Origin of the sequence: Arthrobacter sp. EpRS71, assembly GCF_001512285.1 — a bacterium.
Lineage (GTDB): Bacteria > Actinomycetota > Actinomycetes > Actinomycetales > Micrococcaceae > Arthrobacter.
In genome coordinates this window covers 566843-624513 of record NZ_LNUV01000006.1, presented here as the reverse complement: position 1 = coordinate 624513, position 57671 = coordinate 566843, and the positions used below count along the sequence as shown (strand labels likewise).

General features: G+C 62.8%; 52 protein-coding genes (1 of these 52 cut by a window edge). 16 read left to right on the top strand and 36 right to left on the bottom strand.

The window, feature by feature from the left end:
* Both AR689_RS13080 and AR689_RS13075 read right to left on the bottom strand, forming a co-directional pair.
* Positions 1–965: the 5' portion of an ABC transporter permease gene (locus AR689_RS13080; protein ID WP_062070787.1), read on the bottom strand. It extends 16 nt beyond the left edge of the window; 965 of the gene's 981 nt are visible here — the first part of the coding sequence; its start codon is at positions 963–965; its stop codon lies off the left edge, out of view.
* Positions 965–3040: a beta-galactosidase gene (locus AR689_RS13075; protein WP_062070785.1), complete on the bottom strand. Its 2076-nt coding sequence runs from the start codon at positions 3038–3040 to the stop codon at positions 965–967. Before AR689_RS13075 ends, AR689_RS13080 begins: the two co-directional genes overlap by 1 nt.
* Before the next feature lie 388 nt (positions 3041–3428).
* On the opposite strand from AR689_RS13075, the gene AR689_RS13070 reads away from it, so the two are divergent.
* On the top strand, positions 3429–4181 hold the full coding sequence (locus tag AR689_RS13070; RefSeq protein ID WP_062073783.1) for an ArsR/SmtB family transcription factor: 753 nt from the start codon (positions 3429–3431) through the stop codon (positions 4179–4181).
* 69 nt (positions 4182–4250) lie between these two features.
* On the opposite strand, the gene AR689_RS13065 is transcribed toward AR689_RS13070, so the two are convergent.
* Positions 4251–5243 carry a nucleoside hydrolase gene (locus AR689_RS13065; protein ID WP_062070783.1) on the bottom strand — a complete coding sequence of 331 codons (993 nt, stop codon included), beginning with the start codon at positions 5241–5243 and terminating at the stop codon, positions 4251–4253.
* Positions 5244–5324: 81 nt separating this feature from the next.
* A complete protein-coding gene (locus tag AR689_RS13060) occupies positions 5325–6776 on the bottom strand; it encodes an MFS transporter (RefSeq protein WP_062070781.1) in 1452 nt (483 codons plus the stop codon).
* 135 nt (positions 6777–6911) lie between these two features.
* Between AR689_RS13060 and AR689_RS13055 the strand changes: the two genes are divergently transcribed.
* From AR689_RS13055 to AR689_RS13040, 4 genes are read left to right on the top strand one after another with little or no spacing between them, the layout of a single operon-like run.
* On the top strand, positions 6912–7685 hold the full coding sequence (locus AR689_RS13055) for a GntR family transcriptional regulator (protein ID WP_062070779.1): 774 nt from the start codon (positions 6912–6914) through the stop codon (positions 7683–7685).
* A 37-nt stretch (positions 7686–7722) separates the two neighbouring features.
* Positions 7723–8616 carry a ribokinase gene (locus AR689_RS13050; protein WP_062070777.1) on the top strand — a complete coding sequence of 298 codons (894 nt, stop codon included), beginning with the start codon at positions 7723–7725 and terminating at the stop codon, positions 8614–8616.
* 57 nt (positions 8617–8673) lie between these two features.
* Positions 8674–8940: a type II toxin-antitoxin system Phd/YefM family antitoxin gene (locus AR689_RS13045; RefSeq protein ID WP_062070775.1), complete on the top strand. Its 267-nt coding sequence runs from the start codon at positions 8674–8676 to the stop codon at positions 8938–8940.
* A complete protein-coding gene (locus AR689_RS13040) occupies positions 8937–9329 on the top strand; it encodes a type II toxin-antitoxin system VapC family toxin (protein ID WP_062070773.1) in 393 nt (130 codons plus the stop codon). The genes AR689_RS13045 and AR689_RS13040 overlap by 4 nt, the downstream gene beginning before the upstream one ends.
* Before the next feature lie 14 nt (positions 9330–9343).
* Here the strand turns inward: AR689_RS13040 and AR689_RS13035 are convergent, their stop codons facing one another.
* The 3 genes from AR689_RS13035 to AR689_RS13025 form a co-directional block, all read right to left on the bottom strand.
* Positions 9344–9628, bottom strand: coding sequence for an acylphosphatase (locus AR689_RS13035; RefSeq protein ID WP_062070771.1), 285 nt, complete (start codon positions 9626–9628; stop codon positions 9344–9346).
* Positions 9629–9720: 92 nt separating this feature from the next.
* Complete coding sequence (locus tag AR689_RS13030; RefSeq protein ID WP_062070769.1) at positions 9721–10632, bottom strand: pullulanase X25 domain-containing protein; 912 nt, start codon at positions 10630–10632, stop codon at positions 9721–9723.
* Positions 10633–10777: 145 nt separating this feature from the next.
* A complete protein-coding gene (locus AR689_RS13025; RefSeq protein ID WP_062070767.1) occupies positions 10778–11809 on the bottom strand; it encodes an adenosine deaminase in 1032 nt (343 codons plus the stop codon).
* 84 nt (positions 11810–11893) lie between these two features.
* On the opposite strand from AR689_RS13025, the gene AR689_RS13020 reads away from it, so the two are divergent.
* The 3 genes from AR689_RS13020 to AR689_RS13010 all read left to right on the top strand — a co-directional run bounded on the left by AR689_RS13020 (position 11894) and on the right by AR689_RS13010 (position 14312).
* Positions 11894–12814, top strand: a complete 921-nt coding sequence (locus AR689_RS13020; protein ID WP_062070765.1) for an MSMEG_6728 family protein — start codon at positions 11894–11896, stop codon at positions 12812–12814.
* Between the two features lie 119 nt (positions 12815–12933).
* Positions 12934–13296, top strand: coding sequence for a DUF1622 domain-containing protein (locus AR689_RS13015; RefSeq protein WP_062070763.1), 363 nt, complete (start codon positions 12934–12936; stop codon positions 13294–13296).
* A complete protein-coding gene (locus tag AR689_RS13010; protein ID WP_062070762.1) occupies positions 13293–14312 on the top strand; it encodes an alpha/beta hydrolase in 1020 nt (339 codons plus the stop codon). The genes AR689_RS13015 and AR689_RS13010 overlap by 4 nt, the downstream gene beginning before the upstream one ends.
* Positions 14313–14317: 5 nt before the next feature.
* Here the strand turns inward: AR689_RS13010 and AR689_RS13005 are convergent, their stop codons facing one another.
* The 3 genes from AR689_RS13005 to AR689_RS12995 all read right to left on the bottom strand — a co-directional run bounded on the left by AR689_RS13005 (position 14318) and on the right by AR689_RS12995 (position 17926).
* The gene (locus AR689_RS13005; protein WP_062070760.1) at positions 14318–16735 is read right to left on the bottom strand and encodes a Tex family protein; all 2418 of its coding nucleotides are present in this window, start codon (positions 16733–16735) and stop codon (positions 14318–14320) included.
* Positions 16736–16906: 171 nt separating this feature from the next.
* Positions 16907–17341 carry a CBS domain-containing protein gene (locus tag AR689_RS13000; protein ID WP_062070758.1) on the bottom strand — a complete coding sequence of 145 codons (435 nt, stop codon included), beginning with the start codon at positions 17339–17341 and terminating at the stop codon, positions 16907–16909.
* A gap of 132 nt (positions 17342–17473) precedes the next feature.
* Positions 17474–17926 (bottom strand): nucleoside deaminase, encoded by a 453-nt coding sequence (locus AR689_RS12995; RefSeq protein WP_062070756.1) that lies wholly within the window; start codon positions 17924–17926, stop codon positions 17474–17476.
* 145 nt (positions 17927–18071) lie between these two features.
* Here AR689_RS12995 and AR689_RS12990 point away from each other — a divergent pair, with 145 nt between their 5' ends.
* Entirely contained in the window at positions 18072–21662 is a 3591-nt protein-coding gene (locus AR689_RS12990; RefSeq protein WP_062070754.1) for a TM0106 family RecB-like putative nuclease, read from the top strand.
* Here the strand turns inward: AR689_RS12990 and AR689_RS12985 are convergent.
* From AR689_RS12985 to AR689_RS12925, 13 genes are all read right to left on the bottom strand, one after another.
* Entirely contained in the window at positions 21649–22485 is an 837-nt protein-coding gene (locus tag AR689_RS12985; protein WP_062070752.1) for a triose-phosphate isomerase family protein, read from the bottom strand. The genes AR689_RS12990 and AR689_RS12985 overlap by 14 nt on opposite strands.
* A gap of 3 nt (positions 22486–22488) precedes the next feature.
* Positions 22489–23838 carry an MFS transporter gene (locus tag AR689_RS12980; RefSeq protein ID WP_062070750.1) on the bottom strand — a complete coding sequence of 450 codons (1350 nt, stop codon included), beginning with the start codon at positions 23836–23838 and terminating at the stop codon, positions 22489–22491.
* 147 nt (positions 23839–23985) lie between these two features.
* Complete coding sequence (locus tag AR689_RS12975) at positions 23986–24750, bottom strand: SDR family NAD(P)-dependent oxidoreductase (protein WP_062070748.1); 765 nt, start codon at positions 24748–24750, stop codon at positions 23986–23988.
* A gap of 21 nt (positions 24751–24771) precedes the next feature.
* Positions 24772–25761 (bottom strand): 3-hydroxyacyl-CoA dehydrogenase family protein, encoded by a 990-nt coding sequence (locus AR689_RS12970; protein ID WP_062070746.1) that lies wholly within the window; start codon positions 25759–25761, stop codon positions 24772–24774.
* Positions 25762–25763: 2 nt separating this feature from the next.
* Positions 25764–26246 carry a ribose-5-phosphate isomerase gene (locus AR689_RS12965; RefSeq protein ID WP_062070744.1) on the bottom strand — a complete coding sequence of 161 codons (483 nt, stop codon included), beginning with the start codon at positions 26244–26246 and terminating at the stop codon, positions 25764–25766.
* The gene (dhaL, locus tag AR689_RS12960; protein ID WP_062070742.1) at positions 26243–28015 is read right to left on the bottom strand and encodes a dihydroxyacetone kinase subunit DhaL; all 1773 of its coding nucleotides are present in this window, start codon (positions 28013–28015) and stop codon (positions 26243–26245) included. Before dhaL ends, AR689_RS12965 begins: the two co-directional genes overlap by 4 nt.
* Positions 28016–28019: 4 nt before the next feature.
* Complete coding sequence (locus AR689_RS12955; protein WP_062073782.1) at positions 28020–29021, bottom strand: sugar phosphate isomerase/epimerase family protein; 1002 nt, start codon at positions 29019–29021, stop codon at positions 28020–28022.
* A gap of 141 nt (positions 29022–29162) precedes the next feature.
* Positions 29163–29861 (bottom strand): GntR family transcriptional regulator, encoded by a 699-nt coding sequence (locus AR689_RS12950; RefSeq protein ID WP_062070740.1) that lies wholly within the window; start codon positions 29859–29861, stop codon positions 29163–29165.
* 173 nt (positions 29862–30034) lie between these two features.
* Positions 30035–31105 (bottom strand): alkene reductase, encoded by a 1071-nt coding sequence (locus AR689_RS12945; RefSeq protein ID WP_062070738.1) that lies wholly within the window; start codon positions 31103–31105, stop codon positions 30035–30037.
* Positions 31106–31184: 79 nt separating this feature from the next.
* Positions 31185–31853, bottom strand: coding sequence for an SRPBCC family protein (locus AR689_RS12940; protein ID WP_062070736.1), 669 nt, complete (start codon positions 31851–31853; stop codon positions 31185–31187).
* 59 nt (positions 31854–31912) lie between these two features.
* Positions 31913–32461: an SIS domain-containing protein gene (locus AR689_RS12935; RefSeq protein WP_231745513.1), complete on the bottom strand. Its 549-nt coding sequence runs from the start codon at positions 32459–32461 to the stop codon at positions 31913–31915.
* Between the two features lie 101 nt (positions 32462–32562).
* Positions 32563–33150, bottom strand: coding sequence for a hypothetical protein (locus AR689_RS12930; RefSeq protein ID WP_062070732.1), 588 nt, complete (start codon positions 33148–33150; stop codon positions 32563–32565).
* Between the two features lie 131 nt (positions 33151–33281).
* Entirely contained in the window at positions 33282–33704 is a 423-nt protein-coding gene (locus AR689_RS12925; protein WP_231745645.1) for a hypothetical protein, read from the bottom strand.
* Positions 33705–33949: 245 nt separating this feature from the next.
* Between AR689_RS12925 and AR689_RS12920 the strand changes: the two genes are divergently transcribed.
* Positions 33950–35125: a zinc-dependent alcohol dehydrogenase gene (locus AR689_RS12920; protein WP_062070728.1), complete on the top strand. Its 1176-nt coding sequence runs from the start codon at positions 33950–33952 to the stop codon at positions 35123–35125.
* Between the two features lie 124 nt (positions 35126–35249).
* The gene (locus AR689_RS12915; protein ID WP_062070726.1) at positions 35250–35423 is read left to right on the top strand and encodes a CsbD family protein; all 174 of its coding nucleotides are present in this window, start codon (positions 35250–35252) and stop codon (positions 35421–35423) included.
* A gap of 160 nt (positions 35424–35583) precedes the next feature.
* Here AR689_RS12915 and AR689_RS12910 read toward each other — a convergent pair whose 3' ends face one another.
* Positions 35584–37311, bottom strand: coding sequence for a purine-cytosine permease family protein (locus tag AR689_RS12910; protein WP_062070724.1), 1728 nt, complete (start codon positions 37309–37311; stop codon positions 35584–35586).
* A 195-nt stretch (positions 37312–37506) separates the two neighbouring features.
* Here AR689_RS12910 and bioB point away from each other — a divergent pair, with 195 nt between their 5' ends.
* The 3 genes from bioB to AR689_RS12895 all read left to right on the top strand — a co-directional run bounded on the left by bioB (position 37507) and on the right by AR689_RS12895 (position 39283).
* Positions 37507–38541, top strand: coding sequence for a biotin synthase BioB (gene bioB / locus AR689_RS12905; protein ID WP_062070722.1), 1035 nt, complete (start codon positions 37507–37509; stop codon positions 38539–38541).
* A gap of 182 nt (positions 38542–38723) precedes the next feature.
* Positions 38724–38801: a hypothetical protein gene (locus tag AR689_RS23855; RefSeq protein ID WP_502686026.1), complete on the top strand. Its 78-nt coding sequence runs from the start codon at positions 38724–38726 to the stop codon at positions 38799–38801.
* Positions 38802–38842: 41 nt separating this feature from the next.
* On the top strand, positions 38843–39283 hold the full coding sequence (locus AR689_RS12895; RefSeq protein WP_062070718.1) for a very short patch repair endonuclease: 441 nt from the start codon (positions 38843–38845) through the stop codon (positions 39281–39283).
* A 12-nt stretch (positions 39284–39295) separates the two neighbouring features.
* Here AR689_RS12895 and AR689_RS23085 read toward each other — a convergent pair whose 3' ends face one another.
* A complete protein-coding gene (locus AR689_RS23085) occupies positions 39296–39499 on the bottom strand; it encodes a hypothetical protein (protein ID WP_156424595.1) in 204 nt (67 codons plus the stop codon).
* Between the two features lie 154 nt (positions 39500–39653).
* On the opposite strand from AR689_RS23085, the gene AR689_RS12890 reads away from it, so the two are divergent.
* Positions 39654–40037: an Hpt domain-containing protein gene (locus tag AR689_RS12890; protein WP_231745512.1), complete on the top strand. Its 384-nt coding sequence runs from the start codon at positions 39654–39656 to the stop codon at positions 40035–40037.
* Positions 40038–40140: 103 nt separating this feature from the next.
* Here the strand turns inward: AR689_RS12890 and AR689_RS12885 are convergent, their stop codons facing one another.
* Entirely contained in the window at positions 40141–40881 is a 741-nt protein-coding gene (locus tag AR689_RS12885) for a response regulator transcription factor (RefSeq protein ID WP_062070716.1), read from the bottom strand.
* A 99-nt stretch (positions 40882–40980) separates the two neighbouring features.
* On the opposite strand from AR689_RS12885, the gene AR689_RS12880 reads away from it, so the two are divergent.
* Entirely contained in the window at positions 40981–42651 is a 1671-nt protein-coding gene (locus AR689_RS12880; RefSeq protein ID WP_062070714.1) for a sensor histidine kinase, read from the top strand.
* 3 nt (positions 42652–42654) lie between these two features.
* On the opposite strand, the gene AR689_RS12875 is transcribed toward AR689_RS12880, so the two are convergent.
* From AR689_RS12875 to AR689_RS12830, 10 genes are all read right to left on the bottom strand, one after another.
* The gene (locus tag AR689_RS12875) at positions 42655–42900 is read right to left on the bottom strand and encodes a PLDc N-terminal domain-containing protein (RefSeq protein ID WP_062070712.1); all 246 of its coding nucleotides are present in this window, start codon (positions 42898–42900) and stop codon (positions 42655–42657) included.
* A gap of 33 nt (positions 42901–42933) precedes the next feature.
* A complete protein-coding gene (locus AR689_RS12870) occupies positions 42934–44142 on the bottom strand; it encodes a 5-methylcytosine restriction system specificity protein McrC (RefSeq protein ID WP_062073780.1) in 1209 nt (402 codons plus the stop codon).
* Between the two features lie 124 nt (positions 44143–44266).
* Entirely contained in the window at positions 44267–46501 is a 2235-nt protein-coding gene (locus AR689_RS12865) for an McrB family protein (RefSeq protein WP_062070710.1), read from the bottom strand.
* An 86-nt stretch (positions 46502–46587) separates the two neighbouring features.
* Positions 46588–47190 (bottom strand): DUF1349 domain-containing protein, encoded by a 603-nt coding sequence (locus AR689_RS12860; protein ID WP_062070708.1) that lies wholly within the window; start codon positions 47188–47190, stop codon positions 46588–46590.
* 115 nt (positions 47191–47305) lie between these two features.
* Positions 47306–49243, bottom strand: a complete 1938-nt coding sequence (locus tag AR689_RS12855) for a DUF5107 domain-containing protein (protein WP_231745511.1) — start codon at positions 49241–49243, stop codon at positions 47306–47308.
* A gap of 1 nt (position 49244) precedes the next feature.
* Positions 49245–52307 carry a glycoside hydrolase domain-containing protein gene (locus tag AR689_RS12850; protein WP_062070706.1) on the bottom strand — a complete coding sequence of 1021 codons (3063 nt, stop codon included), beginning with the start codon at positions 52305–52307 and terminating at the stop codon, positions 49245–49247.
* Positions 52308–52451: 144 nt separating this feature from the next.
* A complete protein-coding gene (locus AR689_RS12845; RefSeq protein ID WP_062070704.1) occupies positions 52452–53216 on the bottom strand; it encodes a copper homeostasis protein CutC in 765 nt (254 codons plus the stop codon).
* A 25-nt stretch (positions 53217–53241) separates the two neighbouring features.
* Complete coding sequence (locus AR689_RS12840; RefSeq protein ID WP_062073778.1) at positions 53242–53658, bottom strand: acyl-CoA thioesterase; 417 nt, start codon at positions 53656–53658, stop codon at positions 53242–53244.
* Between the two features lie 74 nt (positions 53659–53732).
* Positions 53733–55811: an ABC transporter ATP-binding protein gene (locus AR689_RS12835; RefSeq protein ID WP_062070702.1), complete on the bottom strand. Its 2079-nt coding sequence runs from the start codon at positions 55809–55811 to the stop codon at positions 53733–53735.
* Positions 55808–57541 carry an ABC transporter ATP-binding protein gene (locus AR689_RS12830; protein ID WP_062070700.1) on the bottom strand — a complete coding sequence of 578 codons (1734 nt, stop codon included), beginning with the start codon at positions 57539–57541 and terminating at the stop codon, positions 55808–55810. The genes AR689_RS12835 and AR689_RS12830 overlap by 4 nt, the downstream gene beginning before the upstream one ends.
* Positions 57542–57671: the final 130 nt, after the last annotated feature.

The window sequence follows — 57671 nt, the reverse complement described above, 5'->3', positions numbered from 1 at the left end:
CCTGCGACGCGCTTGGAGATCGCGTTCGCTGAGAGGATCAGCGTGAGGCCAATGACGGATTCGAACATTCCGATTGCGGCCGCGTAACTGAAGTTGCTGGACTCCAATCCCACCCGGTACAGGTAGGTGGAGATGACATCTGACGTTGCGTAGTTGAGCGGGTTGTAGATGAGGAGGATCTTTTCGAAGCCCACTGCCATAAAGGTGCCGATGTTCAGGATCAGCAAGGTAACGATGGTTGGCCTGATGGCCGGGAGGGTCACGTGCCAGGTCTGCTGCCACCGGTTGGCGCCGTCAATCCTGGCCGCCTCGTACAGGGATTCATCCACACGGGTCAGCGCGGCAAGATAGAGAATGGCGCCCCACCCCATGGTCTGCCATACCTCGGAGCTGATGTACATGGGCCGGAACCAGCCCGGGTCCTGGGTGAAGTTCACGGACGTTCCGAACAACGATTCCGCAATCTGGTTCACGGTGCCGGTCATGGAGAAGTTCTGCAGGATCATGCCGGCGATAATCACCACGGACATGAAGTGCGGCAGGTAGGCCACCGTCTGCACGAACTTCTTGAACTTTTGGGATCTCAGCTCATTGAGCATCAGCGCGAAGATGATGGGCATCGGGAAGCAGAACAGCAAGGTCAGGACACCCAGGACGATGGTGTTCTGGAAGGCTTGCCAGAAGCTGGGGTCGTTGATGAACAGGGTGACGTATTTGAAGCCCACCCACTTCTCGCCAAAAATGCTTCCACCGGGCTGGAACTGACGGAAGGCGATCACGTTTCCGGCCATCGGCAAATACCTGAAAATCAGCAGGTAGAGCAGCGGCAGTGCCAACAACGTGTACAAACGCCAGTCGCGTTTGAGGGCCAGCTTCCAACTGCCGGGTTTGTCGCGCCGCTTCGCTGCTTTGGGGGCCTCAACCCCCGGGACCACCTTGGGCGGACCGTCGATGTGCAATGCCATCAGACCTTCCCCCTTCCAAGGTTTTCGTCAAGGATCAGGACGCCGTTGGCAGGGAGCTCAACCACGCCGCTGACTCGGCGTCCGCTGAGGCGGTCCGTACCGCCGTCGAGCACGTCCACGCTGGACGGAGCATCGTTGTGGTTGAGGACCATGAGGAAACTTGCGGCGGCGCCGTCCGCCGTGGTGCCGGTTCGACGGCGGGCCTGGACTCCCCCGGGAGCGTTTAGTTCCGGCTGCACACCGGCCGCGCGGAGCTCGTCGTCGAGGAGTTGGGTCAACAATCCGTCGTCAACGCGTGCCGACAGGTACATGGCAGTGCCCAGGCCGAAGGAGTTACGCGTGGCTGCTGGCAATCCGGACAAGCGACCCGATGAGTAGCTCGCCAAAATTTCAGCTGTTTCGGCGTGCAGATGCTCAGTCCAGTAACTCGCGGAGGAGGTACCGCCGTCGGGCGTTGTGAGCTTGATGCGCTCGTCCGCTTCGGCGAGGGGGTGCATTTCCTCGCTCCACGCGCCCAGGACATTCCTCAGCGCGCCCGGGTAGCCGCCCAGCCGGATGGTGTTGTCCTGATCCACAATGCCCGAAAGGTAGGAGACCACCAGCCGACCGCCGCCGGACACGTAATTTTCAAACCGGGCGGCGGAAGAATCGGTCAGGAGGTACGACGCCGGCATGATCACCAGGCTGTAAGCGGAAAGGTCACTGTTCGCGTTGACGAAGTCGACGGTGATGTTGGCCTCGAACAGTGGGCGGTAGAAGCGCAGCACTTCCTGCGGGTAGTTGAGGTCGGACCTGGGCGAGTTACCGAGTTCCAGTGCCCACCAGCAGTCCCAGTCGAAAACAATCGCGACCTTGGCCGTGGACCGGGTTCCGGTGAGGTCGGAGAGGGACTTCAGTTCATTGCCGAGTTGGCACACTTCCCGGAAAATCCGGGTGTTGGGTCCGGCGTGGTTGACCATGGCCGAGTGGTACCGCTCGGTGCCGCCCTTGGCCTGGCGCCACTGGAAAAACAAGATGGCATCGGCACCCTGCGAAATGGCCTGGTAGGAGCCAAGCCGCATCTTGCCCGGCGCCTTGGACACGTTGACGGACCATTGGCTGACCGCGCCGGTGGCTTGCTCCATGACCATCCACGGTTGTCCGTGCCGCAAGGACCGCATGAGGTCGAAGTTCAAAGCGGCGGCAATGTGGGCGTCTTCTTCCCGCGGGTCCGGATAGATATCCAGTGCCGCCGCGTCTTCCTCGGCTGCCCAGCCCCAGTAGTCGTTGGTTTTGTAGAAGCGCATGAAGTTGGTGACGATCGGCAAATCCGGGCTGTGCCGGCGGAGGATATCCCGCTCGGCTTTGAAGTGTTCCAGCATGCTGTCCGAGGTGAAGCGGTGGAAGTCCAGGCGTCGCGACGGGTTGGACCACGTGCGGGGCTGGGCGGGGACGCGGACTTGGTTCCAGTCGCTGTAGATCTGGCCCCAGACTGTGGTGCTCCAGGCCTGGTTCAGTTCATCCAGGGATGCGTACTTCTTTTGCAGCCACTCGCGGAAGGCCTTCTCCGCCCAAGGACCGTAGGACACCGGACCGTACTCGTTTCCGACATGCCACATGCGCAGCGCAGGGTGATTGGCGTAGCGCTCACCCATCTTCTCGGCCAATGCCAGGGACTTGGCACGGTACACCGGATGCGAAACATCGAAGTGCTGCCTGGAACCAAAGCCGAAGATGCTGCCGTCCGGGCGCTCCGGCATGATGTCCGGGTGCTGCTCCACCAGCCAGGCCGGCGGCACGGCGTCCGGAGTGGCCAGGTCCACACCGATGCCATGCTCATGCATCAGGTCCATGACGTCATCGAGCCAGTCGAAATCAAAGACGTTGTCCCTGGTTTCCAAACGGCTCCAGGAGAAGACCGCCAGCGTTACCAGGTTCACCCCGGCCTGCTGCATCAACTTGGCGTCTTCGAGCCACACGTCGCGCGGCCATTGCTCGGGGTTGTAGTCCCCGCCGTAGGCGATCCCGCCTATCCGTTGGTGCAGTTGCTTCAGCCGCGCCTCGGCAATCCGCGCGTCTTCAGGGTGGATGGTCATCATTGTCCTTCACTCGGCCTTCGTCGCAGTGCGACGCACATCACAGTGAGAAACTATCGTAAAGTTTACGCAATAACAACAGCTGACTATCCGAAACTTGTGAGTAACTTTGGAGCGCCCGGATAGGGGAATTGTGGTCGCAACGGGCGAGTTTCAGGGCCGCAGATCGCAGTGTTGGCAGGCGAAAGCCGACCTATCGGTGGATAAGTTTCCGAGCATTCGTGGAAACTATCGGAACTCTCTGCCTGGAAGCCAATGGCGCGAGGTCCCGCCGAGATCGCGGGAAGCATGCGGATACCTCCGGACAGGAACGGCGATCCCGCAGCGTTCCCGCGACCTCGCTGCCAACCCGTTGACACGTGACCAAATGGTCACCTATTCTGAGTCCATGGACGTAGTGTTCAAGGCCTTGGCAGATCCAACCCGCAGGGAACTGCTGGATGAGCTGTTCCGCGAGGACGGTCAGTCTGCCTCTGCCTTGGGAGCCCGGTTCGAGATGACCCGTTTCGGCATCGCCAAGCACCTCAAGCTGCTGGAGGATGCGGGATTGGTGGTCACCCGCCGTCGGGGGCGTGAAAAGCTGCACTTCCTGAACCCGGTGCCCATTCGTCTCATCCACGATCGTTGGGTGAGTAAATACGCAGAACCATGGGCCGCTGCCCTCAGCGACCTCAAATCCAGATTGGAAAGTCCCATGGAAAAGATCTTCGAGATTTACATCAAAACCACTCCGGAGCGGCTCTGGGAGGCCATCACGGATAGCGAGATCCGCAGCAAATACCAGTTCGGAAACACCTTCACCTCGGACTGGACGCCGGGCAGCCGCTTCGAGATGCACAACGACAAAGCCGGCGCTCCACTGGGCGAGGGCGAGAACATCGAAGTCGATCCCCCGCGCAGGCTCGTCCAAACCATGCGGGCGCTCTGGGGCGAGGACGTGAAGGCGGAGGGGACGTCGCGGATCACGTGGGAAATCGAACCCGTCGGCGACTCATGCCACCTAACCGTCACGCACGATCAGCTCCGCGAAGGCGCTAACGATCAGCTCTACGGCGGCTGGCCCATGATTCTCTCCGGCCTCAAAACATGGCTCGAAACCGGCGAGAAACTGACCACGCCCGGCTCACTCATGTACACGTGAACGCCTTAAAGAAGGACGACGACGGCGGGCCGCTGCCGCCGTCGTCGTCGATCCTCAGTCTGCCGTCAGTCAGGCGACGGGTGCCGCAGCCTGGGCTTCAGTAAGCCAGGCCGCCTGCATGGTTCCGAGCAGGTGCGGAGCGAAGTCTTCGCCGATTTCCAGCACCACACGGCAACGGGCACCGCTCTGTGCCGGGAACCCCGCGTATTGGCCGCGGAGATCGCATACCGTCTGGCCGCGGCCGGGGCCGTCAGTGGTGTCCACCTGGACGCGGACGGTCGGGGCGAGGGTGAGCTCCACTCCCCTGACGGCGATGGCCGCGGCGAGGGGATCGTGCATGGCCGAGCAAGCCCGCCCGAAGATGTCGACGTAGAAACCGAAGTAGTAGCCCAGCATGTCGCCCAGCGCCTGCGAGACCGGGTGCTCGGTGGCCAGCAGTTCCTGGCGGTGGTTTTCTTCCAGGACGTTGGTCATGGTCACATCCAACGGCACCAGCGTCACGTTCCAGCTGGCGGCCAGGACTTCGGCAGCGGCCTCGGGGTCGTTGGCGATGTTGGCTTCAGCCACGGGTGAGATGTTTCCCGGTGCCAAGGCCGCGCCGCCCATGATGGTGACTTCGGCGATCAGCTCAGGAAGTTTTGGTTCCAGGCGCAGGGCCTCGGCGATGTTGGTCAGCGGACCGATGGCCACCAGGCGCAACTCCCCCGCGTACTGATAGGCCAATTGGACCAACAACTCGGCCGCTGTGGCCGATACCGGTTCGCGGTCGGACGGGACGAGGTCCACCCCGCCGATGCCGTTGTCGCCGTGGACGTGCGGTGCGCCGCCATGGAAAGTGCCAACCTGGGGATCGTGCGCACCCACTGCCACGGGGATGTCCGGGTGACCGGCCAGGTTCAGCAGGTCCAAGGTGTTCCGGGCTCCGCCGGCCGCACTAACGTTGCCGCTCACAGTGCCGATGCCAACGAGGTCCGCCTGCGGGGAAGCCAGGAGGTAGGCCAGGGCGAGGGCGTCGTCGATCCCGGTGTCACAGTCAAGGAAGAAGGGGGCGGGCTGGGTCATGATGTCTCTCGTTTCAGGTGTAGCGGGCTTGGGGTGAAGTAGAGGCGGGTTGCCTGCGAAGCCGCGTTCCGGCGTCGTGCGTTAGATTTTTTCGCCCTTGGGGGCGGCGATGAAGAGGCTGACGATGAATGCGAGGGCGGTGATGGACACCGAAATCCACAGGGCTGCAGAGTATCCTGCCGCGGTGCCTTGGCCTGCGAAGGGTGCAACAACCACGACGCCGAGGCTCGCCCCGATGCCGAACGAGGCACCGTTGATGCCCGGCAAAGCGGCAGGTGCTTCCTTGGGCGAGAGGAGGACGGACAGGCCGTTGATGGCCGTGAGGAAGAAGCCGTTGTAGAAGATACCCAGCGCCGCGATCGCGATGAGGACTGCGATCTGGTTGTGGGCAAAGAGTGCTGCGACGATTGCGCAGGCCAGGCTGGTGGCGGTGCCAACACGGACTGTTTTGATCCAGCCACGGCGGTCGGCGATCCAGCCGGCCAGCGGTGCCGCAAAGACGCCGATGAGCGCTGCCGGGGTGAGGAAGAGCAGGGCAGCAACGGACGCGGTGAGGCCGAAGCCGTTTTCCTTGTCCTGGCTCAGCAGCACCACGGTGAAGTTGATGATGGCGAAGATGCCCGCGAGCGTCAGCACCGTGGTGGCGATGACAGGCCACACCTGGCGTGAACGGAGGTGGTGAACAGCTACCAACGGGGTTGCGCGCTTCTTCTCGATGAGCCAGAAGGCTGTGAAGGATGCGATGCTGCCGGCGAGCAGGCCGAGGGCAGCAGGCGAGGTCCACCCTGCTGAAGAGCCTGTGGAGACGAAGTACGTGATGAACACCAGGAACACGGACAGCGAACCTGCGCCCCACCAATCCATCCGGCCGGGAGCGACGGTGGACTTTCCGCCCGGGACCACTTTGATGACGCAGACGACGGCGATCGCGGCCAGCACCAGGACTGCCACAAAGATCGACTGGAAACCCAGGGTCTCGGCCATGAGTCCGCCGAAGTATCCATCCACGCCGCCGACCCCGCCGTTGATGGCAGCGATGATGCCGATGGAGGTGCCGAAAAGTCGGGCAGGCAGGTACTCGTTCAGGACGATGTAGGAGAGCGCAAAGATGGCGCTCGAGACACCCTGCATGAAGCGGCCGGCCACCAGCAACGGCAGGGTGGGCGCGAAGATGCAGAGCACTGTTCCGGCGCCCATGATAGCCAGCACCAGCAGGAGTGCGTTGCGGCGGCCGATGAAGTCGCTCCAACGGCCGATCACGGGCCCGGAGATGGCGCCGGCGAGGAAGAACATGGACTGGACCTGGGCCACGGCTTCCGGCGTCTCCCCGAAGAAGGAGCCAATGTGTGGGAGCGCAGGGGTGATCATGCTGGCGTTGAGCTGGAAGGCCAGGACGGCGAGCACCAGCGTGGTGATCAGCAGCGCGGCGGCTTTGCCATGGAAGCGGCCCTGGTCCGTCGCTGTGGTGGGGTCCGCTGAGGCTACAGCCTGCGGTTCTCCAGGCTGCGTGCCTGTGGCGGTGGGGATGTTCACATCAAACTCCTTTGTCCGAGGGCGCGGGGCGGCGCCACGAGATGTGAGTTGTTATACAAGCATGTATTACGAGCTTGTGCAACCTATCACAGTCATCCGGTACAGTATCCGTAACCCATCTCAAGTGAGGCACCCTTGACCGACAACGCCGTCCAGTTCCTGTCCCGGCCCATCGCTACCCAACCAGGGCAGCCCCTGCGCGTCGCGGCCTACTCCCGCATCGCCGAAGCGATCCGGACCAAGATCCTGCCGCCAGGTTCACTGCTCCCCACGGAGACTGAGCTCGGCACCATGATGGACGTCAGCCGCACCGTGATCCGGGAAGCGCTAATGTTGCTTGAAGAAGACGGCCTCACCCGGGCACGCCGTGGAGTGGGCCGCTTTGTTGCCGATTCGCTCCCCCGCATCGGCATAGAACACATCCGCCCGTTCGATCAGCTTCTGGGCGGGCAGGACCAGGACATCCAGGTCAAACGGGTAGCCGCCATCAAGCAACCGGCGTCCGAATTCGTGGCGCCGGGAATTGGCGTGCAGCCTGACGAGGACGTGTGGTTCTGGGAAAGCGTCCTCATCAGGAACGGCGAGCCCCTGGCGCATCTCCAAGAGAACGTAGCCCAAGGAATCCCCGAAGCCGAGGCCTTGGCCGAAGCTGCCGAGGCTCCCACGCTTCCCGCCTCAACGCTCCTGGAAGTTCTCAGCGGACTGCCCGGCGCACCCCTTGGCCCCGGCGAATGCCAGATCAGCCTCAGTACGGCCGGGCCCAGCCGTGCGAAATTGCTCGGGCTCCGTCCGTCCGATCCCGTACTGGTCCTCACGCAATACGTGCGCCGGAATGATGCCCCGTTCTATCTGGCCAAGTGCCTGGTGGCTGCCAAGGCCGGGCACCTCTCCGTCATCCAGTCCTCCTGAAATCCCGCCTCAGCCAATCTCCCGAAAAGGACCTCCCATGAGCACCACCCCCCAGTCTTCTGCGCCCAATTCCTCCCCCACCCTCACCGTGGTTGGCAGCATCAACCTGGATATCACCGCCACTGCAAGCCGCCTCCCCTCCCCTGGCGAAACCGTGGGCGGCGGCATTCTGCGCCAGCAGCCCGGTGGCAAGGGCGCCAACCAAGCCGTCGCTGCGGCCCGGCTGGCAGGAAGGTCCCGCATGGTGGGGGCCGTGGGCCACGATGAAGCGGGCCTCAGCCTCATCACCGCGATGGCGGGGGCCGGCGTCGACGTCCAGGACATCGCCCGGGTGGACTCCGCCACGGGAACCGCCTTGGTGCTGGTGGACGGAGAAGGCGAGAACCAGATTATGGTGTGCCCGGGAGCCAACGGCTCCGTGACCCTGGAGGGCGTGGACTTCGACGACGACGAGGCCGTTCTCTGCCAGCTCGAAGTGGACCAGAACGTAGTGCTGGAAGCCGCTCAGCGAACACAAGGATTCTTCGCACTGAACGCTGCCCCGGCAATGCCGATCATTCCCGAGCTGCTGGAACGCTGCGACCTGGTGATCGTGAACGAGACCGAGTATGAACTGATCCCCGCCCTGCGTGATGCTCCGTTGGTTGCAGTGACCTATGGCGGCGAGGGTTCTGCGATCTTCGTCGACGGCGAACGCGTCGCCGAAGCGCCCGCCGTACGGGTTACCGATATTGCCAACACCATCGGAGCCGGGGATGCTTTCTGCGCGGCCCTGGTCCTGGCGCTCCAATCCGGCCTGGAGCACTCGCACGCTTTGGCTGCTGCAAATGCTGTGGGCGCAGATGCCGTGCGGGATGCTTCATCGCAGCCTGCGTTGAAGTCGCTGGAGCACTACATCCAAGCGACGCGGACAGCCACCTTGCCGGCCTGAACTACCCCGGAAGAAGCCCCTCCACCCAGGGTGCTACGATTGCTACGGAGGTAGATCATGACAACTATTCCGCACCGCGAACTGCGCAACCAGAGCAGCAAGATTCTGGAACGCGTCAAGAATGGCGAAGTCATTGACGTCACCAACAATGGCGAGGTTGCGGCCACCCTCATTCCACCGTCAGCCTCACCCTTTGAGCGGTTGCTCCAAGCCGGTAGCATCAGGCCTGCGAGTGAATCTCCCGTGGACTTCACCATCCTGCCCCGTATCAGCAGCGACATGACAACAACCGACATCTTGGCCGATCTGCGCGGCGACCGGTGATCGTTTACGTTGACACTTCTGCCGTCATGAAGTTGGTGGTTAATGAGAAAGAGTCAGCGGACGCTGCCGGCTATTTGGTAGAGAAGGCGGCCTCTGGAGGGCATCTTGTCGCGTCAATGCTGCTTTACACGGAACTGCATTGCGCGGCTCGTCGCAGGAGTATGCCCTTCGAACTGGTCAATGCGGTACTGGCCGGAATTAATCTGGTGGACGTATCCCGCTCAGACCTCATGTACGCAGCGGCACTTCCGAGACAGCTTCGGAGCGCGGACGCTATTCACCTGGCCACAGCCATACGGCTGCAGTCCGACACCTTGGTGGCGTACGACCAAGAGTTACTACTTGCCGCCATGGAATCCGGGCTCACCACGGCGTCGCCGGGGGCGTAGCAGCGGCTTAGGCGCTAACCGATAATCCGGAAGTCGTCGAACTCCTCGGTGGCTTGGGAAGTCTGGAAGTCAACGTTCTCCACCCGGCCGGGCGCCCGCGACGAGTGAAGCCAGTCCGTGAAACGGCTAATGCCCTCTATTTCTCCCTCGGCAACCAACTCCACGGAACCGTCCGTGCTGTTGCGGACCGTCCCCTTCAGGCCGAGCTCGTCAGCTTTCCGGGCAGTCCAATAGCGAAAACCCACGCCTTGGACCACACCGGTGATACGGGCTGTGAGGCGAAGGGTTTCGTCAGTCATGAATCCACTTTAACCAGACCTGCCCTTGCCCGTCCCGCTCTCCGTTGAACGGAGAGCAGAGCGAACAAGGGCGGGTTCCGAGCTAAGGAGACTTAGCCGATCACGATGTCCCGCGTCGCGTGGCTGTACGTGATGGTGACCGGTCCGCCGTCGTGGTTCAACTCGTGGTTCGCGCCGTCACGGGCTCCAAACGCACCATAGTTCTCGTCCCACGAACGGTTCAGCGCGATCTTGTAGGTGTAGAAACCGGCAGGCAGTTCAGCCGTCAACGTCCACACTTGGACGATGGGGTTGAACTCCATCTGGGCCTCGTCATACTGCGGCGCCCAATCTTCGGCTGCTCCAAGCAGCTTGTTGAAGTCACCGGCAATCGCCACCGCGTCCGGCTGCGGCAGGGTCTCGACGGCGGATGCCGCCACTGCTTTCGCCGGCGCCTTTCGGGTGGTCTTCTTAGCGGCAGGGGATGCTGCAACGGCGGAAGCCTTGGCTGTTGCCGCTTTGGCCCGCGGCGCGGACACCTTGGCCGCAGCGACCTTAGGCTCGGCTACGTCAGCGGCCGCAACTTTGGGCTCGGTCACCTTCTTCGCAGCGGCCCGCTTGGCAGGAGCAGCCTTCTTTGCTTGGGGCTTCGCGGGCGGGGCCGTTGGAACGGCGACGTCGGCTGGGACCGGAGTTCCGGCGTCGAGCGCTGCACCAAACGCCGCCGCATCCGGGAAGGCGACCGTCGCGCGCAGGCCGTCTTCAGGGATGGTCCACCCTGAACGTCCCTTGACCAGCCAGCCGGCCTTGACCAGCTTGGCCGAAGCCGATGTCAGAGTCTTGTGGCCGCGCGGGATTCCGCCACTGAGAAGCTCGGCCTCATGGTCACTGAAAGGTACCCGGACGATCGCTTCGGCCAGCACCTCGCCGGCGTTCAGCGTCGCCCCGGACCATACGCTCTCCGCGAGGATGTCCAGGACGGCCTTCAAACGAAGGTTGGTGTTTTCGGCGGTGTTCGCGCCCATGCTTCTCCTTCAACAGTGGATACTCCACAGCAGTTTGCCAATGAATTGTTAATTCCCGCGACTGGGAATGGTAAACACCGTGTGTCGTGACCGAGTGTGACATCACAAGCGCCGCAAGTGATGTGCAGGTCTCGGCTGTGGCGCTTTAAGCAGGTGTGACGGATGCTTTGACCCATTCCGTGACCTCGTCCAGCAGCACCGCTTTACGGGCGTCGCTGGCGAACGAGGACCGGATGGAGTTGGCTGCCAGGGTGGCCTGCTCCGGCACCGAGAATTCCAGGACCTTCACCAGTTGCTCGAAGTTCTCATCCACGTAGCCGCCAAAGTAGGCGGGGTCGTCCGAATTCACGGAGACATTCAGGCCGATCGCCAGCATTTCGGGCAGAGGATGGTCAGCCAGCCTATCCACGGCGCGGAGCCTGACGTTGGACAGGGGGCAGACCGTGAGGGGAACCTGTTCAGCGACGAGCCGCTGCACGACGTCCGTGTCTTCCATGCACCGGATGCCGTGATCGATCCGTTCAACGTGGAGCACATCCAAGGCCTCGCTGATATAGGACGCCGGACCTTCCTCGCCCGCGTGCGCGATTCGTCGCAGGCCCGCCTCGCCGGCGCGCTGGTAAAGGCGCTCAAATTTCGACGGCGGATTGCCCACCTCTGCGGAGTCCAAGCCGATACCTGCGATCGGAGCGTGCATCGCCAGGAGCTGGTCCAGAACTTCAAGGGCCGAGTCCTCGGACATGTCGCGCAGGAACGCCGCGATGAGCAAGGTGGTGACGCCGAAGTCTTCCTCGGAAGTGGCCAAGGCGTTGGCCACGCCATTGACGCAGGTCTCCAAAGCCACTCCCCGGGAAGTGTGCGCCTGGGGATCCATCATGATTTCCGCGTGACGCACTCCCCCGGCGGCGGCCCGCTTCAGATAGGCACGTGTCATGTCGGTGAAATCCTGCTCGGTCTGCAGGACGGCCATGTTGGCGTAATAGAGGTCCAGGAAGGATTGCAGGTCAGTGAACTCGTACTTTTCCCGGAGTTCCTCAATGTCTTGGTACGGCAGTTCAATGCCGTTTCGTTCGGCCAGGGCAAAGATCAGCTCTGGTTGGAGGGTCCCTTCGATGTGCAGGTGCAGTTCGGCAACAGGAAGCGCCGGGGCAGTAGTTTTCTCGCCAAAAGTTTCCACCCTGCAACTCTAGGCCCCAACCCGGGAGCGTGTCCCGCGGCACTGAACTTGGTTCTGACCCCCGCCACCCCTCAAACTGAAAGGATGCAGACTTTCCTCCCTTTCGCCGATTTCCGTGAGAGTGCCGCGGCGCTCGACACTTCAAGGCTCGGCAAACAGCGCGTCGAAGCACTCCAGGTCCTCCGCGCGTTGGTCATCCCGGAGTACGGTTGGCAGCAGCACCCCGCCGTCCGTATGTGGATGGGCCACGTCCCGGCTCTCACCATGTACGGCATCGCCATGGCAGACGAGTGGATGAAGCGCGGCCACCCGGACAACACCCGGGACAACATCGCCGAGTTCGCCCCGCAGGCCGCACACCCGGATTACGCCTCCAGGATCATCATGCCGCCGTGGCTTGGGCACGAGGACCTGCACCTCAGCCACCGCTCCAAGCTGATCACCAAAGACCCCAAGCACTACTCCCAGCTTTTCCCCGGCACCGAGGAAAAGCTCGAGTACGTGTGGCCGGAACCCAAGCACGAGTTCCACCCGGAAGACCCGGAAGAGGATCGCCTGCTCATTCTGCGCTCCAACGTGGAGGACCTCCGCCCGGAGCAGCTCACCACCGTGGCCATGCCCCCGCACGGAAAAGCCCGCGCCGCCGCCCCCTCGGATCCTGACGAATACCAGTTCGTATACGCCGAGGAGAAGTCCCGCCGCCAGGTGAAGGGGCCCAAGAAGCGGCCCGTCAAGCAACAGGAGAAAAAGCCCACGCGCAAGCGTCAAGCACAGGAGCAGGCGTTCAACACCCTGCCCGGCAAGACCGAGCTCGCTGTGCCCTTTGACGGTGGCAAAATCTTCGCCGTCGGCCTGATTCAGGGCCGCCCCATCACTGTTGATGGCCGCTTCGCACGCAACTTCGAAGTCACCAACGTGATCAAGCGCACCGACTTCGACTACCCCGCGTTGCTGCAGGATCCCCGGGTCTTCTTCCCGGTTCCGGCGCCTGCGCCTGCGCAGTAGCGGTACCGTTCAACAACGTACGACGGCGGCAGCCAGGTTCCGTAGATCCGGAACCAGGCTGCCGCCGTCGTTGTCTGTTGTGTGAGACGGTAAGGGCACGCACCTAACCGGGGAGGGCCATGGATTTCCAGCACATCATCGAAGAAGTCGGCCGGTACATGGACGCCGCCGGAGTGGCTGTCATGGTGATCGGAGCCCTGGTTTCCTTACCGATGGCTCTCCGGGGATACCAACCGAAACGGGCCAGCGGCCTCACCCCGTTCTCCCCCTACCGCTCCTACAGGCAGCTGCTGGGGCGGTCCATTCTGCTGGGCCTCGAGCTCCTGGTGGCCGCCGACATCATCCGCACCGTCGCAGTCACCCCCACCTTCGAAAGCGTTGGCGTCCTGGCCATCATCGTCCTGATACGGACGTTCCTCAGCTTCTCCCTGGAGCTGGAAATCACGGGCCGCTGGCCCTGGCAAAAGGAAAAAGACGCATGACCCGGGCGTGGACCCCGGACATTCTTGGCGAAGGCTTCGAACAGCAAACGCTAACGCTCGACGGCGGCGCTGTCGCCACCCTGGTGCGCTTCCTCGGCGGTGGTCCACAGTGGCTGGATGTTCCGGACGGTGCGGGCACCGACGCCGACGTCCTCTACGTCCACGGCTGGTCCGACTACTTCTTCCAACGCCATCTGGCCGAGTTCTGGCACCGGGCCGGCGCGCGCTTCTATGCCCTGGACCTTCACAACTACGGCCGGAGCCTGCGCCCCGGGCTGGTTCCGGGTTTCGTCACCAACCTCACCGATTACGACGCCGACATCGCCGCAGCACTCGCAGCCATGGGCCGCTCCGGTGTCCCTGGCGAAGACCGCCCCCTCATTGTGCTGGGCCACTCAACGGGCGGACTCACCCTGAGCCTGTGGGCCCACCGACACCCGGGCCTTGCCTCCGCGCTGATCCTCAACAGTCCGTGGCTGGAATTCCAGGCCACGGAGCTTGGCCGGCGCGCAATTGCACCCCTGATCGGACTCCACGCAAAGCTCCACCCGCTCGCCCCGCTGCCGCCCGTGGATCCAGGCATCTATACCCGTGCTGTCTCGGCGGCGCTGGACGGCGAATGGGATTACAACCTTGAGTGGAGGCCAGACCGGGGCTTCCCCATCACGCCTGCCTTCCTGGATGCAGTGTTCCGGGGCCAAGCCACGGTGGCGGCCGGTTTGGGTATCGACGTTCCGGTGCTCGTCATGCTCTCGGACAAAAGCTACCTGCAACCGAAATGGTCAGCCGATGCCCTCACCGCCGACGTCGCGCTGAACGTCGACGCCGTGGCTCACCGTTCCTTATCCTTGGCGGACACCGTCACCGTGAGCCGGTTGCCGAACGCCTTCCACGACATCTTCCTGTCACCTGAGCCCATTCGGCGCGAGGCTTTCCAACGCATTGGCCGCTGGCTTCCCACGGCTCTGCAGCCCTCGGATGCAGTGGTGTGGGAAGCCAGGACCGCCGGCCTCTAGGGTTACTAACCGAGTCCGGCCCTGCGCAATGCTTCGGCCATGGCCGTGTTCGCTGGCTCCTGGGACTGCTGGGGCTTGCCTTGCCGGGTATTGCCCTGCTGCGGCCGGCCCTGGCGGCGATCACCTTGTCCTTGCCGTTGAGCGCCCTGCCCCGGCTGGCCTGAACGCTGGCCCTGCTGGGCGCCTGAAGCACGCCCACCGGAGGTGCGCCCGCCAGCAGCGCCGGGTTCGTCGTCGAGCCTCAACGTCAGTGAGATGCGCTTGCGCTCAGGATCGGCCTCGAGCACCTTGACCCGGACCACTTGACCGGACTTCACGATCTCCCGCGGATCCGAAACGAACTTGTTGGACAGGGCCGAGACGTGAACCAGCCCGTCCTGGTGTACTCCGACGTCAACGAACGCGCCAAAAGCGGCAACGTTGGTAACAGTGCCTTCCAGGATCATGCCGGGCTTGAGGTCGGAGATCTTCTCGATGCCTTCCGAGAAGGATGCCGCCTTGAACGCTGGACGGGGGTCGCGGCCGGGTTTCTCCAGCTCCGACATGATGTCCTTAACCGTGGGCAACCCGAAAGTGCCGTCCACGAAGGCCTGCGGATCCAAAACACTGGCGGGTCCACCACCGGCGGCCACCAGGATCTTGCGTGCCACGGAGTACGCTTCCGGGTGCACACTTGAGGCATCCAGGGGCTCCGCTCCCCCGGTGATACGGAGGAAGCCGGCGCACTGCTCGAACGCCTTGGCGCCGAGCCGCGGCACCTTCTTGAGGTCGCTGCGCTTGGCGAACGGCCCATTCTCGTTCCTGTAGGCCACGATGTTCTCGCTGAGCAGCGGCCCGACGCCGGCCACCCGGCTGAGCAGCGCAGGCGAAGCGGTGTTCACGTCCACGCCCACCGCGTTCACGCAGTCCTCCACCACGGCGTCCAGTGAACGGTCCAGCTTCGCGGCGGTGACATCGTGCTGGTACTGCCCCACACCGATGGACTTCGGCTCGATCTTGACCAGTTCCGCCAGCGGATCCTGAAGCCGTCGGGCAATGGACACCGCACCTCGCAGCGAAACATCCATGCCCGGGAGCTCTGAGGCGGCGAGGGCAGAGGCTGAGTACACCGACGCTCCGGCCTCGGATACCACCAGCTTCTGGATGCCCTTGGAGCCGGCGGCGTCGAGGGACTTGATGAGCTCTGTGGCCAATTTGTCTGTCTCGCGGGACGCCGTTCCGTTGCCGATCGCCACGAGTTCCACGTTGTATTGCTTGGCCAGCCGTCCAAGGGTGGCCAACGCTTCGTCCCACTTCTTCGCAGGGGCATGCGGGTAGATGGTGTCCGTGGTGACAACCTTGCCCGTGCCGTCCACCACTGCCACCTTCACGCCGGTCCGGAGTCCGGGGTCGAGCCCAAGCGTCGCGCGGTTGCCGGCTGGAGCCGCCAGCAGGACGTCACGCAGGTTGGCGGCAAAAACGCGCACAGCTTCGTCTTCCGCGTCAGCAAACATGCGCCCGCGAAGGTCTGTGGTGAGGCGGTCCAGGATACGTCCACGCCAGGCCAGCTGCGCGGTCTGCGTCAGCCACGCGTCCGCCGGGCGACCCTGGTTCGCGACCCCAAGGCACGTGGCCACAGCGTTTTCGTACTTGCCGCGCGCGGCGGCCAGGGCGTCGTCGTCGGACGGGTCTGCTTCGGCGAGATCGAGCTCAAGGACGCCGTCCTTTTCACCGCGCAGCAAAGCGAGCACGCGGTGCGACGGCATGCCGGACGGCACCTGCGTGAACTCGAAGTAGTCCTTGAATTTCTGGCCCTCGGCCTCCATGCCCTTCTTGACCCGCGACACCATGCGTCCCTGCTTCCAGAGGCGTTCGCGCAGGTCCTCGGCCAAATCGGCGTCCTGCCCGACGCGCTCCACAAGGATTGCGCGGGCCCCTGCGAGCGCCGTGGCTGCGTCATCGATGGTGTGCTCGGCGTTCAGGTACTTGGCGGCTTCGGTGGCGGGGTCCAGTTGCGGGTTGGCGAGAAGGACGTCAGCCAGGGGCTCAAGGCCGGCTTCGCGGGCAATCTGGGCCTTGGTGCGGCGCTTGGATTTGAAGGGAAGGTAAATGTCTTCCAGCCGTGCCTTGGTCTCGGCCCCGACGACGGCGGCTTCCAGTTCCGGGGTCAGCTTGCCTTGGGCGGCAATCGCCTCCAGGACGGACGCGCGTCGTTCTTCCAGCTCACGCAGGTATCTGAGCCGTTCTTCAAGGTCGCGCAGCTGGGTGTCATCGAGCGTCCCGGTGACTTCCTTACGGTAGCGGGCGATGAAGGGAACGGTGGATCCGGCGTCGAGCAGTTCCACTGCGGCTTTGACCTGCCAGGTCTTGACGCCGAGTTCTTCGGCGATCTGGGCGTGGATGGCAGAGTCAGCTGACTGGTGTTGGAGATTTGAAGTCACCATGACAGTTTGCCTCACATGGCCGACAGTTTCAGAAGACGGGTATGCGGAAGGCCTATCCCGGGGGCGCTCTTAGTGCTGTAGTTGGACCATGGCTGCGTGAAGGAACGGGCCGCGAGGCGTTCCTCTAAGGGATGCCTCGCGGCGGCTGGTTTGGTTGCCGGTTTGCAGGCCTCAGTGGGCCATGTGCTCCTTGGCTGAGATGTGTTCCACCATTTCGCCCAGACGCTCTTCTGCGTAATGGTTGCGGGCAATATCGCCCTGGCTGATGATGCCTACCAGTTTGTGGTCGCTGATGACGGGGAGCCGGCGCACTTGGTGTTCCTCCATCATGGTGACGGCCTCCTCAACGTTGGCGTCCGCATCCACCCAATGGGGTTTGCCTGTGGCCAGCTCACTGGCGCGGACTTCGCGGGCGTCCTTGCCTTCGGCCAAACACTTGACCACGATGTCGCGGTCGGTGATGAAGCCGGTGAGCTTGCCGTCATGTCCGCAGATAGGGAGTGAACCGCAGTCCAGGTCCCTCATCAGCCTGGCGGCGTCCTGAAGAGTTTTGTCCTCTTCGATGCACTGGGCATTGGTTGTCATGAATTCACGTACGGCACTCATGGGTCCTCCTTCATCGATTGGGATCATCGACGAGGGGCCTCTCGGCACCGACGCCGATGATGCCAGCCTACGCTCGGAGGGTGACGGTGGCTAGGCGAATCCGGGCCCTTCCGAGCGCCCATTTCACCGCTGCTATTCTGCGATGTCCTCCGCCCACAATTCGGGGTGTTCCTTTTGGAAAGTGCGCATCATGTCCACGCACCGCTGATCGTTGAGGACTACTACATCCACACCCCGCGAACGGAGGAGGTCGAATTCACCGGGGAAGGTTTCTGCCTCGCCCACCACCACCCGGGGGATTTTGAATTGGATGATGGTTCCCGTGCACATCGCACATGGCGCCAAGGTGGTGTAGAGCGTGGTGTCACGGTATGTCTTCTGGCGACCGGCAGCCCTGAGCGCGGACATCTCGCCGTGTGCGATCGGGTCGCCATGCTGGACGCGCTCGTTGTGGCCGCTGGCTATGACGTCCCCGCCACGGGCCAGCGCGGCTCCGATGGGGATTCCGCCCTCGCTGAGGCTCTTTTGTGCAGCCTGGTAGGCGGCTTCGAAAGCGGGGTCCGGGCCTGGGGCTGTTTCAGTCATGGGTGCAGTCTAAAGTGGCCGGAAGCTGTTTTGTCAGGAGTTATTTTTGTCGAAGCTATTTTGTCGGGGCCCGCTGATAGCTTGACTGCAAGGGTTTATTCACGGCACGGAGTTATTCACGGCAAGGAGAGGTAGGTGGGTTGCGGTGTTCTTCCTCGAGCCCGAGACGGCGGGCGCACCCCAGGACCTGGTGTACTCCGCCAGCGACCTCGTTATTGCTGCCACCTGCGAGTACCAGTTGCTCAGGAAACTTGACGAAAAACTCGGCCGCATGCCCAAGCCTGAGTTCGCAACAGATGCCATGTTGGAGCGCACCGCCAAACTCGGAGACGATCACGAGCATCGGGTTCTTGACGAGTTCGTGGCTGAGTTGGGGCTGTGGGATCCGGCTTCCGGGAAAGGCGTTTACGACGTCGTCCCCGCCACTGCGATGGACCGCGCCACCCTGTCGGCCAAGCATGCGGAATCCATCGACGCCTTGCGTTCCGGAGCGGACGTCGTGTTCCAGGCGGCCTTCTTCGATGGTCAATTCCATGGCCGCTCAGATTTCCTGGTGAAACGCCCGGGCGGTCAGTACGCCGTCTTCGATACCAAGCTCGCCCGGCATGCCAAGGTCACGGCCCTGCTGCAGTTGGCGGCCTATGGAGATCAACTCATCCAGGCAGGGATCACCCCGGACCCTACCGTCACCCTGGTGCTGGGCAACCGTGTCCACAGCGACCACCCCTTGGCGCAAATCCTGCCTGTCTTCAAGGAACGCCGGGAACGCTTCCTTGGCATGACCCAAGCACATGGTGCGGAGACTGGACCGGTGGAGTGGGGCGACTCCCGGTATTCCGCGTGTGGCCGCTGTGATTACTGCGCTGAGCAAGTCCAGCTGCACCGGGATCTCCTCATGGTGGCGGGTATGCGGATCAGCCGTCGGAAAAAGCTGATCGAGGCCGGCGTCACCACCATTGACCATCTGGCTGCTCTCCCTGAAGCGGGTGATCCCACGTTGTTGCGGCTCCGGGAGCAGGCCCGGCTTCAGACCGGCGCCGGCACACCGGATGGTACGGTCATTTATACGGACAAGTCCGGAGAAGCCAAAGCCACCAGCTACAACGTTCTGCCGGACAACACGCTGGGCAGGCTACCCGCTCCCGATCCGGGCGATATCTTCTTCGACTTTGAAGGCGACCCCCTCTGGCAGGACCGCGTCACGGAAAAGTGGGGGCTGGAGTACCTGTTCGGGGTCATTGAGAATCCCGTTGAACCCGGCGCCCAGCCGGTGTTCCGGCCCTTTTGGGCGCACTCACGGGCTGAAGAGGGCAAGGCGTTTGTGGACTTCCTCGAGTACGTGGCCGAGCGACGCAACGAGTACCCCGGTATGCACATTTACCACTACGCCGCGTACGAGAAAACGGCCCTGCGCAACCTGTCCCTGACGCATGTGGTGGGCGAAACCGCCGTCGACGACCTCCTGCGCCAGGGTGTTCTGGTGGACCTCTACGATACCGTCCGGCACAGCATCCGGATCTCAGAGAACTCCTACAGCATCAAGAAGCTTGAGCCCCTCTACATGGGGCAGCACCTGCGCTCGGGTGAGGTGACCGACGCCGGCGCCTCCGTGGTTGCCTACGCCGACTACTGCACGGCACGGGACAACGGGAACCCGGGAGAAGCAGCCGCGATCCTCGAAGGCATCCGTGACTACAACGAGTACGACTGCCTGTCGACGCTGGAACTTCGCAACTGGCTCCTGGCCCGCGCAGCCGAGCGCTCCATACAGCCGGGCGGTGAAGCCGACGATGCTCCTGCACTTGACACGGAACCGGAGAAGTACGAGGCAGCACCGGAAGAAAGTGCGCTGTTCGACCACCTGGCAGGGTTGTCCGAGGAGGAAAGAGGGACCTCGGATTCACGTGCCATCGGCATTGTGGCCGCCGGAGTGGGATACCACCGCCGCGAGGACAAACAACATTGGTGGGGGCACTTCGACCGCGTCGAAAAGCCAACGTCGCAATGGCCTGACGAGCGCGACCTCTTCATTGTTGATCACGCTGAACTGCTCCAGGACTGGGCCAAACCCACGCCTCGGAGCAACCCGGTGAGGATCGTGAAACTCTTCGGCCGGTCCGGGGACGGCGCAGGGCTGGAACCTGGCAAGAAGTACTTCCGCATGTACGGCTCCCCGCTGCCGGAATCGCTGCAAGGTAAAGAGTCCACCGTGCTCGGCCGTGCAGGCTGGAACGGTACCTTGGTCACCGCGGTGGGCGACGACGAAGACTTCGAAACGGTGACCATCGCCGAGGGTCTCCGCAAGGACTCCACGGCGTTCAGCCAATGGCCCATGGCCTTGACCCCCGATCCACCTATTGCCACCAATGGTCAGCGCGCGGCACTCGCTGCTCTGGCAACACAGCTCAAAGACGCGCTTCCGCACTGGCCGCAGGATCCTGCGCTGGACCTGGTGCGAAGGAGGGCGCCCAAGCTTCGTAGCCTTCACGCCCTGCCTCCCGTGGAGCCGGGGCCTGACGGGTACATCGACGCCATCACCGCAGCCATCACTGACTTGGACCACTCCTATCTGGCTGTGCAAGGTCCGCCCGGGAGCGGCAAAACCCATGTGGGCGCCCATGTGTTGGCCCGGCTGGTGGCTGCAGGCTGGAAGGTGGGCGTGGTGGCCCAATCCCATGCCGTCGTGGAGAACATGCTCTGCGCCGCGGTGGACAAGGCCGGAGTAGATCCCGGGCGGGTGGCCAAGGAAGTCAAACACGACGACCCCGTACCGTGGACCCAATGTGCCAAAGGTGACGTGGAAGAACTGTTGTCCACGCCGGGCGGGGCCCTCATTGGCGGCACAGCCTGGACCATGGTGGGCAGCTCGGTCCCCGCCGGATCCCTGGACCTGCTAGTCATTGACGAGGCCGGGCAATTCTCGCTGGCCAACACCATGGCTGTGAGCCGCGCAGCCAAACGCCTTCTGCTGCTCGGCGATCCACAGCAGCTGCCCCAGGTCACCCAAGGCAAGCACCCTGAGCCGGTGGATGAATCAGCTCTGGGCTGGCTGTCAGATGGCTACAACACCTTGCCGCCCGAGCTGGGGTACTTCCTGGCATTGTCGTGGCGGATGCATCCGGACCTCTGCAGTGCCGTTTCGGAACTCTCCTACGACAACCTTCTGGAGTCAGCGCCCGCAGCGAAGGAACGTCACTTGGAGGGTGTCTCACCCGGTATCTCCTGCGTTTACGTCCCGCATACCGCCAACTCCACGTCCTCCTCCGAGGAAGCAGCGGAGGTGGTCCGGCAGGTCCAGGCCCACCTCGGCCTGACGTGGCTCGATGCATCGCGCTCAGCCGAGTCCCCGTCCGCCGAATCCCGTCCCCTCGAGGAGACGGACATCCTGGTGGTGGCCGCGTACAACGCCCAGGTCCAGTTGATCAAGCACCATCTTCGGGGCGCAGGTTTGAGCAAGGTCCGGGTGGGAACAGTGGACAAGTTCCAAGGCCAGGAAGCTCCGGTGGTCATTGTTTCCATGGCCGCGTCGGCTGCGGGAGAAGTCCCCCGCGGCATGGAGTTCCTGCTCTCCCGGAACCGGATCAACGTGGCGGTCTCGCGCGGTCAGTGGCGTGCCGTGGTGGTGCGTTCGCCCGAGCTGACCAACTACCTGCCCACGCATCCCGAGGGCCTGGAGAACCTTGGCGGTTTCGTGGCCCTCTGCCAGCGGAGTTCTTATACAGCTAACGCCCTTTAGAGGACGTTCTATGGGCATGAGCTGTAGAAAGACTCAGGGCCTCGTCCAAGACCTTGCCGAAGTTGGCGGCGTCGTGGGCAAAGCGACCGAGGAAAAGCCCGGACACCCCGTCCAACTGCGGCAAAAGTCCGGGCTTCGCCGAGCCGCCATAAATGACAGGAATCCGGGCCAGGCCGTGCTGGGCAAGCGCCGAACGCAAGGCACCTACCACCGTCGAAACATAGTCCGCCGAGGCGGGCTCGGGAGCTCCGATCGCCCACACCGGCTCATAGGCAATGACCAACGTGGAGGCAAGGGACCAGTCGCCGGACACTGCCGCTTCGATCTGCCGATACACAGTCTCCGCCGCTGCCGCCGGGCCCGCCGGATGGGCCAGGAGCTCTGGTTCCCCTACGCACAGCAGCGGCGTCAGCCCTGCGTCGACGGCGGCGCTGACCTTCAGCGCAATCATCGCCTCATCTTCGGCGAAGTACCGCCGACGTTCAGCGTGGCCGATCTCCACCCATTTCACGCCCAGTTCAACCAGCATCGACGGAGAAACTTCCCCCGTCCATGGGCCATCGGACCAGCCACAGTTCTGGGCGCCAAGAACCAGAGGCGTTCCCGCAACCAAGCGCGCCGCCTCGGGGAGCACCGGAAAGGACGGGATGACAAACGGGACCACCCGCCCGGCCGCGAGGGCCGGGCGGGCATCCACTTCAGCTACCAGTTGTTCCAACCACGCCAGGGACTGCGCGTAGCCCATGTACATCTTGGTGCTGACGCCTACGAACGTAGTGCCCAGCCCAGCGCGGGGGTCGGTCAGGGTACCTGGCAGCGTCACGGTCTACTTCTCCAACAGTTCGTCGGCTTTGTTGCTGAAGCGCTTGGTACCGAACATCAACAGCGCCGCGACGAACGGCAGGACACCCAGCGCGTAGACACCCATGGTGCCGGTGTCTGAGGCAGTGACCTGGTTGACCGTGGTGCGCAGGATCGGGGCAACGAACCCACCCAGGTTTCCCAAGGAGTTGATCAGCCCGATGCCGGCAGCCGCGGCGGTTCCGGTGAGGAACGCCGTCGGATATGACCAGCAAATGGGGCCGGTGGAGAGGAAGCTGCACACCGCGAGGGTTATGAAGATGATGCCCAGGGCGGGCATCTGGTTGGCACCGGCCCAGGCGGAACCGAAGATGCACAGGCCCGTGGAAATGAACAGAGCCGTTCCCCAGCGGCGACGACGTGCCACTGTGTTCGCGGCCTTGCCGATGAAGTAGCAGGCGAAGATGCCGAAGAACCACGGGATGGCTGCCAGAAGCCCGACGGCGATGCCCACCTTTTGGCCGGTCAGCTGCGCCACCTGCTGCGGAAGGTAGAACGTGACACCGTAGACCGCTACTTGCAGGCAGAAGTAGATGACGGTGAAGTACCAGACGCGGCCGTTACGCATGGACGCCAGGACACCACGTGGTCCGGTTTCTTCCTTGACCGTGTCTTCGAGCGCCATGACGTCAGAGAGCGCCCGCTTCTCTTCCTTGGTGAGGAACTTGGCATCCTGGGGGCTGTTGATGAGGAAGAAGTAGGCGGCAATACCGGCCAGGACTGCGAGCATGCCCTCAACGAAGAACATGACCTGCCAGCCGGCCACACCCGGAACCTGGTCGCCAATGTTGATGAGCCAGCCGGACAGCGGTGCACCCATCATCTGGGAGAACGGCTGGGCCAGGTAGAAGATGGCGAACATCTTCACACGGACCTTGTTGGGGAACCACGCCGCCAGGAACATGATGACGCCGGGGAACAGGCCCGCTTCGGTCACACCCAGCAGGAACCGCAGGATGATGAAGGACGTCTCACCCTGCACGAACGCGAAGCACGCCGAGACGATGCCCCAGGTGATGGCGATGCGGGCGAGCCATACCTTGGCGCCGAACTTTGTCAGCAGCAGGTTGCTGGGGATTTCGAACAGCGCGTAGCCGATGAAGAAGATACCGGCGCCCAGCGCGTAAGCACCGGCGGTGATTCCCCTGTCGACCTCCAACGCAGCTTCGGCGAAGCCAACGTTGGTGCGGTCCAGGAAGGCCACCACGTACAGGATGACGAGCATCGGCATGAGCCGCCGTGAGGCTTTGGATATGGCCGACTTCAGGACCGGCGTATCCAGCAACTCCTTGGTGGAATTGGCGGTTACTGACATTGAAACTCCTCTTTGAGTGACAGGAAATGACTAATGCGGCGCGATCAGCGCGGGAAGAAAATGAGCACCATGCCCACGGCGCAGGCGAGGATGCCGACGGCCAGGTAGATCTTGCGTTCTCTTGTCCAGGTCTTCATGAACAAGCGCCTAGTGCATGTACAGTCCGCCATCCACATTCAGCGTCTGGCCGGAGATGTATCCGGAGTCCTCGCTGATGAGGAAGGCGATGGCGGCCGCGATGTCACGGGTGGAGCCCACACGGTTCACCACAAGGTCCTTGGTCAGTTCATCCTTACGTTCCTGGCTCAGCGTTCCGCCCATGATGTCGGTGTCGATGGGACCGGGAGAGATGGCGTTGACGGTGATGTCGTACTCACCCAGTTCACGGGCGGTTGCGCGGGTCAGGCCGATGACGCCGGCCTTCGCCACGGAGTAGGGGGTCTTGGAGAACGTGCCACCGCCGCGCTGCGCGGAAACGGAGGAGATGTTCACGATGCGGCCGATCCGGTTCTTGACCATGGACTCGGCCACACGCCGGGTGGCGTAGTGGACGCCGTTGAGGTTGATGTTCAGGACCCGGTCCCACTCGGCCGGTTCCAGTTCCAGGTAACCGACCGGCGAGCTGACTCCGGCAACGTTGGCCAGTGCGACGATCTGCGGGAGCTCATTCTCGAGCTCGTCGATTGCGGCACGGACCTCGGCGTCGCTGGCCACGTTGGCGCCAACGCCGTGGGCCTGCACGCCGTATTCCGCGGCGATTTCCTTGGCTGCGATCTTGCAGGCGGCGTCATCAAGATCGATGATGCCGATGTTCCAGCCTTGGGCGGCCAGGTAGTTGACGGTGGCTCGGCCGATGCCGCGTTCGGATACGGCGCCGGTGACGATTGCGGTGCGTTCTGCGGGGAAAGTCATGTGGTTGTCTCCTGTGAAGAGTTAGTTGATGGGGGCCGGGCCGAGCTCTTCAATGAGCTTCTGCATGGCGACGTAGGCCTTGTTGCGGTAGGCGATGAGTTCCGGGGTGCGCTCGGCGGGAACGTTGAGGAAACCGGCGCCGGTCTTGGTGCCGAGCTTGCCCGCCTCCACCAGGTCGGAGAGGATCTTCGGCGTCGCGAATCGTTCCGGGAAGCCCGTTTGCAGCGACTTGTAGCAGAAGTTGTAGACGTCCAAACCGGCCATGTCGGCGATGGCGAACGGACCAAAGAAGGGCAAGCGGAAGCCGAACGTGGTACGCACCAAGGTGTCGACGTCGTCCGCTGTTGCGATGCCCTGCTCCACCAGCTGCGCTGCCTCGTGGAACAGCGCGTACTGCAGGCGGTTCAGCACGAAGCCGGTGACGTCCTTGACCACGGCGGTCTGCTTACCGGCCGCGTGCACCAACTCGCGCGCCGCTGCCACAGTTGCGGCAGAGGTTTCAGCGTGAGGGATGATCTCGACGCCGGGAATGAACGGCGACGGGTTGGAAAAATGCACACCCAGGAAGCGTTCCGGATGGGTGACGGCTTCAGCGAGGGACGCGATGGAAATGGTGGACGTGTTGGAACCGATCACGGCATCCGGGCGGGCTGCTGCGCTGATCCGGGCCAGGGACTGATGCTTGATTTCAAGTACCTCGGGAACGCACTCCTCGATGAAGTCCGCATCCGAGACTGCTTCCTCAATGTCCTTGGCAGCCCACAGGTTCTGCTTGAGGATCTCGGTGGACCCCTCAGGGAAAAGCCCATCCGCGATGAACTGATCCGACTCCACCAGCAGGCGGTCGTAGTTCTTCTGCGCCACCTCGGCAGAAACGTCGGCAAGAGCAACACGCGCACCGCCGAGCGCCAGGACCTGGGCGATGCCGCCGCCCATGTAACCCGAGCCGACGACGGCGATCTTCCGGGCTGCTTTGTTCGCGTTGCCTTCGGTTGTTTCAGATGTGGTCATGATCAGACTGCCTTCGTGTAGTCGGGCTCGTACGAGCAGATGGCGTCCACCTTGGCGGCGGAGGATGAAGTTTGATCGAAGCGGTGGTCGAGCCACTCCCCTACGAGCTTTTTGGCCAGTTCCAAGCCAATCACCCGCTGGCCCAGGGTCAGTACCTGGGCGTTGTTGCTGAGCACGGACCGTTCAACGGAGTAACTGTCGTGGGCTGTGACGGCGCGGATTCCCGGGACCTTGTTGGCCGCAATGGCCACTCCCAGCCCAGTGCCGCAGATCAACAGGGCCCGGTCTGCTTCACCTTCAGCGACTTTGCGGGCGGCGTCCACAGCGACGTGCGGGTAGGCAGTGGAATCGTTGAAGCCAACCCCGACGTCCGTCACGGACGCAACGCGAGGGTCCGCTTCCAGCAAATCTTTCAAGGCGTTCTTGTATTCGACACCGGCTTCATCATTGCCGACGACGATGCGCCAGCCTTGGTTGTTGCTCATGCTCGTGCTCCGTTTCCGGCCGCTGCCGCTGACGACGCGGTGGCCAGTTGTGAATCGGTGGCCAGTTGTGAATAAATAAATTGCGAAATCCTGGCGGCGATCAAGCCAAAGGACACAGCGCCGGGATCGGGGTGGCCGATGCTCTTTTCCGCGAGGGGACGTGCCCGGCCCTTGAGCGGCCGGAGTTCAGCTGTCTTCGCGGCAGCGGACTCTGCTGCCGCAGCGGCAACTGCCAAGGCCCGGTCAACGGGAGCCCCGCCGTCGAGCTCTGTGAGGAACGTGTCCCGGAACGGCAGGAGCGCATCCACCATGGTTTTGTCCCCGGGATCGGCTTTGCCGAGCTCGGTGATGGCGCTGACGAAGGCGTCCACGGCTGCGGCCGCGTCCTCCGAGGTGTAGGTTTCGCGGTTGCCCAGCGACAGCCCGGCCGCGATAAGTGCGGACCCCCACAGCGCGCCCGAGGTCCCACCGGCCCGCTCGCTCCACGCTTCCCCGGCTGCTGTCAGGATGCGTGCAGCAGAAGAACCGGCCGCAGCCTCGCTCGCTGCGGCTGCCGCATCCACGCCCCGCCGCATGCCGATGCCGTGGTCACCGTCGCCGGCGATCGCGTCCAGCTTGCCGAGTTCCTCAACATGTTCGACGACGACGTCCCGCACCTGGGCGAGGATGGCCACTGCCTGCCGCCCGAGTTCAGCGGCGGCCGGGGTGGGTTGTTCGACGTCGGCGGCTTCGGCGTCGTCTGCTGTTGTCTCGGTCCGGGCCGCGCGGGGCGACATGCTGCCTTTACGGAACGCCGGAGTGTCCGCAGGCGCTGCCCAATATTGCTCGAGTTCCTCGTCCAACCACAGCAGGGTCAGGGATAGTCCGGACATGTCCAGGCTGGTCACCAGCTCGCCGCACTCGGGTTCAACAACAGTGAGCCCTGCGGAGGTGAGCAGCTTTTCGATCTTGCCGAAAAGCAGGAACAGTTCGTCGTACTTGACTGTGCCAAGGCCGTTGACGATTGCCACCACGCGGTGGCCGGCGTCCTCCGGCTTGTCATTGAGCAGCTTGGCGACCAGGAGCTCGGCAAGCTCGGAGGCGGTGGGCATGGGGTGCTCGGAGATGCCCGGCTCCCCGTGGATCCCGAGCCCGAGCGACATCTGCCCGGCCGGCACGTGGAACAGTGGGTCCTTGGCGCCCGGGAGGGTGCAACCATCAAAGGCCACCCCCAGCGAGCGCGTCCGGTAGTTGGTCTTGATGGCCAGACGCTCGACGTCGTCAAGGTTCAGTCCCGCTTCTGCGGCGGCTCCGGCAATCTTGAAAACTGTCAGGTCGCCCGCAATGCCCCGACGCTTCTCGAGTTGCTCGATCGGGGCACTGGCGATGTCATCTGTGACGGTAACCGTGCGGGTTTCGATGCCCTCGGCGTTGAGCCGCAGCTGTGCTTGGCCGAAGTGGAGGACGTCGCCGGCGTAGTTGCCGTAGCTGAGCAGGACTCCCCCGCCGGCGTTGGCTGCCTTCGCTACGCGGTACACCTGGCCCGCCGCCGGGGAAGCGAACATGTTGCCGCAGGCGGAGCCGGTTGCCAGGCCTGGGCCCACCAGCCCGGCGAACGCCGGGTAGTGGCCTGAGCCGCCGCCTACCACCAGGGCAACTTGTCCGGCAGGGACTTCGGTGGAGCGGACCACTCCACCGTCAACGCGGGCAACGTAACCGCGGTTGGCGGCGACGAAGCCGTCCAACGCGTCGTCGGCAAAGTCTGCCGGGTTGTCGAAAATCTGTGTCATTTTCCTAGACTCCTGCGAGCTGGGTTGCCGGTACCTGGCGTCCCTGGGCTACCTGGCTCGTGCCGAGTTGGTAGCCGTCAGTCTTCGGCAGGACGTGCCGGCGGAGGTAGTCCTGGTTGCTCGCCGTGACGCTGAGGCCATCTCCGCCGTAGTGCTCGGTGCAAAGGATGCCTTGGAAGCCCACCGATACGGCGAACTTGAAGGCCTCGCGGTAGTTGATGAGCCCGCTTTCCATGGGGGCCGGCATGGTGATGTAGCTATCCCGGGCTACGTCTTCGTCCCGGATGTAGTTCTTCATGTGCCAGTAGTTGGAGTACGGGAGGGTCTTGGCCACCATGTCGCGCCAGTCTTCAATGGGCCGGTGCAGCCGGATGAGATTGCCGAGGTCAGGGTTCAGGCCAACGTTGTCCAAGCCGATGTCCTGGACCAGCTGGACGGAGGAGTCGGCGGTGCCCAGGTAGGTGTCCTCGTACATTTCCAGGGAGAGGAGGATGCCGGCCTCAGCCGCGTGCTTGCCGAGCTCACGAATTCTGGAGACTGCGTTGCCCCACACTTCCTTGTCCCCCACGGGATCCTTGTAGCCCTCCACGGTCCAGAACCACAGCTGCTTCTGCTGCTCCGGGGTAATGGCCTGGTGCAGCCCGAAGGACACTACTTCACAGCCAAGCTCGGCCGCGGCGTCGATGGTGCGGTGGCTGTAGGCGAGGTTATCGGCCCAGTCCGTGGCGTGAATGACACTGCGACGGATTGCGGAGATGACCGGGACGCCGATCCCCACTTCCTCGGCGGTCTGCTTGAACTCAGCGAGGCGTTCCTTGCTGAGGTCGCCCGGCCGGACCCAGCTGTCGGTGAGGTCCGCGTTGGCGAAACCCGCGTCCTTCACTTCCTGGAGGACCGAAGCCCAAGCGGAAGCATCGGCGTCGTTGATGTGCTGCCCCGCGGCATCGGTGCCGGGGAACTGCAGGAGGGCCGCGGTGATGGGCCAATTCTCGGCGGTGTACGCCATGATGATCACTCCTTCGTGGAATCCTGTTTCCTATAGGATTTACGAACGACGCAATACTGTCAAGACTTTTTCGAAACTTCCTAGATCCTATATGTCTTACATTTGAGTGTGAAGGGTGTGCAATCCGGCGGAATGACGGGCCTAGTCCTCCGGTGCGTCCGCCATGGCGCGGCCGCGAACCTTTTCCACGTGATCCACCATCATGGCCGCAGCCTTCTCCGGATCGCCGCCAATCATGGCATCCAGCACCGCCTGGTGCTCCGCGATCGCTTGCTCCGCGTCGGTAATGCCTACTCCCCCAAACAGTCGGAAGCGTTGAATCTGGCCACCCAGAGTGTTGTAGGCCGCGAGCAGGAATTGGTTACTGGCCTGCGCGGCAATGAGCTGATGAAACCGCTCATCTGCTTCGAGGTAGCTGCGATACTCCGCAAAAGACCCGCCCCTGGGAGCAGTTTTCAGGTCCTCCACCGCTTGTTTCAACGCATCCAAGCCGTCCGGAGTCATCCGAGAGCAGGCCAATCGAGCATTGACGGGCTCGATGGAAAGCCGGGCTTCCATGAGCTCAGCGAAGTCTTCCCGAGTGAACACCGGAGCCACCCGGTAGCCCTTCAACGCCACACGGCGCACCATTCCCGTATGCTCCAAACGGGCCAGCGCCTCCCGGACCGGAGTCGGCGAAACGTCCAGTTCGCGCGCCATCCCGTCAATGCTCACCGCGGCTCCGGGCTCCAGCCGACCATCCATGAGCCACTCAAGGAGGGCTTCGTAAACGTGGTCGGCCAGCACTTGGCGGCTGACAGGAAAGCCAGCGCGGGCAGCGGACGGGGAAGGATCAGCCATGGCTCAAATCCTATAGGAACGCCGGCAGCTGTCAGGGTATGCGCCCCCGTCACATTCCGCTCACCGTCCCCCTGTTGGGCGAGCACGCGTTAAATCACGACGTCGGCACCCGGGCGTGGGTGCCGACGTCGTGGTCTGGCTGGAATGCTGTGCGCTATTGGCGCCTCAGGCGCTTAGTTGGCGTAGAACGGGTAGTCGGTGTAACCCTCGGCGCCGTCGGCGTAGAACGTGGAAGCGTCCGGCTCATTGAGCGGCAGGCTCTCGCGCCAGCGGCGGGCAAGGTCCGGGTTGGCGATGGCGGGGCGACCCACCACCACAGCGTCTGCCAGTCCGTCCTCGATGATGGCAAAAGCTTCATCGCGGGTGGTGATCTCGCTGAAGCCGGTGTTCACCAGGAAAATGCCGTTGAATCGCTCGCGGAGATCCTGCACCAGGGCGCTCTTGGGATCGTGGTGGAGGATGCTCAAGTACGCCAGGTTCAGCGGAGCGATGGTATCCACCAACACTTCGTACGTTGCGCGGACATCGGCGGCGTCGGTTTCGGCGATTCCCTGCACGTTGTGCTCGGGGGAAATCCGGATACCTACACGGTTGGCACCGAGTGCCTCCACCACGGCGTTGACGGTCTCGATCACGAACCGGGCGCGGTTCTCCGGCGATCCACCATAGCTGTCCGTACGAACGTTAGAGTTCGGCGCCAGGAATTCGTGCAGCAGGTAACCGTTCGCGGAGTGGAGTTCAACGCCGTCGAACCCTGCCTCGATCGCGTTCTTGGATGCTGTGACGAGCTCCTGGATAACTCCCGGAAGTTCGTCGGTGCGGAGTTCACGCGGAACCGGGTACGCCTGCTTGCCGTTGGGAGTACGAACCTCACCGTCGATGGCTACGGCGCTGGGGCCCACAATCTCGTGTCCGCCGGTGATGTCCGCGTGCGAAACGCGGCCGCCGTGCATGATCTGAGCGAAGATGCGGCCGCCCTCAGCGTGAACGGCGTCGGTGACTTTCTTCCAGCCCGCGATTTGCTCCTCGGTGACCAAACCAGGCTGCCCCGGGTACGACCGGCCCGCAGGCGTCGGATAGGTGCCTTCGCTCACGATCAGCCCAAGGGAGGCCCGCTGCCGGTAATGCTCAGCGATCAACGAACCCGGCACGCCGTTCTCCCCCGCGCGGAGTCGCGTCAGGGGCGCCATCACCAGTCGGTTGGAAAGTTCAAGCTCGCCGAGGGCCAGAGGGGAAAACAGCATGCGCAGTTCCTTTCAGAATGAATCAGGTTCACCTTGGGCAACTGCATGGCGTCTGCAACTATTCCGGAGGAGGCGGACATCACACGGCAGGGCTGGCATCCTCCACGACTTCACCTTTGAGGTGTTCAGCCAAACCAGCCAGGAAGGCCTCGGACTGCCGCCGCATGGCCTGCTCGTCAGCGGCGAAGCCGGGGGGCATCTCCACCCGCTCTTCGAGAGTCAACCGGCACCCTGTTCCAGTTGGTTCCAAGCGGTACGTCGTTCTAACGCCCACATCACTGGGCGGAAGAACTGGCTCTGTCACCGCCAGCCGGCCCGGAATTTCCTCAATTATTTCGATGACGTGGATCTGGCCGTTCCTGAGAAAAAAACACTGCCGCTCCCCCGGACCGTCCTCAATGGCAGGCACGGAAAAGGCGTGTTCCACATCCACCCCCAAGGCGACGGCAGCCTCGGCCGGCCTGATGGCAGACCACACAACGGCCGGCTCACACCTATACTCAGCTGTGCTCGTTGTTGTGGTGATACTGCCGGTAGATGCTACGGCCGGAACTTTAGACACCCGCCTGCCCCTCCGGTCTTCCGTAGCGCCATGAACAAAGGTCAGCAACAGTCCAGCCAACAAGACGGCAAGGAGAGGGAATCCGCGGTTGTCGCCATTCTCGAGAAGGGCTGCTCCCAGCAGCGACAACGAGACGAGTCCGGCCAGCACCAACAAGCCGAAATAGGCATAAACCGTGTTCTTCACCCGAACACACTGCCACAGGCGCCGATGGAACAGCCAGAGGAAACGCAGGTGATGTGAAGTTACTCCTTCGCCACGTACTTCAGGGCATCCTCGAAGCACTCGCACAGCGCCAGCACCGCCACAAGATGGGCTTCCTCGGCGTGAGGAGGATCTGTGTCGATGCAGATTGACTCGTTCACCGACTGCGCGAGGTCCTTGGATTCCTTGCCCGTAAGCGCCCACACCAGCGCACCTTTTGATTTCGCGGCGGCGGCAGCCTCCCGGAGGTCCTCAGTGATGCCCTTCGCAGCGAGCAGGACCACGATGTCACCCCGGCGCACTTGGCTGGATATCTGAGCACCCATGCTTCCGGTGGACCCGTTTGAGCCGGCAACGGCTTTGGTAATGGAGATGGCTTTGAAGCCGGCCCCATCCACGGGATCGTGGGCGTTCAGCTCCGACGTGAACCTCTGCGCTTCGTGCGAAGAGCCGTCACTGCCGGCAGCGAAGACGGTTCCGCCACGCAACCGGACCCGGGCCAACTCTTCGCCCCACTCAGCAAGCCGCGACGACTCCCGGCGCAGGGCCGCTACGGCGGGGCCGATCTCGCCCAAGTGCCCCAAAACCACGTCTACCGCATGCCGATTCGGCTTCGATCCAGTAGAGCGCATCGCCTGACCTGTCCGCCTCACCACGATACTCACTTCCCTACCTCCGGTCTTCCCTGAACCTACAATTTCCTGTCACTATCACGCGTTGTGCCGTCACGGCCGCTGCGGTCGCGGGTAAGCCGCTCCCCCTCGGTTATGTTTGACCGATCGCGGTCAGCGTCGTCACGATCCGCATCGCGCGGACCTTCCGCGTCATACGCGCGGTCAGCGCCAGGCGAGCGGTCAGCGCCAGGCGAGCGGTCGGCGTCGTGCGAGCGCTCAGGTGCATGCGAGCGGTCGGGTTCACGGGTGCGGTCGGCGTCGTGCGAGCGGTCGGGGTGCGAGTTCGGATCAAGCTTGTCGGCGTGACGAAGATGTTCCTCGACGCGCTCGTGGGCTTCTCCTGCTTTGTGAGCGTGCTGTTCCGCTTCCCTGCGGAGCCGGTTAGCTTCGACTTCTGCCTGGAGCGCGGCGGCCTCTGCCTGGGCCGCCTCGGCTTTCGCTTGGTGAGCGCCGATGGCTTCCTCTGCCGCCTTCTCTCGCAACTCCTCGGCCCGATGACGGTTGACTTCGGCTTTTTTGCGTCGCCCGATGACAATTGCGACGATCACAACGGCGATGACGACGACGGCCAGCACGATGATCAGTACCAGTGTTCCTGTATCCATGTGCGTTACCTCCTTGGTGAGCAGCTTTCGTGGGCGCCGCTCGTGGCCCGTGCTGGTTTAGTACGTAAAATCCTTGGTGCCTGAGGTTGCTGAGATGTTGCGCCCCCGGGTGTCCTCAAAACGACGGGTACTCAGACGGGCAGCTCCATCCGGAAGCCGCACCTGCACTGGATGACACGGGTCTTCAGGTAGACATCGAGCAGTCCGTCATCCACGTCTTCGGTGGTCATGGGCGCATACACGTTGCGGGCCGAGGATTCGGCGAAGGCCATGGGCTCGCCGCAGTGAAAATACTGCCCACCGAATTGGAGCAGACCGGACCCGTTTCCGCTTCGGTTGAGGACTGCGGCAACGTCTCGGAACGGCGCGCTGTGAGCATAGGACGCCTCACAGCCCTGGCACGCGTAGGTCACCCAGACGGCCAATTCGCCTGCATGCGGTTCGATGGATTCGATAGTCTCCAGCTTCAGGCGATCCGCTGACCCGCAGCGGCCGCAACTGAGCGCCTTGGGAGGTAAATGCGACACGCCTCCGGAAACCAGCGGATTCTTCATGATGGACAACGCGATCACTCCTCGGTCAACTCTGCCCGAAAACTCTCTCCCTCCTCCATCTTAACACTAGTAATCAGGATGCTTATTACTTTCAGTTTCCAGGGGCTTCGTGGCGCTCCCGCCCGCTGTTCACCGCCGTCGGCGTTAAGGGCCCGCGGCCTTGTGCGAGGATGCCATCTCTGCTTCGCTGGGATGGTCTCCAGCAGCGAGGGACCTACCCAGCCGTAACGCAGGGAGCATCAATCGTGAAAGCAGTGACATGGCAAGGCCGGCGCTCACTCAGCGTCGAAGACGTCCCCGATCCCTCCATCCTGGAACCCACAGATGCGATTGTCCGGATTACCTCCACAGCCATCTGCGGCTCCGACCTTCACCTGTATGAAGTCCTTGGCCCCTACATGCATAAGGGCGACGTGATTGGTCACGAACCCATGGGAATCGTGGAGGAAGTGGGCTCTGAAGTCCATCGGCTGAAAAAGGGCGACCGGGTGGTGGTGCCGTTCAATATCTCCTGCGGTCATTGCTATATGTGCAACCAAGGCCTTCAATCGCAATGCGAAACAACCCAAGTGACAGCAAAAGGGTCAGGGGCCGCACTCTTCGGCTACTCCGAACTTTATGGCTCCGTTCCCGGCGGACAGGCTCAGTATCTGCGCGTTCCCTTCGCGGATTACGGCCCCGTCAAAGTCGATTCCGATGCCCCGGACGAGCGCTACTTGTTCCTCTCGGACATCCTGCCCACGGCGTGGCAGGCAGTGGAGTACGCGAACGTACCGGACGGTGGCACGCTGGCCGTGCTGGGGCTCGGCCCCGTGGGCCAGTTCGCTGCAAGGATAGGCGTCCACAGGGGCTTCCGGGTGATTGGCGTGGACCCGGTACCTGAGCGCCGCGCGATGGCGGAGACCCATGGCGTAGAGGCGATGGACTACAGCTCCCATGTGGCCGAGCAGATCCGCGAGCAGACCCTGGGCCGCGGCCCCGACTCCGTGGTGGATGCAGTCGGCATGGAAGCTCATGGATCTCCGGTGGCATCTTTCCTTCACCGCGCGGTCTCGCTGCTCCCGGACAAGCCGGCGCAGGCCGCCATGGAAACCATGAGTGTTGACCGGCTTGCCGCGCTTCACACCGCGGTGGACCTGGTGCGACGTGGCGGGACCATCTCCCTGAGCGGCGTCTACGGCGGCCAAGCCGATCCCATGCCCCTCATGACCATGTTCGACAAGCAAATCCAGCTCCGGATGGGGCAGTGCAATGTGCGCAGCTGGACTGACCAACTGCTCCCCTTGGTAGAGGACGACGCCGATCCGCTGGGAGTCATGCATCTGGTCACCCACACCGGCTCTCTTGATGAGGCACCGGCACTTTATGAGAAGTTCCAGAAGAAGCAGGACGGCTGCATCAAGGTGGTCCTCAAGCCGTAGTCAGGCCCAGTCAAGGGACAGGAAAGACGCCTCCCAAGGAAGACACGCGAGGCGTTCAGGAAGTACCCAGAATTGCTCGTTAGCCTAGCAATTGTCAGTGTTGGATTACATCGAAGGAGATCGCATGGGACTCGGAGACAAAATCAGCAACAAGGCCCAGGAAGTTTCCGGCAAGGCGAAGGAAGCCTTGGGAGACGCCACGAACAACGAGAAACTGCAGGCCGAAGGCGTCGCTGACCAAGCGGCTGCCAAGACCAAGCAGGCGGGCGAGAACGTCAAGGACGCCTTCAAAAAGTAAGCCCCACAGCACTAACCACACAGCACAATGCCCCGGCTCCCCTGATGGGAGGCCGGGGCGTTTGCGTAACCCAAGCAGGTAGCAGATCAGGTCGTTATGAGCTCTCAGAACGACCTGATCTGCGACTTAGTTGGGTCGGCGGGGTTACTTCTGGGCGGGGTTACTTTTGGGCCGGGAGCACCAGCTCGCCCGACTTGTCCGTGGACAAGGCGAGGGACGAGATGTACTGGGGTTCGCCGTCGGGCCCGTCCTGACCTGACCGGAGCATGTCCGGGCGTTCGAACTCGAGTCCGGTGACGTGGCAGAGGAGCTTGGCGTCGCTGGGGTTGCCGTCGGCGTCGAACATGGTCAGGTCAATGCCGTCGTCGGTGCGGCGCAGGTAGTACCGGCCCTTGGTGGCCAAAGCCAGCACAGGCGGTAGCACCAGGGCCAGACCCACTGCGAAGATCGGTGAGAACGGTTGGACGGCTGCACCGAACGCTCCGAAGAACACCGCGATGGAAACTCCTGCAGAGACCAGCATCGACACAAAGCCCACCGGGTTCACGGCGTAGAGCATGCCGCGCCGGAACTCAGGAACTTTGGGCGAGATCTTCAGCAGGTACTTGTTGATGGCGATGTCCGAGGCCACGGTGACCACCCAGGCCATGGCGCAGTTGGCGTAGAAGCCCAGGATGGTGTTCAGGAACTCGAACATGTTGGACTCCATGAGGATCAACGCGATCACCAGGTTGACCACCACAAACACCATGCGGCCCGGGTAAGTCTTGGTGATGCGGGTGAACGAGTTGGTCCAGGCCAGCGAGCCGGAGTAGGCATTGGTGACGTTGATCTTGATCTGAGAAATGACCACCAGCACCACAGCCAAGGTCATGGCGAGCCAGGCCGGCATCATTTCTTCGTAGACGCCCAGGAACTGGTGGACGGGTTCGTTCGCGGAAGAGGCAGCTGCGGGGTCCAGCTTGGCGATGAGGTAGATGGCAATGAACAGGCCGATGATCTGCTTGATGGCTCCGAAAATGACCCAGCCCGGTCCGGCGAGGATCACGGCGCGCCACCAGGCACCCTTGTTTTCGGCGGTTTTGGGCGGCATGAAGCGGAGGTAGTCGATTTGCTCGGCGATCTGCGCCATGAGGGACAGGCAGACGCCGGCGGCCAGCATGACGGAGGCCAGGTTGGGGCCACCCTCGCCGGATGCACCGGTGAAGGCGAAGAAGGCATCAATACTTTCGGGGTGGGACAGGAGCAGGTACCCCACCGGAACCACCATGAGCAGGAGCCACAGGGGCGTGGTCCACACCTGCAACGTCGCTAGCGTCTTCATTCCGTAGATCACCAGCGGAATGATGATGATGGTGGATACCGCGTACCCGATCCACTGCGGAATGCCCAGGCCCAACTGCAGCCCCTGGGCCATGATGGAACCTTCGAGGGCGAAGAAGATGAACGTGAACGTGGCGAAGATGATGTTGGTGACCACTGAGCCGTAGTAGCCAAAGCCCGAGCCACGCGTGATCAGGTCAAGATCGATGTTGTAGCGGGCTGCGTAGTAAGCCAAGGGGAAGCCGGTGGCGAAGATAATCACTGCGGCAACGATGATGCCAAAAATCGCATTCACCGTTCCATAGGCGATGCCGATGTTCGCGCCGATGGAGAAGTCGGCCAGGTATGCGATGCCGCCCAGGGCACTGGTGGCCACCACCCCGGCGCTCCACTTCCGGTAGGAACGCGGGGCGAACCGGAGGGTGTAATCCTCCAGGCTCTCCTTGGCGGCACTCATGGCATCTGCGTTGCCTTGCGCCGTTGATACGGAGCCGGGGGTCCCGACGGCGGTTCCAGCCGCCGTCGTCGGCTCCAATGTTGCGGTACTCGTCTTGTTCTCACTCATTCGTGGTCGCTTTCGTCCGGGGAGGGTGCCTCGCCCACGACGCTAGTAACGCGACGCGTCAATTTAGTCACGTCCATGTTTCACAGCTGTAACTTCTCCATCAGCCGCCCCGCGCGGCCAGCACCAAAATCCAGCTCCACGGTTTGTGCGCACCCCACAAAATCGCCCTCCACCTGCACCGATACCGTCAAGGACATGAGCACCCAAGCACCCCGGGGAACCCGGGAAACATCTGCCTATGCCATCCTGGACACCGCCCGCGAGCAAGTCCTTGGACACGGAGAGGGACTGAACGAGGCACAACTCATCGAGGTCCTTGAGCTCCCCGACGACGCCATCCCGGCAGCACTGCAACTGGCCCATGAAGTCCGCCTTGAGCACTGCGGTGAGGACGTTGAAGTGGAAGGCATCATCTCCATCAAGACCGGTGGCTGCCCCGAAGACTGCCATTTCTGCAGCCAGTCCGGCCTGTTCGACTCCCCCGTCCGCGGCGTCTGGCTGGACATCCCCGAACTCGTTAAAGCGGCTAGGGAAACCGCCGCCACCGGAGCCACGGAGTTCTGCATCGTGGCAGCTGTGCGCGGCCCCGACATCAAGCTCATGAACCAGATCAAATTCGCGATCGACCGCATCAATGAAGAAGTGGACATCAACATCGCCTGTTCGCTCGGCATGCTCACCCAACGCCAAGTGGACCAGCTGGCCGAGTGGGGCGTGCACCGGTACAACCACAACCTCGAGACGGCGCGCAGCTACTTTCCCGAGGTAGTGACCACCCACAGCTACGAAGAACGCCTGGAAACCTGCGCCATGGTCAAGGCCGCCGGCATGGAACTGTGCTGTGGTGCCCTGATCGGAATGGGCGAATCGCTGGCGCAACGAGCAGAGCTGGCCGCACAACTCGCTGCCTTGGAACCGCACGAGGTCCCGCTGAACTTCCTCAACCCCCGCCCGGGCACGCCCTTGGAAAATCAAGGAATCATGGACGGCAAGGACGCCCTCCGCGCTATCGCGGCATTCCGCCTGGCCATGCCGCGCACCGTCCTCCGGTACGCCGGCGGCCGTGAGCTGACCCTCGGCGACCTCGGTACCCGCGAGGGTCTCCTGGGCGGAATCAACGCCGTCATTGTGGGCAACTACCTCACCACATTGGGCCGACCCGCCAACGCCGACCTCAATCTCCTGGTGGAGCTGAACATGCCCATCAAGGAATTCCAGAAGTCGCTGTGAACGCAGCGGTGTCACAGCAATTCTGCGGTCACTGCGGGGGCGGCACCGACGGCGGCGCTTTCGGCACCGACGGTGAGGGCCCGACGTCGGACGCTCACCACAGCTGCCAACGGCACCTGGCGATGGAGCCGCCGCGCTTCTGCCCGCAGTGCCGCCGCCGCATGAAAGTGCAGGTCACGCCTTTGGGCTGGACCGCGGAGTGTTCCCGCCACGGCCTCACTAGAATTTGTACAGATTCCGCCCCTCACAGCGCATCATAAGGGCGGTATCTGTACAAAAACTCCCTGGGTAGGCTGGATGCATGGCCGAGAGCCGGGACCTTCTGACGCGGGAGCAACGTAGCCGCAACATGTCCAAAATCCGCGGTAAGGACACCAAACCTGAGCTTCTGGTCCGCAAACTCCTGCACGCGAAAGGCTACCGGTACCGGTTACACGGACAGTCAGGGGCAGTGAAACTGCCGGGCCGCCCGGATCTGGTGTTCGCGGCTCGGCGGAAGGTCATTTTCGTCAATGGCTGTTTCTGGCATTTCCACGACTGCGCAGCCGGGCAGCGTGCTCCGGCAGCAAATGCAGAGTTTTGGGAGGCCAAAAGAACACGAACCCGGGATAGGGACGCACTGCAGCGGGAACAGTTGGAAGCTGCCGGCTGGCAGGTGCACACGGTGTGGGAGTGCCAGCTCAAGGACAAGTCCGTTCTTGAGGACAGGCTGACGGCATTTCTGGAATCCCCAGTGGACTGAATCAGCCGTGAGCTAGGGCGCCTTGGTGGTGGGTGCGGAGTTGACTGCTTGATCGGTGACAGTGGTGTGGGAACTCTGCTGCCACAGTGAGAAGGCGGCCGACCCTCCAATGCCCAACAGGACCGTCATGCAGACCACGATGATGAGCATAAGGCCCGGCGACGGGCGAGCAGCACTGTCCACGTTGATCCCCGTTCCCTGATTCAGCCTGGACACACCCAGATCTGCTTCTCACTACTGTGAGGGGGCTGGATCAAGAGTGCCTCTGAGTCCGCTCAAGATTGGATCAATCTTTGGATTTAGGGCGTTGCGGTAGTTCCGCGGGTCCTACTGTTGAATCGTGAATCTATTGTTTGGAGGCGGGAGGGGTGTGGTGTCCGAGTACGACGAATGCACCGATGCCTTGGTGGATCGCACCGTCCTCACCGAACTCCAAGCCGAGCTTGGCGGCGACCATGGCATTATCAGCACCTTCGTGCGCAACTATGTGGAGCTCCTGCCGTGGCGGGTGGGCCGGCTTCACCGCGCGCTGAAAAAGCTGGACATTGACGACGCCATGGACGCTGTCCTGAGCCTGAAGACCTCTAGTCACATGGTGGGTGCCATCTGCATGAACCGCCTGGCCACTGAGTTGGAAATCAGCGTCAGGCTCTTGCCGAACGGAGACCACCTCCACGAGCTGGCGGCGCAGGTTCACGAAATGGACCGCTTCATTTCCGGCACCATTGAGGAACTGGAAACCCGGTTTCAGTAAGCCCAGCCGCCGAACCCTTGCGTGCGTCCTTGCCCAAGTAGGTAGCAGATCAGGCCGTTCTCAGCGCTGGGAACGACCTGAACTGCTACCCAGTTGGGTCGGCTTAGTTGCTTGAGCCGGGCGCGAGCCGGTAGCCCACGCCGCGGACCGTCTCGAGCCAACGCGGTGCCTGGATGCTGTCGCCGAGCTTCTTGCGCAGATTTCCCATATGTACCTCAACGGCGCGTTCATCGGCGTCGCTGACGTAACTTCCGACGTCGTACGGTTCGTTGCGGAGGCGGCGCGCGAGATCTGCCTTGGTCCGCACAATCCGTCCGGTCTCCAGCAGCGCGAGCAGGAGATCGAACTCCGTCCTCGTCAGCTTGAGTTCGGTGCCGTTCAGGACAGCGGTGCGGGACCCGGCAGAGACGGCCAGACCGTTGTGGCTGACCTCCGGGTCCACTTCTTCAGCCACGCTCCTGGATTCCGACGACGCCCGCGGCCGCCGCATCATCGCTTCAACACGGGCGCGCAATTCCCGGGGACGGAACGGCTTGGTGAGGTAGTCATCGCCGCCGGCTTCCAAACCCATCAGGGTGTCCAGCTCTTCAGCGCGGGCCGTCAACATGATGATGTACGCGTCCGAGGATTTCCGGATCTGGCGGGCAACCTCAAAACCATCAATATCTGGAAGGCCCAGATCCAAGGTAATAACGTCCGGATTCAGCTCACGGGCCGACGTCACACCTGCGGATCCGGTGGACGCTACATGCACATCAAATCCCGCCTGGGATAGAACTACGCGTACCAATTCGCGGATATCCTGGTCATCTTCAATAACCAGCCCCACACGTACTTCACTCATCGCTGCCCCTCAGCCCCTTCGATAACCTCAGAAGTATATCCATTATGGTTAGGCTGATCTCATGAACCGACTTTCTTCCGCATCTTTGGTGGATGTGCCATGACCCAGCCCTCAGCGTGGGACATAGGTGAAAAGAAGCAATTGTTGGTTTTTAGGCGCTCTTTCCACGAACATACCCTGCGTATGCGTGTTGTCCTCAGCCAATTGCCGTTATCCGTGTGTGTCTGTATTTCGGCCGTCCTGGTTTGGCTCTATTTTCCCGCCACACTTCAGAATCCGCTGTTCCTCATTTTCCTGCTGAGCCAGGCGTTCCTCCTGGCAGCGTGCATCATTGTGCCGTGGCACAGGCTCCCGTTCGTCTCCTTCCTCATCATCCCCGTGCTGGACATGGTCTCCATCGGCTTCGCCCGTGAAGGCGCGGTGGAGTCCATCACGGGCCTCAGCGTCCTGGTGGTGCTGCCGGTTATCTGGCTGTGCGCCTCGGGGCTATACCCGAAGCTGGCCATTGCCATGTCCTTCCTGGGACCGTTGGGGATCGTCTGGGTGCCCTTGTTCGTGAGGGGAACACTCAGCGAACAAGACTTCACCAAGCCCCTCCTTTTCCCCATCCTCATGCTGGGGATCGGCGTGTCCGTCAGCGTCCTGACGTTGAGCATGGTGCGCCAGCAGCGCGCCTTGGAGCAGAAGGACGAGGCACTCAAGGAAGCGCTGAGCCTCAGCACCAAGCAGGAACGGCTCCTCAACGCCGTCATGGAAGCCCTTCCCTTGGGCGTGGTGGCCGTTGATGGCGATGGCCATGACATCCTCATGAACCGCCGCCAACGCCAAACCCATGCCCTGGCAACTCCCCCGGACAACCCGGACCCCAACGAATCCCAGTTGCTGATCTTCGACGTCGACAGGACCACCCCACTGGTTGCGGACCGCAGGCCGGTGCGTCGTGCAGTCCTGGGCGAAAGGTTCACCGACCAACTGGTGTGGTTGGGCACAGGAAGTGACCAACGCGCCTTCACCGCCAGCGCACGCCCCATGGTGGCCGAAGCCGGGAAGTTTGCGGGCGCGGTGGTGGTCTTCAGTGATGTTACTGACTTGGTGAACGCGTTGGCTGCAAAAGACGACTTCGTTGCCAACGTCTCCCACGAATTCCGTACCCCGCTGACGTCCATCCTCGGCTACGTCGAGCTGATCCTGGATGAACCGAACGCTCTCGACGCCAAGGCGCGACAACAACTGGATATCGTCAGGCGCAACGCCGAGAGGCTGTTGACCCTCGTCTCTGACCTGCTGGCCGTGCGGTCAGGGCAGATTGTCATCCAGCCGCATACCGTGGACGTAACAGATCTGGTTCGGAGCAGTGTGAACTCTGCAGAGCCTCGCGCGGCCAAGGCCGGCATCCGGCTCTCCGTGGATCTTCCCGACTCCTTGGAAGCGCGGCTCGACTCATCACGGATTGCGCAGGTGCTGGACAACCTGGTGTCCAACGCGATCAAGTACTCCCCCGACGGCGGGGACGTGGAAGTGGCTGCCTGGGAGGACGAGGACTTCATTTTCTGCCGTGTCACCGATACCGGTATGGGCATGAACGAGGAGGAACAGGCCGAAGCTTTCACCAAGTTCTTCCGCGCCGGCGGCGTACGTAAAAGCGCCATCCCCGGCGTCGGGCTGGGGCTGCCCATCAGCAAGGCCATTGTTGAAGCGCATGGCGGAACCATCACGTTGGAAAGCGAACCAGGCCGGGGCACCACGTTTACGGTGAAGATGCCCTCGTGAACGTCAGCGTTTAATGGCGCCCTGTTCAGCGTCCCGACGGCGGCCGAACAGGAAGTAGCTCACCGGCCCGAAGAAGTTGATGAAGGAAACAGCACGCCAGATCGCCTTCTTGCCCCTGATGTGATCGTCAGGAGTCTTGCCGATGCTTCGCTGCGCAGCGCCCAACAACGCCAGGTTGATGGCGCCGCCGACCAACAGCATGATCCGTTGGCCTTTGGTCATATCGCGCCATGATTTCTTGCGGCCCATAGTGCCTCCTCCAGTGACGACTTACGTATCAGGCTAGTCCGACGTCGGGCGACCCGCCACAGCCTGGCGTACTACTTCGCCCCAGGACTGTTCGGCCAAGTCAGCCACTGCGGCCAGGATTTCCGACGGCGGCAGGGACAGATCCAGCGGGTACTCCACAATGTCGATGTCCGTGTTGAGAATCCGGCGCAGCTTTACTTCCCCCGGACCCGCGTAGACGAGCCAAGCGGTGGGTACCCGGAGGGCGGTGCAGTACGCCAGCAACTGGTAGTGGTCCGCGCTCAGGGACGCGCCGGCGTCTGAGGCTGCCTGGTATTTGGAGTCGTAGACCACCACGGGACGCCCGCCCAGAAAATGCACGGCATCCGGACGAACGGTGAGGCGGTCCGAGTCCCGGACGGCCTCATTGAGGAGCGCGCCATATTGGAGGCGCATCTCTCCCGGGTGGGCACTCATGGCGCTGCGCAGCGCGGTCCCCACGAATTCCTCGAACACCCGGCCCATGTCCACCACGAAGGACGCCGTTTGCTGCTTACCCTCGCCGGCCTCGGCGGAAGCGTTGCGGAGGATCACCTCGGCCAGGCGCAGCACGGGGTGGTACCTGAGGTTCATCCTGCTGGCCCGCCACGGCGGCAGGGGCGCTCCGGACTGGAGCCGGGTGACGGCGTCGAGCTTTCCCTTGAGCTGCCGCAAGCGGCTCAGGACATCCGGCCGGACGCCGGGTACCTGGCCCATACGTTCCAGGGCCGCACGGAGGATGCGGTTCTCTGCGATGTCCTCCGTGAATTCGTCGTAGGAGACTTCCAGCGGAACCATCATCCCCGGGCGTCGGGAAATCTGGTCCGAGATCCGAATGCGCCCCTTGACGGTTCGCAGGGATTCCTCAACAGTGAGGTAGCCCTGCAGGACGCCACGGCTCAGTGCCTTATCTGCCAACTGAGCGAGGGATTCGGCCAGTGCGCTCCACAGATCCGGGTGCTCCACGGCCTCCACCGAGTGATCACGGAAACCCTGCTCTCCGGCGTAGCTGAGCAGGAAAAGGAGCCGGCTGAGACCCAGGCGGTCCTTGGGCCGGACTTCGAGCTGCACAGTACTGGTCCGCACTGAGCCCACCTTGCCCACGGGTTCAATACGGTAGAGGCCCATCCCCATGGGTGAGGCCTTGGCAAGGCCGCTGGTGTTAATGAACGCGGCCGAGGGTGGATCAAGTTTCTCCACCACCCCGCGGGAGAGTTCGTCCATGACAAGGTGCCGCGGTCCCGTGTTCGCCGGTCCCGTGTTCACCGGCCCCCTGTTCGCCGGTGCCGCGTTCACCGGTGCCGTGCGGGCGCTGGCGGGCGCCCTGCCCGGCCTGGGCGGGATGGCTTTAGCGGGCTGCAAGTCGTCCCAGCAACTGTTCCAGGCCGAAGCGTTCCTCCAACTGCGCCCGGTTCAGCTGCCCGTGGTAGTGCTCCTCCAGCAACGGCATGAGCTCGTACTTCCAGATGCGGCGCAATCCAGTGGGGTTCTGGGCTGCGTTCTTCATGAAGTAGGACGGCCCGATCATCAGGTCCCGGTCCCAGTCGTCAATGGCGTCGTTGAGCGCGTCCAGGAGATCTGCGTTGAGGGTGTCCAGCCCCCGGGCTTCGAGGAAGCGGCGCAGCGTGCCGCGGATTGGCTCCTCTTTGGGGTGCAGCTCGATGAAGGCGAAACGACGGCGGATGGCTGCGTCCATCATGGCAATGGAGCGGTCCGCAGTGTTCATGGTGCCGATGATGTAGAGGTTGTCCGGCAAGCTGAAGGGTTCGTTGGGGCTGTACTGGAGGTAGATGCGGTCATCCCGGTACTCCAGGAGGAAGTAGAGCTCGCCGAAAACCTTGGCCAGATTGGCGCGGTTCATTTCATCGATGATCAGGAAGTACGGCTTGTGCGCATTTTCCGGCTTGGCTGCTTCCTCCGCGAGCCGCCGCAGCGGTCCAGCCACGAGTTTGAAGGACACCTGGCCGTCATCAGTCTTGTCCGGCCGGTAGCCCTCAAAGAAGTCCTCGTAGGCATAGGACGGGTGGAACTGCACCAGCTTCACCCGCTCGTCAGTGTGGTCACCGGCCAGCTCGGCGGCAAGATGCTTGGCCAGGTAGGTCTTGCCGGTTCCCGGCGGACCGTAAAGAACCAGTTGACGGTTCTCCTCGAGCAGTTCGGAGATTTCCTTGAGCGGTTCAAGATCCATGTGCAGGGACGCCGCGAACTCTTCCGTCAGGGGCCGGAAACCCTGCTGGACAACCTCGACGACGGTGGTGGGCGGAGCCTCGTCCTCGCCATCGGTTTCGGCTTCTACAGGGAGCAGTTCCTGCAATGCCTGAATGACCCTGGTGACGTCCACGAGGATGCCAGGGGTGGACAGCTGCCGCTGGGCATGGCGGGGAAGTTCCGGGATGGCGTAGCTGTCATCGAACCAGCGGACCTTGCGACGGATCCGCCTGTTGTCTTCATGGTGTTCGGGTTCGCCAAGGACCACACCAACCCTGACACGGCCGGCATGCTGGTACAGCGTGAGATCGCCCGGCTTCATGACTGTCAGGAAGGCGAAAACAGCCGTTTTGGTGTCTTCGCGCTCCACGTAGCCAAGGTGCTTGTAATCTTCATCAACTGCATGCTGAACCACGCCTGCCGTGACGCCTGCGGTGAGGGAGCGCAGGTGTTCCACGTCCAAGGTGGCCTTCTCTTCGGCCACCCAGGCGGCGAGGAGGTCCGCATTGTCATGATGGGTCCGCAGGAGCCAGGACCGGCGGCCCGGATCTCCCACCTTGCGCCACTGGCTTACCAGTTGGCGGGCATACCAGTCGATGCGTTGTCCCGCTTGCTCGTCCAGGTGCAGGCGGATCCGGTGGATGTCCGCGGTGATGTCCTCGTCCGTATCACCTTTGGCACCGCCCACGAGAGAAGCAAAGGCGTCCCGGATCTCCTGGCGTTCAACATCTGCCACCACGGGCTCGAAGTAGCTCGGCCACACCAAGTACTCGATGCTGCGGCGCAAGGCAGGCTGATCCTCGGGGGTGGCGACGGCGAGTTCATGGAACTTCAGCGGATCCGCGAGCGCCTGGTTGATGGTGGCTGTGCTTTGGCTGTCCACGTGGGCCACGAAACGGCACAGCCACTTCAGGTGATCCCAAATGGTCCAGTTGAACTCGGCGGTGCGGTCACGGATGACACCGTGGTCCGTCATGCCTTGGTATAGCTCTTCCGGCAGCTCGATGGGCGGCTCAACCCATGACGCCGCTTCGGCGACGCGGGCGCGCTTGACCCTGAGTGACTTGACCTCATGCGCGAGCGGCAATGACTGCAGGAACAGCAGTTCCACGGCCAGCAGCTTAGACTCACGGGACGCGCCTTCGAGGTTCTGCCGCAAGTTGGTCATCATGGGGGCTTTGGAGTCCTCCACCCCGCGTTCGAGCCTTTCCAGTAGCTCTCCCGCCGCATCTGCGGTCCACGTCAACGTCCTGCCGTCCAGCGCCGAGGGTCTTCCGTGAAGCGCCGGACCCAGCACATACCACGCCGCGTCCTCGATCTCCTTGGAGACTCCGGGGGCGCGGTCAGTGGCAGTTTTTACGGAGGAAATCACCATGCCAACCTACCTTGTTTGGTTTATCCAAGCATCTGGATATCCACAGGCCCTCAGTATCGCCCCGAGCTGCTGGCATGTGGCCCGCTCTAACTGCCGTCGCGCAGGTTCTCCGGTGATGTCTCCGAGAATTCGATGGCGTCGAACCGTGCCTCGCAACTATCCCCCATGGGTGCCTGCGACATGAACCCGACGTGGACAGGCTTCTCCGTATCCAGCCTGAACAGGCGGACAAAGGACCAGTCCTGCCCATCGGTTGACGAGTGGAACGCCCAGGCGGGTCCCACCCGGCTGACGCGCAGGTAGACCCACGGCGCAGTCACCACAGGCCCGTTGGAATCGTCGGAATAGTTGTTGGTCACCACGCTGACCACCATCGCTTCCCCTTGCGGAGAGTACTCAAAGCAGAGCTTGGCCCAGTGCTCGCTGTCCGCCCACAAAGTCAGCACACCGGCGTCGAATGTGGTCCTGGGGGAGGCCACCAGAACCCGAGCCGAGAGCGAGAACGCCGCTGGAGCCCTGAAGCCCAGCGCCGTGGCGCCGTGCTGTGCCTCTCCTCCAAGGGAGTCGTTGGTCCAATCCACGCCGGGTGCGGCCGTAAGCGTCAGTGTTCCCTCGGCTTCGTCATAGCTCGCGTGACTGGGCGATGAGGTCCATTCCAGAGGTTGCAGGCCCGGTATTTCGGGGGTCATTCCGTGCTCCATTCGTTACGGCTTGGTGCTTCAAGAACACGCTTTCAGAGATTACCCCGGATGTGCGGGAGGCCACACCGGGGCTTCTCATCCTCCGAACAGTCCCCCGAAGGGCCTAATGCATCCCGAACTGATACTCCATTGGCACCGGCTCTCCCGGGCACACTTCCTGCCACAGCGCAGATATGGCGTCCTCGCCCTCGCGGAGGTCGGGGATTTCCACGCCCTCGCGCAGGATCGCTGCCGCTGCAGCGGGGTTCCCGGTCCTTGCGAGCGCCAGCGCCCTGAGGAACGTCAAGCGTCCGACGCCGGTCCCCGCCTTGGGTGCCGTGCCGTTCAGTTCCAGCGCCATGGCCGGGTCCCCGTGCCGGATGCTGAGCGTGATGGCCTCCATGAGCAAGGCTGCGTTGGCCGGGTCAGCCTCCACTGCCTTGCGGAGCTCCGCCAGCCCATCAGCGTCCTGCCCGGCCGCTAGCAAGGCAAGGCCCAAGCCGCGATGGGCCAGGGCCTTGATGCCAGGCGTGGCATCCTGTGCGGCCAGCACGTGCTGATATCCGGACTTCGCGCCCTCCAGGTCCTGCCGGGCGTGCTTCATCGTGGCCAGATGGAAGTGCGCCTCCGGGCTCTTCTGTCCTGCCAACACGTCCTCCCAGTCCACCCCCGCTACGAAGCTGGACGCGCCGTCGAACTCGTTTCCCTGCAGCAGCGCGAGCCATGGTTCCTGTTCCGCGGTGACGCTCCCGTCCCCAAACGGGGTTCCGCTCTCCTCCACCCAGGCCTTCCCGTTTTTCTGCCGCCAGGCACGCTCAAGAACGCCCCAGCCGCTGCCTTGGAGGAGAATTTGCGACGGCGGGATATCAGCATCGCGGATGGCTCCAGGCAGCATGGACTCGAGTTCCTCGTGCGGCAACAGCTGTTCCAAACGCCCGCTGGCATGGGCTACAGCAGCATCCCAGTCAGTCCCGTGCGAGGCGTCCGGGTCCAGGTGCCCGTTGCCGTACGCCTCAACCCACGCCCATTCTGCGCCAGCGGGCATCACCAGGTGTTCAAACTGTGTCTGCGCGAGGCCGGCCTGGATTTCGGCGTACCGGCCGGCTCCGGGACTCAGCCATTCCTGCCAGCGTTTACCGCCCTGGCCCTGGCCCCACACGAAGAGTTTCTTTCCCCGCAGGAGTCCCGTGGACAACATCGCCAGCCCGTCGCCGTCGTCGTCCGCTGCCACAACCCAACGCCGTTCGGAGGGGTCGATGTCGAAGAAGAAGTCGGCCGCGTGCGGGCTGTTGACCGGCCAGGTGCCGTCATAGCCTTCGTGGCTGGTGGGCCGGACACGGGTGATGTCCGTTGTGTAGTCGCTGCCAAAGGCCTCCTCTGCCGGGGCGATCACGCGGGTCTGCCCGGTCTCAGGGATGGCCGCGTTGCTCCACCAGTACATGGGGACGTCGTGGTCGTTGGGGTTGCGGATCCGCACCGCGGCAAACACCACGGGCGAGTCCTCGGGCAGCCACACGTCCACCTGGAACACCACCTCGCGGAGCCTCTCGAACTCCCACATACGCAGGATGTGCTTGCCGTCCGGCGTGTGCACGATCGCCGTGTGCAGGGGGTCGCAGCTGGTGGGTGAGTGCCCGCGGGTTCCGATGTTCCACTCCAGCCCGCCCGCGAACCACGCCTTGCGCAGCGCAACGTTGGCCAGTTGCGGGGCATCGTGGGTGTGGAGGAGTTGTTTGCCGGTTGCTTTGTCGAACAGTTCCCAGATGCGCCCACCCAAGGACGGGATGACCGTCACCCTGAGTTTGCTGTTTTCCAGCACGACGGCGGGAAATTCCCGGGGTGCTGCCTCGCGGCTGTACCCGTCCTGCATCAGATACGGGTACACGTTGGGAACCGCTCCGTACCGGGCCGACGCCTGGAGTTCCTCTGGGACACCTTCGCCCACTGTGTAGGGCTGGTCGAGCTCGGCCGCGACTACAGGCAGCGGGTTGAGGGGGCCGAGCTCCGCCATGGTCAAGGAGATGGTGGTGACGGTGAGGTTGGAGGTTGCTGTGTCTGCCACGTCAGTTTCCGATCACAAGAAGGAGGCCGCGTTGCGGCTCGATGGTTATTGTCTCGCCCGGCGCGTAGCTCGCAGCTGATTGGAAGCCGCGGATGGCGGGGGCTGTTATTGAGGCGTCCTTGGGGGCGCCGGTGGCGGCAGCGTCGTCGAAGATCAACGTCACTTCCTCAGTGTGCTCGGCCCATGACGCCAGCGCTACAACCATCCCGTGCTCTGTGAGCCACGTGGTTGCCAGGACCTCCGGATGGCTGGTCCGCACTGGGGCCTGCGGGTCCCAGAACCCCTGCATCAGTGCGCGCTCCAAGCCGGTTTCCGCCCAGAACTCCCAGAGCGGGCGGTTGTCCACGGCGGGTGCCCTGCCGGTCATGCCGAACACCATGCCGCGCCACGGGTTGCCTCCGCCTTCCAGCATTTCGCCCATCAGTCCGAAGGGGATGCCGGACAACTCCACCAACCAATAGTCGGGATCGGTGGTGTCGTAGTCGAAGTACTCCCCCAGCCACAGCCTGTCCACATAGGGCAGCTGTTCCATGTACAAATTGGCCGATGACGCGTAACCGTCGTGGGCCGTGAACTGGTTTGCCGAGTGAAGGTCGATCTCAGGGCCGTCCACTCCGCGCGCCGCGCAAGCCCGCTCAAGGACCTTGCGGACCCGCACCATGGCGTGACGGTCATAGGCGATGTCATCCAGATAGATGCCGTCAATCCCGTCCTCACCCGTGGCCAGCTCCTGGAGGCTCCGGACGTAGAAGTTCTCCCACCGCGACTCGCCTGTGGTCACCACTGCGATGTCCTCGACGTTCGGCGCGAACCATGCGGACACGTAGCCGCTCCCGGCATGCTCCTGCAACCAGATGTGGCCCGCCCCGGGACCGTCACTGAAAATTTCGTGGCCCAGTTGCAGTAGCGGCAGCAGCTCCGGACTGTGGAACGTGAGCTCCCGGACAGTGTTGTAGATCTTGGCTTTGAGTCCGCTTCGATGGCACCCTGCCACGTACTCCCTCAACGAGCCTTCCGTGAGCAGGGGGTCGTTGATGAATGGCGCTGGCGCTGTTGCGTGATGGACGTTGACCACGGTGGCTCCCGCGGCGGCGATGCTTTCCGGGTCGGCCGGCTCATGGAAGTAGCGCTTGGACAGGTGCTTGCCGGGTTCGATCGCTTTGAAAGGCGTCAGCAGGAGACGGACATTAAAGTCGAGCGGCTGGCCTGCGGTGAGGGAACGGGCACCGCTGAAGGCATGCAGCGTCACCGTATTCTCCGTTGTCCGCAGCGCAACACCGCCCCGGACGTTGGCCTCCTGCCGGTTGGCCCACGATCCCGGTTCCACCAGCGGCTTCTCCTGGTAAAAGTTGGTATTCAGTGGCCTCTCGTACCGCTCATCCCGCAAGGACAGCTGCATCCCGGCGTTCACCCCACCCAGCCAGAGTGCATCCTGGTTCTTGGTGGCAACGTCCCAGGTCCAGTCGACGGTTTCCGGCCGCCGCCCACCCGGAACCCCCAAACCCATGGCGAACGGGACCGCAGCCTTACGGAACCCAAGGTGAAGGCCGACGTCGGGCACTTCCAGAGTTTGCTCCGGACTGAGCCGCAGCTGGTAGCTCACTGTTCCATCGGCGTCGAGGACGCCGTCCAGGTCCAGGGCCAGCGCCGCTTTCCCGTCCTTGGTGCCCGTCCAGTGACAACGCCACTGGACGCGTGCCGGGCCTTGAACTGTGAACACAATCGACGAGTAATGCCAGTCGATGCCGGCAATGTCCAGCCGCACCGGGACGTCCAGAAGCTCGACGGCGGGACCGTCAGTGGCGGTCACAGCGGCGGTGAAGGTGGACGTCACCTGCGCCGGAAGCCCCGATTCCGCAAGCCGCAGCGACCTGCCCAGGATGCCCAACGTGGTGTTCGATTCATCCAGTGAGACGGCGGTGTAGGGCTTGACCAGCTCCGCGTCCTGGGCAACCTCCGAATCCAACCATGCCAAGCGCCGAAGGAATCGTGGATCGCCGAAACCACCGGCAAGGATTGCCGGATCCGTTTCCGCCGCCACCTCCAGGGTGACCCCGATCTTCCGCGGCGACTCCCCCGCTGCACGGATGGCGATGGTCGCAGAGTGCGTGGATCCCGCAGCTTGTTCTGGGATCGGGAGGACCACGAACAAAGCCCGCACCGTGCCGGCGGGAACGGTCAATGCTCTGTGCCACGGCTTGCCCAAGCGATCCACGCCATCAGTGTTGACGCAGTGCCCGCCGGCCGGGGAGACCACATGGACGGAGACGTCCTCGAGCTCCTTCTGCGCGTAAAGCCCCAGCTGGACCACATAGTCCTCGCCGGCCAGTGCAGTCCCGTGGAAGCTGTTCGAGGGCCCGTCGATCACCCAGTGCGCCGGCAGCTCCGAGTGCATGGAGACAGGGTTCAGCCGGTCCTCGGGGAATACCAGGAACGCCTCTCCGGCGTAGAGCGAACGGAAATGTTCCAGCTCCTCTGCGCGGGCAGTGAAGTTCATTGGAGCGAACGAGTCGCGTTCACTTGCTGCCTCATAGCGGAGCACTCTTGCGGTGGGCAGCCCGGCCTGCGCTCCGTGTGCCCAGGCAGAACCCCCGACGACGGCGGCCCAGGCCGGGTCTGCGGCAGGACGATGCGGGAGGTACTTCGCTTGTGGATAGTGGGGTTTCCCCAGCATGGCGTAGGGCAGGTAGTAGACGAAGTAGGTGCCAGGGCCGTCGATGGCCTCGAAGACGAGGGATCCGGACTCCCTCGTGACCTCTTCAACGATCACGTTCCGGACCCGTGTTCCGGTGCTCCCGGAAACGACGATCACATCCACGGTTGCCGGCTCTGTGTCCTGCCGGCGCCAGGGAAGCACCACCCTGTGGGCGTGGGCAGTGCCCGTCGGCCTGCCTCGTGCTTCGTCCGTCTGGACGTCAATGACGAACCGGTGATTTCCGTAGAGCAGTTTGTCCCAGGTTCCGACGCCGCATTCCACCTCCGGGTGGCCCTTGGCTGGGGTGCTGTTTGCGCTGGGTGCGGGACGGGAAATGACGGCCGGTGAAACTGGCGAGGGCAGCGGCATCGCTGGGTCTCCTGAAGGTAGCTTCCGGGGCTCTTCACCGAGTTGGTGAATCCTTACATCATCCCGGCGTTCCGCGGAATCGTAAAGGGTCATTACGATCCGCGATCACTGGAATTTGCCCGTCCAAAAGCTGGACGGCAGGGGCTAACGGGGCATTGCGAGACTAAGTGCGTTCACCATCGCCTTGGCCGCCCGAACTACTTCGCGATCGGTGACGGAGTACGCTGTGGGATCGCTGCCGTCCTGGGCACCGAGGGAGATGGCGCCCCTGCTGAGGGTGGAGACCGTCTTCTTGGCCGAGAGATGAACGGCTGACAGGCCTGCCTTGTGCATCGCGGGAAAGTCGTCCACGGTCAGTCCGCCACCGGCCATGATCTGCAGGGCTTCCCCGGCACGTTCCACCATGGTGGTCAACGTGTCCATGCCAGCGCCCGCCGTTGCCTGATGCCCCGAGGTGAGGACCCTGGTGAAGCCCAGATCCAGCAATTCATCCAAGGTTGCGAAGGGGTCTCGTGACTGGTCAATGGCTCTGTGGAAAGTGAGCTCGGCGTCCGGGTTGGCATCCTTGGCGGAGGCCACCAGGCGCTGTAGCGCCGGAACATCCACGTCACCTGACGCAGTGAGTGCCCCCACCACAACTCCGCGTGCTCCCTGGGCCAGCAGATGCCGGATTTCATGCACCATGGTGTCCACGTCCGATGCAGAGTACTGGAAATCACCCGGCCTGGAGCGGATCAGCGGATGAATCTCCAAACGCCCGTCCACATGCTCCATGCTGGCTTCCATGAGACCTTGACTGGGGGTAATACCTCCCAGTTCAAGGCTGCTGCAGAGTTCCACCCGGTGGGCTCCTTCGGCGGCGGCTGTACCTGCACCCGCAGCGCTGACCACGGCAATTTCAAGTTTCATGCTGAAACTCTACGGGCCGCCGGGGTCAGGCCTGGTACTTCTCCAGCTTTTCTTTTTGCTCCGGCGTGAGCCTCAGGACCCGCCCCGTGGCCTCGGCGACGAAGGCCAGGTGCGTGCTGGCTTTGACGCAGTCCTCCCGGGTGACAGGGTCCTTGATGACGTAGTGGAGATCGAAGCTGGCACCCTTGATGGCACCGACCCAAATTTCGACGACGGCCGGGATGTTGCGATATTCAAGCGTCCGGACGTACCGGACCTTATGCTCCACAACGAGGGTCATAGTGCCCTCCTCAACGTCGTTGAACAGGGCAGCCGGTGGTTCCACGCCGGGTAGGCCCGCACCGCGCGGTGGCCCGAAGGCTGCGATGCGGGCTTCCTCGAGCATGCGGACAATTTGCACGTTGTTGATGTGTCCGTAGGCGTCCATGTCACCCCAGCGCATGGGCACGAGGACCTCAATGCGCCGGGGTGACAAGGAATCCCGGGTGTTCACTCCGGTGCTCAGTGAATCCGCGCTCAGCTGTGCACCGCCGTCGAGTCGTCCACTGCGGTTTCTTCCTCACCAGCGAACTGGGACATGTACAACCGGTAGTACGCACCCTGCAGGGTGAGCAGGTGATTGTGGTTGCCCTGTTCCACGATCTTGCCGTTCTCCATCACCAGAATGGTGTCGGCGTCGCGAATGGTGGACAGGCGATGGGCGATCACAAAGCTCGTCCGGTCCGTTCGGAGCGCAGCCATGGCCTTCTGCAGCAACAGCTCGGTACGGGTATCCACGGAGCTCGTGGCTTCGTCCAGGATCAGCAGCGAAGGATCTGACACGAACGCACGGGCGATGGTGATGAGCTGCTTTTCACCGGCACTGACGTTGTTGCCTTCTTCGTCGATGATGGTTTGGTAACCGTCCGGGAGCGCCCGCACGAAGCGGTCCACGTAGGTGGCCTTGGCCGCCTCCATGATCTGATCCTCGGTGGCGTCCAGGTTGCCGTACTTGATGTTGTCGTAGATGGTCCCGCCAAAGAGCCAGGCATCCTGCAACACCATGCCCACCTTGGACCGCAGTTCAGCGCGGCTGAGGTCCTTGATGTCCACGCCGTCCAAGGTGATCCGGCCGGAGTTGAGCTCGTAGAAACGCATCACGAGGTTCACCAAGGTGGTCTTGCCGGCACCGGTGGGGCCAACAATCGCGACGGTATGACCGGGTTGCGCAGCAAAGGACAGGTCCTCGATGAGCGGCTTGTCCTCCACGTAGCTGAACGAGACGTGGTCAAACTCAACGTGGCCGTCGGTCTTGGAGGGCAGGTGGCGGGTACCGGTCTCTTCAACTTCTTCATCAGCATCCAGGAACTCGAAGACGCGCTCTGCTGAAGCAACGCCGGACTGCAGCATGTTGGCCATGCCGGCAATCTGACCCAGCGGCTGGGTGAATTCACGCGAGTACTGGATGAAGGCGGTGGCATCGCCCAAGCTCATTGAGCCCGAGGCAACACGAAGGCCACCCACCACGGCAATGCCGACGTACGAAAGGTAGGACACGAAGTTCATGGCCGGGAAGATCACGCCGGACACGAACTGCGCACCGAAGGAGGCCTTGTAGAGTTCCTCGTTCTTCTCGTCGAAACGCTTCAGCATGTCGGCATCGCGCCCGAAGACCTTCACGAGGTCGTGACCGGAGAACGATTCCTCGATCTGGCCGTTCAGTGCGCCGGTGTTCTTCCACTGTGCTGCGAAGAGCTTCTGGCTGCGGGCACCGATGACGCCCGCCACAATGCCGGACAACGGCAGCGCGATCAAGGCAATCAGCGCCAACTCCCAGGACACGATGAACATCATGACCGTGATGCCCAGGACAGTGAGTACTGAGCTGACCAGTTGGGAGAACGCCTGCTGGAGGCCTTGCTGAACGTTGTCGACGTCGTTGGTCACGCGGGACAGGATGTCGCCACGTTGGCGGGTATCAAAGTAGTTCAACGGGAGCCGGTTGAGCTTGGCCTGGACGTCATTGCGGAGCTGCTTGATGACCCGCATGACGATCCTGTTGAGCAACCAACCCTGTGCCCACAGGAAGATGTTGGCCACAAAGTACATGAGGAGCACGATGGAAATCAGGAACGTCAGCTTGGGAAAGTCGATCCCGTTGGTGAGTTCCATCTTGGACACCATGTCCGCAAAGTTGCCCTGGCCCTGCTGGCGCATGAGCTCCACGAACTGTTCCTGGGAAACCCCTTCCGGGATTTGCTTGCCCATAACGCCACCGAAGATCACGTCCATGGCGCTGCCCAGAACCTTGGGAGCAATGACGTTGAGGACCACCGAGACAATAACGAGGCCGATCACGATGTACACGCCCACGGCCTCGGGCTTCAGCAGGCCCATGAGTCGCTTGGCGGACGGCCAGAACTCCTTGGCCTTCTTTGCCGGGACGTCACCGAACATGCCGCCATCAGCTTCGGAGGGGACGTATTCCTCTTCGACGAAGTCCTCGTCGTCGAGCGCTTCGGTTGCTACCTCAGCTTCGGCTGTCGCCTTGGCATCCTTCGCGGCTTGAGCCTTGGCAGCCCAGCCACGCTTCTTTTGCTGGTTCTGCTCGCTCATGCCACTTCCTCCACGCTCAGCTGGGATTCAACGATTTCCTGGTAGGTGGGTGATGTCTCCAAGAGTTCGTCGTGCGTTCCGCGGTCAACGATCCTGCCGTTATCCAGCACCAGGATCTCGTCCGCGTCAGCGATGGTTGAGACGCGCTGGGCCACGATGATCACCGTGGCGTCCCGGGTCTTGGCCTTCAAAGCCTTGCGCAGCCTGGCATCGGTAGCGACGTCCAACGCGGAGAAAGAGTCATCAAACAAGTACACGTTCGGTTTGGTCACCAACGCCCTGGCAATGGACAGCCGTTGGCGCTGGCCGCCGGAGACGTTGGTACCACCCTGGGCGATGCGCCGGTTCAAGCCGGATGACTTTTCTTCCACGAAGCCCTTGGCCTGCGCCGTCTCCAACGCATCCCAGAGTTCTTCGTCCGTTGCGTCCGGCTTGCCGAAGCGCAGGTTGTGCTCGATGGTCCCGGAGAACAAGTACGGCTTCTGCGGAACCGCAGATACCCGGCTGGTGATCTCCGACGCGTCCATCTTGGTGACCGGAACGCCGTCGAGCAGGACGTCACCGGAGGCGACGTCGTAAAGCCGCGGCAGCAAAGAGACCAAGGTGGTCTTGCCGGCGCCCGTGGAGCCAATGATGGCCAGGGTCTTGCCGGGCTCGGCGGTGAAGGAAATGTTACTCAGCACCGGCGCCTCGGCACCGGGGTACTTGAACGTGACGTCGCGGAACTCCACACGTCCCTTCTTCTCGGCCGGCACCACCGGTGAGGTGGGGTTATGGATGGAAGGCTCGACGTCGAGGACCTCGCCGATGCGGTCTGCACAGACGGACGCGCGGGGAATCATCATGGCCATGAACGTGCCCATCATGACGGCCATCAGGATCTGCAGCAGGTATTGAAGGAAGGCAGTGAGCGCGCCAACCTGCATCTCTCCGGAGTCCACCCGCTGGCCGCCGAACCACAGGACGGCTGCGGTGGACAGGTGCAGGATCATGCCGATGGCAGGGAACATCAGGACGAACAGGTTGCCGATCTTGACCGATACTGCGGTGAGATCTTCATTGGCGTCCCCGAATCGCCTGGCCTCGTGAGGCTCACGGACGAAAGCACGGACCACGCGGATACCGATGATCTGCTCGCGCAGCACGCCGTTGATGGCGTCAATCTTGGTCTGCATGGATCGGAACAGAGGCATGAGACGGACTACCAGGTAGCCCACGACGGCCACCAGGACAGGGACGGAAACCCAGACCAGCCAGGAAAGGCTAAGGTCCTCACGGAGCGCCATGATGATGCCGCCAACACACATGATGGGCGTGGAAACCATGAAGTTCAGGCCCATGAGCACCAGCATCTGTACCTGCTGGACGTCATTGGTGCCGCGGGTGATCAGAGTGGGAGCGCCGAACGTGTTGACGTCCTGGGCGGAAAAGCTGCTGACCTGCCTGAAGACGCTGCGGCGCAGGTCCCGGCCGATGGCCATTGCGACGCGGGAGCCGAAGTACACGGCGATGATGGCAGTGAGCACCTGCCCAAGGGCAACAGCGAGCATGAGCGCACCGGTCTGCCAGATGAAGTCAGTGTCTCCACGGGAAACTCCCTCATCAATGATCCTGGCGTTGAGGCTGGGGAGGTAGAGCGTGGCGATGGTGGACGCCAGCTGAAAAATCAGCACGGCCACAATCTGCGGCAAATACGGCTTGGAGTAGCGCCGTATAAGGGTGACAAGCATGCCCACGGGTCCTTAGAAAGAGTGCGTGAATGAGATAAGAGAAGTGTCGCAGCCGGGGCTGACAGTATTAGCCTCCCTACTCTACGAAATCCGTTGCCCCGGCGAAACAACTTACGCAAAAGATCATCCC

What these genes read in the sequence shown, in the direction of transcription:
- AR689_RS12925 (WP_231745645.1), bottom strand. Translation starts at nt 33,704, where the DNA reads ATGAAGAATCCGCTGGTTTCCGGAGGCGTGTCGCATTTACCTCCCAAG.
- AR689_RS12850 (WP_062070706.1), bottom strand. Translation starts at nt 52,307, where the DNA reads ATGCCGCTGCCCTCGCCAGTTTCACCGGCCGTCATTTCCCGTCCCGCA.
- AR689_RS13065 (WP_062070783.1), bottom strand. Translation starts at nt 5,243, where the DNA reads ATGACCCAGCCCGCCCCCTTCTTCCTTGACTGTGACACCGGGATCGAC.
- AR689_RS12930 (WP_062070732.1), bottom strand. Translation starts at nt 33,150, where the DNA reads ATGGATACAGGAACACTGGTACTGATCATCGTGCTGGCCGTCGTCGTC.
- AR689_RS13070 (WP_062073783.1), top strand. Translation starts at nt 3,429, where the DNA reads ATGGACGTAGTGTTCAAGGCCTTGGCAGATCCAACCCGCAGGGAACTG.
- AR689_RS12845 (WP_062070704.1), bottom strand. Translation starts at nt 53,216, where the DNA reads ATGAAACTTGAAATTGCCGTGGTCAGCGCTGCGGGTGCAGGTACAGCC.
- AR689_RS12870 (WP_062073780.1), bottom strand. Translation starts at nt 44,142, where the DNA reads ATGGACGAACTCTCCCGCGGGGTGGTGGAGAAACTTGATCCACCCTCG.
- AR689_RS13010 (WP_062070762.1), top strand. Translation starts at nt 13,293, where the DNA reads ATGACCCGGGCGTGGACCCCGGACATTCTTGGCGAAGGCTTCGAACAG.
- AR689_RS12950 (WP_062070740.1), bottom strand. Translation starts at nt 29,861, where the DNA reads ATGGCTGATCCTTCCCCGTCCGCTGCCCGCGCTGGCTTTCCTGTCAGC.
- AR689_RS12840 (WP_062073778.1), bottom strand. Translation starts at nt 53,658, where the DNA reads ATGCGCTGGGGTGACATGGACGCCTACGGACACATCAACAACGTGCAA.
- AR689_RS13050 (WP_062070777.1), top strand. Translation starts at nt 7,723, where the DNA reads ATGAGCACCACCCCCCAGTCTTCTGCGCCCAATTCCTCCCCCACCCTC.
- AR689_RS12945 (WP_062070738.1), bottom strand. Translation starts at nt 31,105, where the DNA reads ATGCTGTTTTCCCCTCTGGCCCTCGGCGAGCTTGAACTTTCCAACCGA.
- AR689_RS12915 (WP_062070726.1), top strand. Translation starts at nt 35,250, where the DNA reads ATGGGACTCGGAGACAAAATCAGCAACAAGGCCCAGGAAGTTTCCGGC.
- AR689_RS13075 (WP_062070785.1), bottom strand. Translation starts at nt 3,040, where the DNA reads ATGACCATCCACCCTGAAGACGCGCGGATTGCCGAGGCGCGGCTGAAG.
- AR689_RS12875 (WP_062070712.1), bottom strand. Translation starts at nt 42,900, where the DNA reads ATGGGCCGCAAGAAATCATGGCGCGATATGACCAAAGGCCAACGGATC.
- AR689_RS13045 (WP_062070775.1), top strand. Translation starts at nt 8,674, where the DNA reads ATGACAACTATTCCGCACCGCGAACTGCGCAACCAGAGCAGCAAGATT.
- AR689_RS13035 (WP_062070771.1), bottom strand. Translation starts at nt 9,628, where the DNA reads ATGACTGACGAAACCCTTCGCCTCACAGCCCGTATCACCGGTGTGGTC.
- bioB (WP_062070722.1), top strand. Translation starts at nt 37,507, where the DNA reads ATGAGCACCCAAGCACCCCGGGGAACCCGGGAAACATCTGCCTATGCC.
- AR689_RS12895 (WP_062070718.1), top strand. Translation starts at nt 38,843, where the DNA reads ATGGCCGAGAGCCGGGACCTTCTGACGCGGGAGCAACGTAGCCGCAAC.
- dhaL (WP_062070742.1), bottom strand. Translation starts at nt 28,015, where the DNA reads ATGACACAGATTTTCGACAACCCGGCAGACTTTGCCGACGACGCGTTG.
- AR689_RS13030 (WP_062070769.1), bottom strand. Translation starts at nt 10,632, where the DNA reads ATGGGCGCGAACACCGCCGAAAACACCAACCTTCGTTTGAAGGCCGTC.
- AR689_RS13020 (WP_062070765.1), top strand. Translation starts at nt 11,894, where the DNA reads ATGCAGACTTTCCTCCCTTTCGCCGATTTCCGTGAGAGTGCCGCGGCG.
- AR689_RS13005 (WP_062070760.1), bottom strand. Translation starts at nt 16,735, where the DNA reads ATGGTGACTTCAAATCTCCAACACCAGTCAGCTGACTCTGCCATCCAC.
- AR689_RS12955 (WP_062073782.1), bottom strand. Translation starts at nt 29,021, where the DNA reads ATGGCGTACACCGCCGAGAATTGGCCCATCACCGCGGCCCTCCTGCAG.
- AR689_RS12830 (WP_062070700.1), bottom strand. Translation starts at nt 57,541, where the DNA reads ATGCTTGTCACCCTTATACGGCGCTACTCCAAGCCGTATTTGCCGCAG.
- AR689_RS12835 (WP_062070702.1), bottom strand. Translation starts at nt 55,811, where the DNA reads ATGAGCGAGCAGAACCAGCAAAAGAAGCGTGGCTGGGCTGCCAAGGCT.
- AR689_RS12885 (WP_062070716.1), bottom strand. Translation starts at nt 40,881, where the DNA reads ATGAGTGAAGTACGTGTGGGGCTGGTTATTGAAGATGACCAGGATATC.
- AR689_RS12980 (WP_062070750.1), bottom strand. Translation starts at nt 23,838, where the DNA reads ATGTCAGTAACCGCCAATTCCACCAAGGAGTTGCTGGATACGCCGGTC.
- AR689_RS12995 (WP_062070756.1), bottom strand. Translation starts at nt 17,926, where the DNA reads ATGACTGAAACAGCCCCAGGCCCGGACCCCGCTTTCGAAGCCGCCTAC.
- AR689_RS13000 (WP_062070758.1), bottom strand. Translation starts at nt 17,341, where the DNA reads ATGAGTGCCGTACGTGAATTCATGACAACCAATGCCCAGTGCATCGAA.
- AR689_RS12965 (WP_062070744.1), bottom strand. Translation starts at nt 26,246, where the DNA reads ATGAGCAACAACCAAGGCTGGCGCATCGTCGTCGGCAATGATGAAGCC.
- AR689_RS12880 (WP_062070714.1), top strand. Translation starts at nt 40,981, where the DNA reads ATGACCCAGCCCTCAGCGTGGGACATAGGTGAAAAGAAGCAATTGTTG.
- AR689_RS12865 (WP_062070710.1), bottom strand. Translation starts at nt 46,501, where the DNA reads ATGGTGATTTCCTCCGTAAAAACTGCCACTGACCGCGCCCCCGGAGTC.
- AR689_RS12970 (WP_062070746.1), bottom strand. Translation starts at nt 25,761, where the DNA reads ATGACCACATCTGAAACAACCGAAGGCAACGCGAACAAAGCAGCCCGG.
- AR689_RS12910 (WP_062070724.1), bottom strand. Translation starts at nt 37,311, where the DNA reads ATGAGTGAGAACAAGACGAGTACCGCAACATTGGAGCCGACGACGGCG.
- AR689_RS12860 (WP_062070708.1), bottom strand. Translation starts at nt 47,190, where the DNA reads ATGACCCCCGAAATACCGGGCCTGCAACCTCTGGAATGGACCTCATCG.
- AR689_RS13015 (WP_062070763.1), top strand. Translation starts at nt 12,934, where the DNA reads ATGGATTTCCAGCACATCATCGAAGAAGTCGGCCGGTACATGGACGCC.
- AR689_RS12975 (WP_062070748.1), bottom strand. Translation starts at nt 24,750, where the DNA reads ATGACTTTCCCCGCAGAACGCACCGCAATCGTCACCGGCGCCGTATCC.